The following is a 57671-nucleotide window of genomic DNA, read 5'->3' as shown; positions in this document are numbered from 1 at the left end:
CCAGAGGGTGAAGGAGTCCGTATCGTAATTTCCAGTCGTACCAAATATCAATGGTAAAACGCTGGATATACATTAGGATAATTGCGACCAGTGCCAATAAAATCAGTTTCGGTGATCCCCAAAGCAGCAAAAATGGGAAGCTTATGATGGGGAGTATAAAAGTGATAATATGCAGTAACCCCATCCCGATAAACAAAATGGGGTTGTAATCGAAACCGGCAAAAAAGTTTTTCCGAAAACCCTGCCAGAGTTCTTCTTTTGATTTATACATCCGGCAGCTTATCGCATTTTGGCCGTGATACATCTTCATGCGATATCCGGCCTGTTTGATATTTCTTGCCAGCTCTACATCCTCAACGACTTCATTTTTCACGGATTGATGGCCGCCGATATCGTGATAGGATTTCTTTTTAAAAGCTAAAAACTGTCCATTGGCGGCGGCAAACAGCGGACTTATTTTCTGCTTTAAAAACCCAGGTACCCATTTCGGAAATCGATATACGTAGCGCGTGGGGAGGAGCGTCAACAGGGCAAAATAAACGAGCGGGATAACGGCTTTTTCCCAGAAAGTTCCGAACTTCTGTTGTGGCCATAAGCTAATAAGGTCAACCACATCACTGCCCATGGTACGCACCACTTTAGATACCGTTCTGGGCTCCATCCACGTATCGGCATCTGCAAAAATGAGAATTTCTCCCAGCGCCTGTTCAGAAAGCTGGTGACAAGCCCACGATTTCCCAAGCCAGTGGGCGGGTTTTGGTTTCCCGCTAATTACGGTCAGCGTCTCCGAAAATTGCTCTGAAAGCGAATCCAGAATTGCAGAAGTACCATCGGTAGACCCGTCATCAAGGACTAAAACATGATGATTGGGATATTGCTGGTCAATGGTGGAACGCACGCACCGCTCAATAGAGTTTGCTTCATTGCGGGCCGGTATGCAAATAGTTACCGCCGGAGCCTGCTCATCAAAATAATTTCGTGGCGTAGGGGGCAAAGGGGTAAAATCCCTTTTATTAAGATACAAAATCCCGCTTGTAATGAGCAGGTATCCAAGTGCTATGTAAAGTAAAACCGTCATCACTAAAAGGTACCAGTGTCAATCATAAGATCAAACAGCTTGCAGCTGATCCTTTAAACTATTTAATTGGCAGCTTATGAAGATATTGTCTGATTTCTCGGAAGATGTACGTCAGTCCAATAACACCGCCGGTGGTTATCAGTGGTGGTACTTCGATGGCATTTCTTTTGATGATCGATTTAGTTTTGTGATCATTTTTTATGAAGGAAATCCTTTTTCTACGCGGTATAATGGGTCTTTATTGGCGGATGAAAACCCATCTCCCGCAGACCATCCGGCTATCAGTATCTCTATATATGAGCAGGGACAACCAATTTATTACAGTTTTAGCGAGTTCGATAAATCTGGGTGTCATTTTGATGAGCAGCAGCCACATATTCAAATGGAAAATCATTCGATGGTAGGGACCCTAAGTGATGATCAGCTGCAATATGAGATAAAGTTAGATGAACAGCTCCCAAATGGAGACCAACTGCATGGGACATTAAAGTTCACAAGTGATAGGGGACAACTTTTTGACAATCTTGATAGAAATGATGTGGGCCATACCTGGAATTTAGTTCAGCCCCGGGCAGATATAACGGCTCATTTAGATCTCGATATAAAAGGGGAGGAACAGGCGATCACATTTGAGGGGAGGGGATATCATGATCACAATACCGGAAACGAGCCCATGCGTAATGAGTTTGGCGACTGGTATTGGGGGCGGTTCCATTTTGATTACGCTACGTTGGTTTACTATGTGATGAATAGAAAAGCTGAACAGCAGCACCGGGCGTGGTTAATTGATAATCACAATACAAAAGTGTTGCATACCTTTGAAGACGTTGAGCTGGTCGACAAGGGACTTAGCTTGTTTGGACTTAATACCGCGCGAAAGTTGGGGTTTCGATCCGGTGATACTGAAATCCGCGTGCAACAGTCGCAGCTGCTTGATAACGGACCGTTTTACCAGCGTTATCAGAGTGATTCTTTTTTAAGAATTCCCAACGAGCAGGTGGTAGAATCAGCGAAGGGAATCACCGAATATATACGTCCCGATCGCATTTATACTAAATTATTTTGGCCGTTCGTGAATATGCGTATTTGGTATAAGTCAGAGGGCCCACACTGGGTACAGCGTTCGAAGGAACTCTATCGTTGGACGTGGTGATTTTCTTGGGTCAAGATTATATCCCGGGCGTTTCCTAAAACCCCGCGATAAATCACAAAAATTGTTCGAATTGACTGTCGTCAAACCCTGCAGTTTTCCGTAGATCAGAGAGGATTTGATCGAGCGATTTTTCAAATTGGGTTGTTTTTTTATCTCTTGATAACCCATCCTCCAGACGAATAGGTCTGCCAACATGCAGGTGTAATTCCGGCTTGTTGTGGCGTATAGTGTGCATATAGATGCCAACGGGTACAAAATCGACATTGTTCAGCTTTTCATGGAGCCAGGCCAAACCACTCTCAAAATTCATCAAACTGCCGGCCGGTGTGATCGTCCCTTCGGGATAGATGAATAGGCTGGCCTTGTCGCGGTCAAAAGATTTGACGGCATAACGCAGCGATGTAACGGCACTTCGGGGATCACTACGATTAATAGAAAATGCTCCTATTTTTTGGAAGAGGGAATAGGTTTTCATCTGTTTGTCTTCCATGATAGCGCGGGCTTGTTGATAAAAACGATACTCGTTGAGCATCAGGGGAATCAGTCCGTCCCACCAGGAGTGATGATTGAGGAAGTAAACGGTTTTACATTCTGAACAGGGCTCGTATTCTTGTTTAAGCCATACCGTTTTGAATCTCCATTTGAATAATAATTTTGTATACAGCCGAAAAATTTTGATAAAAATGGGCGATTCGTTGGCGGGAATAAAATCCACGGCGAAAATATTTGTTGAGCGTTGATGACCTGAATATCTTTAGCCTACTTTAGAGTTTCCAGTATTAAAAAAAAGTATTTTTATGGACCTTCAGGCACTTGAAAGTTATGCTACCCATCATACTACGGATCATTCTGAAATCATAAAAGAATTGATCAAAGTTTCGGAGGGTGATCTTGAACATACGGATATGCTGAGCGGTAGGATTGTGGGCCGATTGCTAAGTCTGCTTGTAAAGATATCCGGGGCCAGACGCGTGCTGGAAGTTGGAACGTTTGCGGGATATTCGGCACTGATGATGGCCGAGGCATTACCCGAAGACGGAGAACTGTTTACTTGTGAATACAATGAGCGCTACGAAGATATCGCCCGTACCTTTTTTGAAAAGAGTAAAGCCGGATCTAAAGTAAGGCTGGTCATGGGTAAGGCTCTGGAGACGATACCCACGATTTCGGGCAGCTTTGATTTTGTGTTTCTGGACGCGGACAAGATTAACTATCCGAATTATTATGCGATGATTTTACCGCGTCTGCAAGAGGGCGGAATCTTGGTGATCGATAATGTATTTTGGAGCGGAGAGGTATTGAATCCCCAATCGGATAAAGCCAGAGCCATTAATGAGCTAAATAAACAAATTCGCGATGATGATACCGTAGAGCAGGTTATGCTGCCGGTGCGGGATGGGGTTACGATACTTCGTAAAAAATAAAAAAGCCTGAATCCGAATAATCAGATCCAGGCTTTAAACTTAGTTTTGAGTTGTAAAATCAGTCAACGATTTCAACAAGCTCAATATCAAATGTTAAGTCTTTACCAGCCAATGGATGGTTGGCGTCGAGCTTAACAACTTCGTCTTCAACAGCAGTAATTTGGACGGGGATCGCCTGTCCGTTTTCTTGCTGTTGCATCTGCAGCTGCATGCCAACCTGCGGATCGATGTTATCGGGCAGATCAGATTTTGCTACTTCCAGCTCCAGATCTTCTCGTCGCTGACCATAAGCGTCACCGGATTCAATTTCTACGGTGGTATCGTCGCCTTCTTTCATGCCGACGACCGCTTTTTCAAAACCGGGAATCAACTTTCCTTCTCCCAGTGTGAACTCCAAAGGTTCGCGATCTTCAGAACTGTCAAATACAGTTCCATCTTCTGTTAATGTTCCTGTGTAGTGCACTTTTACGGTGTCACCGTCTTTAACTTTAGACAAAATACTTTCGGTTTGTTTCTAATTGTCGTGAATGTGTTTGAATATAACGTTTTTTAGGTAGAATTGAGACCCCTTTTATTATTCAAATCTTACCGTTGATAATTGAGATTTATCAAAGCTGGAATCGGGGATGATCCTAAAGTCTAATTTCCCTAAAACCAATCCTTCTTCCGTAACGACATTAACTCTCCACTTACCCGAAGCAATATTCTCTTTGTAGGTATACCCCCTAAAACCGCCTCTACGGCCTCCTATAACCTCATAACTGATGGTGTCTGAGGTTTGCCATTCTTGCACCGATGGATCATAACGTTGCCATTCGTGTTGAACGGACTTCGACAAATCTGTGGGAGCAAAAATCGAAGTATAGATGAAAACGGTATCATTTGGAGCATAGTGGAATGTTTTGTCATACGTTTCCCAAAGATTATATGAGGCAGATTGTTCGTAGGATACCGTAAAAATATTGTTCTCTTTTTCAACTTTATATGCAACAATCCCGTTTTGGAGGGAAAGGGGGACGGGCGGTATCAAATTAAAAAAGTAGAAGATATTGATAGTTACATATATCCCAATAACAATGAAGCTTATTTTTGCTCGAGAGATATCGCTGCGTGTCGAAGGGCTTTTGCGGTAGATATAGAAGATGAAAATTAGTGTTAGCAAGAGACTGATTAATCCCGACAGAACAAACAGAAAGGTATTCATTATTCCAAAAAGGACGGGGGTAAAGAAGGTGAAAAAGGTAAAGGTCACAAAAAAATAGGCGCCAAATTGCAGGTACTTGTTTGAAATGCGATCTCGTAGCAACTCATTGGATAGAAGCAGGATTACCAAAATCACAAAGAATACTAAAGTACGGGTAAAAGTTACGCTTTGGAAAAAGAAGATGACATACGCACTGGAAAGACCTCCCAGGAAAAATTGAATGCCCAGTGGTGCGTACTGTTGGTAGGATTCAATAAAAGTACCCTCCCAGTGATTATCATCAGCAAGGTTATAGATATACAGGCAGCTTGTTAAGCTAATTAGGTAAAACAATAAGATGGAATTGCTGTACCAGCCATCGATGCGTCCGAGGGTCAGGCTATCCCAGATAAATCCGCCGATAAAAAATATAACCGGGGCATACCGTTTATGTCTGATCAAAAATTTTTGTGCAGCAGAAACCATTTATTTATACCATTAAAGCTGAATATTGAACCCAAAATATAGTATACTGATCAATGTTGCAGAACCTTATAGTTGGAATGGTTGTTTTTTCTGTATATTTATTTTTAATACTTAAAAATGGATTATTGAGATGAAGGAATTGCTTGAAAATTTGAAAACGGTAGCCATTATTGGATGCTCGGCGAACAAATACCGCACCAGCTATCATATCGCGAATTACCTAAAGGAAAATGGTATTCGAATTTTTCCGATTAACCCCAATTATGAGGAGGTGCTGGGGGTTAAGTGTCTTTCGAGTCTTGATGAAATACCGGAGGAAATTACCATTGATGTGGTTGATATTTTTCGGGATTCATCACATACGGCTGATATGGTTCGTAAAATTATTGAGTGGTCGGAAAAAACAGGACGAAAACCGGTCATATGGACGCAGTTGGATGTGTCTTCTGATGAAGCAAAATCTTTGGCCGAAGATGCCGGGTTTACCTATATAGAAAATGAATGCATGATGGTTCAACACGAAAGAGTGACAGCTTAGAAATCTGTATCGATCTGTTCCATCTTCTCTTTCCGGTCTTGATGATACTCTTTTAGCTTTTTAGCAAGTAGCCGTTCTATTTTTAGTTCATCTTCCGATGGGATAAAGGTGGTAAAATCTGTAAGTTTTTCGTCAGCTGTATAATATTCTATGAGTAAAACATTTTCGGATTCCCACCGGTAGGCGACTACCTTGTCCCAGTTCACGCATTGATCCAGAATGAGAATACCTTTATCTCTGAATTCGGGGACAATTTTCACGGTTAATCCCCAAAAGCCGAATCCCAGCAGTGATAATCCTGAAGTGATACCAATGCCTGTGTACGGGCCCAACTGTATAATACCGGTGCGATAGATTCCAAAAACAATAATGAGAATAGCGATGATATTCGGAGCCGCTTCGGTCCAAAAGGATCGATACACGTATTCGGTTTTACTGATTGTTCGCTTGAGGGAAATCATTTTGAAGGCAAAGCCGGAAAAGAATCCTGCGACCAGGCAATATAAAAACATCGTGAAGTGGGCGGCAATATCTTGTGATATCAGGTCGAGCCACTGTCCCGCGGAGATAAGGGTTAGCAGGATCATTGCTCCCACAAAGCCATTTAAGACCCTGCGCTGACTTAAGTGCTGTAGGCGAAGTATTCGACGGTATCCCATCCAAAAAGAAAGCAAAAATGCCACTACTAATAAGCCGACTATGAGATACATGGTTTGGTATTTTTATTTATTGAAACTGTTGGAATCCACCGCGTGAACGCCTTACCTTTCGATATATAATATAATAAAAGATGACTATGCAAAGCGATATTTTACCTACTGGAATTGAAGTTTCTAACAGCGACCAGATTTTAGAAATCAATTGGTCAGACGGGCATCATTCGAAGTATCCGTTATTTGGACTTCGAAAAAACTGTCCCTGTGTAATGTGTCGCGGTGGACACGGTAATATGAATACGTTTGACCGCTCATTGTTTTTTGTAGATCCCCCACAGCATTTTGAGATCGAGGATATTAAACAGATAGGTAATCACGCCATCAAGATATTCTGGAATGACGGGCATAACAACGGCATGTACCAGTGGGATACGCTGCGGAACATGTGTCCGTGTGAGGAATGCTATCCCGAACAGGAATGAAAATGACTCGTGTGATTATTTCACGTTAAGGGTAGAAGCAGCTCTGCCAGAGGATAAAGGCAAGAGTCGTTTTAAAGTTCATTCCCGGAAAGAATATCTTCCAGCTCCATTTGCGTTTGCCAAATAGTGGCATCAGAGCTGAATACCGAATATGGGGCAGGGATGATGTGGCTTGGTCGTGGTTTATAGTCCTCGAGCAACTCAGTGGGAAGAGTTGGATCAACAAAAGTAAAATCAAATGATGGTGCATCATCTGACTTTTGATAGCTGATATATAACTCAAAGGTTTTTGAAAAATCATTAAAATAGTACAAATACCGACCCATATTTTCTTTTTCAAAAATAGATTTCCCTTCAATACGAATTTCAGAGATTGTTGCGGGATTACCCCAGCTCATTCTCATGGCAATACCTCGATGGGCATTCATCGCCAGGGTGAGGTGTCGTTGCGAATTGGAACTGCTGTCGCTTAGAACAGTAATTTGTGGTTCCGAAAGATCAATCGTAGAAGCTTTTTGATAAAGTAATTTTCCGCCAAAGGGTATTGTTATATCAGTAGGATTTCCTTCTTTGTAATTATCCGATAAGAACTGCTTTGTCCAAGTGTCGGCAGCAGGGTCACGGCTGACCCAGTAGGCTGTTTTGGAATCGAGATCCTGCACAAAATTGATGCTATTTTGTTTCTTATGGATGTCATTAAAATCGGAAGTAACGGATGCTCCCATTAAAAATATTACCGAGAGTACGAGGAGAGCGCCACTCCATTTATATTGATGGTCTTTTGTTATTTGCCCAATAAGCGGCCAGGACAAGCCAATAAGCAGCCCCATAAGAATCATCGAAACAAATAACATTTCGGTAGTGAGCATAATTTGTACGAGTCGGATGTAGGGCGAAATAATAAACAGCCCCCAGAAAAATGCGATGGCTAATATGAGGGTGTTATTCCAGGAAAAAATGGATATTTGATCCCCTAAAATAATCCATCCGACTAACCCCAAAAGTGCCGGCCAGGTAAAAATATAAGCAGCAGTGGGCAAATACCAGGCAGTGATGAGGGAGAGGAGCATCCAAATGGTAAATGGCCCGCTTATCAACTGTTGGGTTGTTAATTTGCTTTGGATCCAACCGTAAAGCGCAATAAAAATTGCGGCCGTTAGTGAAGAAAATGCCCAGAAATACCAGCTGTGATTATAGACTTCTCCCTGGATGATCCATTGGTATTCGGGATGCAGTGCTTTGATGCTCTGCCAACCAATAAAAGTGATGAGTGATCCAATTGCCACAGTTATTACGAACAGAAATATACTGCCCAGATATCTTCCGATGGTAATTTGGTTGGTCCGAAACAGATAACTCAGGAAGGCAATAAAAAGTAGGGCAGTGATGACTGCTAAAGGGAGTGACCAGCCGGAGGGATAGTAGATAAGCCCGCCGGTAAGATTATTAAAATAGACGAATTCAGTATTGCTTTCGCGGGAAAAATTGGTGTTAGCGAAATGACGTACATTGCCCAGTAAATTGGATCCGTGATGCTGCATTGAGGCCATAGAGAGGTTGTCAGGCGTATCCAGCATGGTGTGATAATGCAGGAAATCTTGTGTGAAGGCGAAATTGAGACCGTCAATACCGGCCCGCTTCGTTACCGACATATCGGTGTCGTTAGGCAATAGCTTATATACGGTATACATCAGCGAGTTGGCTACGGGATAGGGCGTGGCGTACGCAAAATGGGGAATAAGATGTCCGTTATTTTCGCTGGTCTCGAACATCATCGACGGACCACTGGAACCGCGCGATTCAAAATTAAGTACGAGATCAATTTCTTGCAGCTGTTTAAACTCATCTGTAAAAAGTTCGACACCCAACAGACCGCGCTCTTCACCATCAGTCAGCAGAATCCAAACATCATTTTGTAGTGGTTTTTCTTGGGATTTGATGGCTCGAATGGATTCTAAAATAGTAGCTATGCCCGAAGCATCATCGCCGGCACCATAGGTATTGGGCTTGGAATCGTAATGGGCCATCAGCAAGATTGTCCGCTGAGAATTCGTCCCATGCATTTTAGCTATGATATTTTCTGCATGGCCCACAAGACCGCGATCAGAGCTGGTGCCAACCCCAATGCCTCGCTGGATCTCCGGTTCTAATCCGAGTTCACGGAGTTCATTTAAAATATAGTTTCTGGCGCTGTCATTGGCTGCACTGCCGATCGGCCGCTGAGTTTGGGCCAAAGATTGGACATGTTCTAAAGCACGCTCGGCCGAAAAATCGGTTGACGAACTTGAATCCGGTTTGGGCTCAGGAGGTTGGATAATATAAGAGCTAAACCATACCGCAAAAAAAGCGATAACAAATAAGATTGCCTGCTGGAGGTTCTTTGATTTCATCCCATTTCACCATTTGTTTCTAAAAAGTTGGCAAATTCTCTTTTAAGCACCGACTGAAAATGGTAAACGCCTTTTTCGCGCTCCACGGAAAATCGTCCCTTGTTATACGCCTTAGATTGCAGTCCCTTTTGAACAAGCTCACAAATTTCAATGTCCTCGTCCTGAATTTTCTCACTGTATTCGAGGTCATCATGAATCATATCCTTATCATCGGGATTCGTATAGTAATACTTGAAAATGACCTCGGTATGGGTGGGAGAGATGGGACGAATGACATTGGTTTGCAGCCGGCCGGGCAGGATATTCAGCATAATATTGGGAAAAATGTAATAGTAATATGCTTTCCCATCGTTAGATTTATAAATATTATCCCCAGCCTGAAATGGACTATGTTGCAGGGAATACCATTCAGAGGTATCCGTTTTGTATTCTCCGTAATCGAGCAGTTTCGCCAATTCGGGATGAACGATAGGAATATGATATCCCTCTAAGAAATTGTCGACATAGACTTTCCAATTGCAGTTGAGGTGATAGGACTGCTCTTCCACAAATTTAAATTCTGATAGATCAATCGGGGCAATAGTCTCAGATATTCCGCTGAGGATTTTTACAAGTTCGGGTGATTTATCATCGAGAGATACAAACAGAAATCCTTCCCAGTCTTGTTGTTTTACGGGTTCTAAGCCGAAGTCCTTTTTGTCGAATAGGGCCACTTTTTTAAAGTGGGGGATACCCCGAAGCGATCCATCCAGCAGGTAGGTCCACCCGTGATACTGGCATTGCAGGACGGAAGTAGTCCCTTTTTTTACGGCTACCGGTCCGCCGCGATGTTTGCATACATTGTAAAAAGCGTTGATGGTTTGCTCATCCGCACGAACCAGCATGAGCGGATTTCTCGCTACTTCCAGCATATGACTATCACCAACCTTGGGAAGTTCACTTTTGTGACATGCTAACTGCCAGAACCTTGAAAAAAGAATCTCCTTTTCGAATTCAAAAATGGAATCTGAGTAATACCATCTCGATGGAATCGTTTCGGCTCGTTCAATGGGTTCCTGATGGAGATCATCGGGGTGAATATTCGGGAGGTCTCGATCGCTCATCTTATTGGGGGTTGGTTGCCCAGACACTGGTTTCGGTGATGAAGCCGCGGTCGTGCAGCGACAACATATTACAGATCGCTTTGGCAATGTCACCGGCAACAAGTTTGGTGGGATTGAAATCCCGTCCCCCGCGTCCTGCCTTGTCAAAGAATTCGGTCTGTACCTCACTTGGATTGATCTGCATCACGCGAATATTATGTGGACGCAGTTCTGCTCTCCAACATTCAGTCATGCCACTTAAGGCAAATTTGCTGGCGCAGTAAGCCGTACCACCTTCAAAACCGCGTTTGCCGGCCGACGAAGAAACGTTGATGATATTTCCGTAATCCTGCTCAATAAAATGCTTGGCACATTCTCGTCCCACCATCATAGCCCCTACCGTATTTACCTGCAAAACGCTTTTTAGTGCTTTTTCGGACAAGTCCGTAAGCTTGGAAAACTGTCCGTAGCCTGCGTTATTGACCAACACATTAAAGCCATCAAGTTCCTCAATTGTTTGTTCTACGAGCCCAATAACCTGATCCTCTTCTCGCACATCACACTGCATGGGAATAGCCCCAATTTCTTCTGCCGTGGCTTCGAGTTTATCTTTACCCCGGGCAGCAATAACAGCTTTTCCACCGGCTTCAATGATTGCCTTTGCGGTTGCTTTGCCAATACCTGAGCTTCCGCCCGTTACCAATGCTTTGATATCAGATAATTCCATTTTGCACTTATTTTTCGGATTAAAACCTTAATTATGTAGGTATAATATTTACAGCAAATGACCGAGATACAAATCTTACTTGCATGAGCTGTTTTATAGAATGTAAAATTTCTTAAGAGATTAAGCTGCTGGCTGTTTTTTTGATAAGCTTCCAAGCCGCATCTACATGACGTTGTTCAAGATTGGTATTCCCCAGTACGATGCGGATCGTATATTTTCCATCCAGCTTGGTGTGAGTTAAAAATATTTTACCGCTTTCCTGTATTTGATGCAGAAGCTGCTCGTTAAGTTCATTGAGCTTTTTCTCGTCATCAATATAGTTAGGATGAAATCGAAAGCAGATGGTATTCAGTGGTACGGGAGCAAGTAACTCAAAATGATCGTGGGTTTCTATCTTTTCTTTCAGCTGTTGGCCGAATTGTATATGCACGCGAATTTTTTCTTGTAGTCCTTCGATACCATAACTGCGCATTACGAACCACAGTTTGAGCGCTCGGAATCGTCGTCCCAGCGGAATGCCCCAGTCCCGATAGTTTTTGACCTGCTCATCTTCAGGTGTTTTTAGATACTCCGGCATGATTTCAAATGTACGCACAAGCAGTGCCTCATCCTGCACATAAAAAGCAGAGCAGTCAAAGTTGGTAAACATCCATTTATGGGGATTAAAAACGAAAGAATCCGCATGCTCAATCCCTTCGTTCATCCACCGCATTTCGGGTAGTAGCAAAGCTGTTCCGGCATAGGCGGCATCTACATGGAGAAAAACATCATACTTGGCACAGATTTCTCCGATTGCTTTCACCGGATCCATAGCTGTGGAGCCGGTCGTACCAACGGTAGCAACCACCGCTGTGGGTTGCAAGCCGTTTTCGAGATCATTTCGGATTGCTTCCTCTAACGCCTCCGGATTCATGGCGTATTCTTCATCCACCGGAATATTACGCAAGTTTTGTCGTCCGAATCCAGCTATTTTTACATCCTTTTCGATCGATGAGTGAGTTTCTGACGAGCAATATACGGTAAAGGTTTCATCGTTCGGAAATCCCGATTCATTGACCTCGAAATTCGTTATGCGTTCGCGGGCCATTAGTAGGGCACACAGGGTAGAGGTAGAGGCCGTTCCTTGTATGACGCCGGTGAATGGTTTGGGTAGCGCGATTGCTTTTCGTAGCCACTCCATAACTTGTTCTTCAAGTTCGGTGGCGGCGGGAGAAGTGAGCCAGCTCATGCACTGGGCACCAAGGGTGGCGGTTAACATTTCGGCCAGCACCGAAGGATAGCTGGTGTTGGCAGGGAAGTAGCCCATAAAATTGGGGCTTTGCCAGTGGGTGATACCGGGCAATATTTGGTTTTTAAAATCGTCAAACTGTACTTCAAAAGACTCTGGTTTTTGGGGCGCTTTTTCGGGAAGCTTCGCTGATATATCACCGGGCAGTACATCCGGTTTTACAGGATAATCCTCAACTTCTTCGAAGTAATCAGCCATCCAGTCGACAAGTTCGTGAGCGTGCTTACGAAATTTCTTATTGTCCATTGTATTGATTAGTTGATCTGCCAATATTTACATCTATGTTAAATAACAAATTATTTCGAAAAGTTTGATTCCCGATGAACACAAATAAACTGGATTATTACAAAACGATAGATCCTCAAAGAGCGAAAGATCTTCAGCAGGAATTAGGAGAAAAGATTTCGTTGCAAGGGCTGCCTGAAGCCCCCAAATATGTAGCCGGCGCAGATATTTCGTTTGATCGCGGATCAGATCTTATGCATGCCGCTATTGTCGTGTTGGAACTCACTGAGTTAAATCCGGTAGCTCGATCATTGTCTTCGGATAAAACCTCATTTCCCTACATTCCGGGACTGCTGGCTTTTCGGGAGATGCCGGTTCTTTTGAAGGCATGGAATCAGCTAAATAAAAAACCGGAGGTACTCCTGTTAGATGGACACGGAATTGCGCATCCTCGTCGGATGGGTATTGCTACTCAATTTGGGATTGAGGTTGATCATCCTACCATAGGTTGTGCAAAAAATATATTGACAGGGACACATGGTGAACTGGGCACACAAAAGGGGGACAAAGCAGATCTTTTGGATGAAGGTGAAAAAGTTGGAATGGCATTGCGAAGCCGAACAAATGTAAATCCAATTTTTATATCGCCGGGCTATCGTTGCTCATTTGATGACACCTACAAAGTTGTGATGAAGACGCTAACAAAATACAAACTACCAAAAACATCACGATTGGCACACCGGTGGGCGAACAGGTTGCGAAAAAGTAAAGAACACGAAGGGTACCAAGAACTATAGGTTACGTAATACCGATTCCGCTGCATGGAATCCACACATGCCGTGTACGCCGCCACCGGGTGGAGTCGAGGATGATGCGATATACATATTGGTTTTGGGGATGTGGTACGGATCAAACAGTCCCGCCGGACGCGTAAAAAGCTGCGTGATATCAGCTCGTCCGCCGTTAATATCTCCACCAATATAATTGGGATTGTAAACTTGCATATCCTGGGCGTTCATTGCATGGCTGTCGAGAATGCAATCCCGAAAACCCGGAGCAAAGCGTTCAATCTGGCTAATAATCGGCTCGGCCATATCTTCGGTTGAACCGTTGGGCACGTGGCAATACGCCCACCCGGTATGGTTATGATCTGGAGCTCGACTGTCATCCCCCAAACTTTGTTGAGCAACTAATACATAGGGTTTTTCGGGGTGTTGACCATTTGCAGATTGTTTTTCTGATGCAGCAATTACTTCAAACGTACCGCCTACGTGTACTGTACCTGCTTTACAACACAGCTCATCTTTCCACGGGATGGGTTCGTTTAGGGCAAAATCAAGCTTGAAAACCCCTTGTCCATATTCATACCGCTGCAGTTTTTTAGCGTACGATTGTGGAAGTTTATCGCCGCTAATATCTAAAATTTGCTGAGGTGTATTGTTAAACAAAATAGATCTTGATGATGGTAGTTCATCAATAGTAGTAATTTCTGTCCCGGTTTCCACTTTACCGCCCAGAGATTCAAAATAGCCCGCCATTGCTTTTGTGATGGCATGTGACCCACCTTTGGGGTAAGGCCACCCTACAGTGTGAGCGGCGGTTCCCAGCACCAATCCAATAGCTGCAGTAGCTGTAGCGTCAAAAGGCATAATACCGTGGGCGGCCAGTCCGGCAAAAACGGCCCGAGCCTTTTCGGTTTGGTATCGTTTGGCAAATCCAGAAGCGGATCGAAGTGCTTTAAGTCCAAAACGGGCCATCAAAATGGGATTGTTGGGGAGGGGAGAAAACGGCGCCAGAATATCATCCAGCAAATCATCCCAAGCATTAACAAAAGGGGTAATCCACTTGCGATAGGTTTTGCCGTCGTTGCCGAGATAATCTACGGTTTTATCCAGAGAGCGAAACAGAGCACCGGCGGGTTTATCATCCAGCGGATGGGCTACGGGTACTTCAGGTTGAATCCATTCCAGTCCATAATTTTCGAGTGGCAGTGTTTTTAAATATGGAGAGGCTTTGGCAAGGGGATGAATAGCTGAACAGATATCGTGATGAAAACCCGGCTGGGTTAAGGTCAGCGTGCGGGTTCCCCCGCCGATTGTGTCTTCTTTTTCGAATATTTTAACCGATAGCCCCTCTTGTGCCAGGCGAATTCCGGCGGCTAAACCGTTGGGCCCTGATCCGATAACTATTGCGTCGTATTTCATGTATGTTTGATGCTATTAACTATTGGATGAAGAAATAAATATCATGATAAACCGAATATTGATGGATCGAAAAACTAATAAAAATGAATGTAAGATATCTAAAACCAATTTTGTGATATTCTTTAAGCAATTCTTACATTCTGAACGGTATCATTGAGAGCATAAATCCAAACCCGCAGTTATTTATTTGGATATATTTAATGGTCGTAGCTGCCACTAAAGTAAAAGTTTACACTTGATTTATTTATGATAGTTCATCTGCTAAAACCGGAATTTGAAGAGCTTATAAAAGAAAAGGATTGGGTAGCTCTAAAGGACATCCTAAATGATGTTCCCGCGGTTGATGTGGCTGAACTGTTGGAAGAGCTGGATGCAGAGATTGCCATTGTCATATTTCGTTTGCTCAAAAAACAAAAGGCCGCCGATGTCTTTACCTATTTGAGTTCGGGAAAAGGGGTCGAGCTACTCAATATGTTTACCGCTCAGCAGCTGAGCGAGGTGATGTCGAACCTGGAGCCGGATGAGCGGGTGTCACTGATGGAAGAGCTTCCGGGTCATCTCACGCAGCGGGTGATGAATTCGTTGAATGTAGAAGACCGTAAACAGTCACAAAAGCTGCTTGGGTTCCCAGACGAGAGCGTAGGGCGACTGATGACGCCTCGTTATGTGAAAGTAAAAAAGGATTGGTCGGTCCAAAAGGCGATGGATCATATAAGAAAATTCGGTCACAGTGTTGAGACAGTGAACGTCATTTATGTAGTGGATGCCGATGAACATCTGATTGATGATCTGCGGTTGAATCAACTTATTTTGGCCGACACCGACGCGCCTATATCATCATTAATGGATGAAAGTTTTGAGGCATTAAGTGCTTTTGATGATCAGGAGGATGCCGTAAAGATGCTCAGTAAATATGACCGTGTAGCTATGCCGGTCGTCGATTCCGATGGTATTTTGGTGGGCATCGTAACGATTGATGATATTATTGATGTTGCCGAGGAGGAAACGACTGAGGATATGCAGCTAATGGCTGGTATGAGCGCTCTGGATGATTATTATTCAGAGACTTCCATTTTTCAAATGGTCAAGAAACGAGTGGGGTGGTTATTTATGCTGTTTATGGGACAGATGCTCACTGTAACGGCGATGGCCAGTTATGAGGAGGCACTGGCAGCAGCGGCAATGCTGTCATTTTTTATCCCGATGATTATTTCCAGCGGTGGTAACTCGGGTTCACAGGCCGCTACACTAATTATCCGTGCCATATCAACGGATGATATTAAGCTAAATGACTGGTGGATGGTACTTAAAAGAGAGTTACTGTCAGGATTCTTATTGGGTAGCTTTTTAGGCATATTAGGATCGGTTGTAATTGCTACTTGGATGGTCATGCGAGGAGAAGTACTCTCTTACGTTCTAATTCTACAAGCGTTAACAGTTGGAACCAGCCTTGTTGGAGTGGTGGTATTCGGTAATTTAAGCGGATCTATGCTGCCTTTTGTGATGTCACATTTTGGGTTGGATCCGGCGGTAACATCGGCTCCTTTTGTAGCTACCTTAGTTGACGTGACGGGTATCATTATCTACTTTTCGGTGGCACTGTTATTATTACGGGGCGTATTATTATAATTTTAAAATGATGGATATATGAAAGCATATTTAGATCTTGTTCGCAGTGTTCTGGAGAATGGCGTAAAAAAGGAAAATCGCACAGGGACGGATACTATTTCTAATTTTTCGGAGTTTTATAAAGTTGATTTGTCCGAAGGATTTCCACTGTTGACGACTAAAAAAGTGTATTTTCGATCGGTTATTCTGGAACTTCTTTGGTATCTCCGTGGAGAAGATCATATTCGCTGGCTGCGAGATGAAAATGATTGCCACATCTGGGATGACTGGGCCGATGAGGACGGTCATGTTGGACCGATTTACCCTGTGCTGTGGCGACGTTTTCCTTATCATGAGGAAGAAGAAATTCATTTTGAGGGTGATGCCTCTCACATCTGTAAAACAGTACTGATCAAGAAGGAATTTGATCAGGTACAGCGGGCGATAAATATGCTGAAAGAAAATCCCAATAGCCGGAGAATTGTGGTCAGTGCATGGCATCCCGGACTGCTCGATCAAATGGCGCTGCCCCCTTGTCACTTGATGTACATTTTTAATGTTACTGACGGTAAGCTCAATTGTCATCTCACGCAACGCTCCGGTGATATCGCATTGGGCATACCGTTTAATCTGGCTTGTTACTCAGCGCTTACGATGGCCATTGCTAATGAAGTGGGCTTGGACTATGGCACTTTTGCTCACACTATTGTTGATGCACATATCTATGAAAATCATGTTGATGGGTTAAAAGAGCAGCTGACTCGTGAACCTCGTCCGTTGCCAACGCTCGATATTTCCGATAAGCCTGTCGATGATCTTGAGTTTGATGATTTTGAACTCAAGGATTACCATCCTCATGATTCTATTAAATTTGAGGTAGCGGTATGACACTGGCTGCCATCGTAGCCCATGATCCGAATCTGGTGATAGGAAAAGGCGGTGATCTGCCGTGGCATTACTCCGAGGACCTCAAATATTTTAAGCGGACCACGATGGGACATCCGATCATTATGGGACGGGTGGTCTTTGAAGAGCTGGGGGGAAACCCTTTGCCCGGACGTGAAAATATTGTCCTCAGTCGATCTAGCAATTATGATCACGTGCCTACTTTTTCATCTTTTGATAAGGCTTTGGAATATCTTAAAGAGGAAGAAATAGTGTTTCTTATTGGAGGTGGGGAGATTTACCGTCAGTTTTTAGATCAGTGTGATAAACTTTTTGTTACTGAAATCCATCAGAATTATGAAGGGGATACTTACTTTCCCGAGTACCGCGATGAGATTGGGACTACTTGGAAAGAGATCAAAAGAGAGGACCATGATAAGCTTTCTTTTGTAGTCTACGAACGGATGTAGTAAAAAGTTAAATGTTGAAAGTTATAGTCAAGACTTGCCACCTGTAACCTTCAACTCTGCAAGCTGTCACTGCTCATTGATTACTATTATCATATCTCAATATCTTTTAGATGTACTACGTATGGTTTTACCACCGGCTCAGTGAGCGCAATGATATTTTTGGTGTCAGCGGCCTTTGAAAATTCAACGGCGTTGTCTTTTTCTTCTAAAATCCAGATCCCTTCTTTTTCATATTGGTAAGCCTCACTGTAACTCTCGTCAAAAGAATAAAAGTAGTTTGCTGCTTCTTCATCATAAGGGAGTCCCCGTTCTTTCAGGACTTTTTGTGTTTTGGTAAGTACCTTTTTCCTGACTTTTTTTGAAGGCTTCTTATCCAAAAAGGTCGTACGAAACAGTTTGCGAGACTGGAATCGCTTGCAAAGGTTTGCCAGAACAGGGTCGGAAGAATACTGCCAATATTTGATACTCTGGAATACATCATTATCGTCAAGCTGCAGATATTTCTGTAACACTTCGCCCTTAATTCCTTTCTGGGCACTGGGACGTTTTTCAAGGAAGAATTGGAGGGCAGGAGAGGCATGATAAAGATTTTTACCGTCTTCAATCAATGTGCGTACCCGGTTAAAGATGTGCCGAACCAACTTGTCGGCGCTTAGCACTGTTTTGTGCAAATAAACTTGCATATACATCAGCCGCCGTGCCAAAATATAGTTTTCAATGGCGTAGATGCCTTTCTTTTCGATCACAATATTCCCTTTGTGTACGCGCATAGTTTTAAGGATGCGTTCAATACCCACCGATCCTTCATACACATTGGTAAAAGCACTATCGCGCTTTAGATAATCCAAACGATCAATATCCAGCTGCGACGAGATAAGTTGGTTCAGAAATGGCTTTTTGGGGTACTGATCTGTAAAAATTTTAATGGCAAGATCCAACATGCCATCCATTTCTCTATTGAGATGACGCATGACGGCCAGCGTCATTTTTTCGTGATGGAAATCCTTGATTAGGTCAAACTCCAGGGTGTGCGAAAGGGGGCCGTGACCCACATCATGTAATAAAACGGCAATGAGTGTGGCCTCGTATTCGGCAGGACTGATGGTGGTATCCTTTTCACGAAGATTATTGAGCGTGCGCTGTGCTAATTCCATGGCACCCAGGGCGTGTGAAAATCGGGAATGTTCTGCCGCCGGAAAGACTAAATATCCCAATCCCATCTGCTTAATGCGACGCAGTCGCTGCACATAGGGATGATCAACAAGTTCCAGAACCGGACCTTTGGGAACGGTGATAAATCCGTGAATAGGATCGTTGAATATTTTGTATTGCGTGCTTTTATCCATGGATTAGTTATTTGGAATCTATAAGGGGTACAAAACTAAACAGTTGCATGGTTATTCAAAAAGTGAGTCAGGTAACATGTACTGTTCAGTATTTGGGATGTCAGGGATTCTTGTTGGACGTTGTTTGTTCAAATCAAACCAAACGCCGTGGGCTTTGGCAATTGATGCAAGCTTTTTTCCTTGATCAGTATAAATAGCCTGAAAGCTTGTGATACTGGAATTGCCGAGTGATTTTATCCCTGATCCGATTAAAATATCAGCAGGGTACTCAACAGGACTTATAAACTCAATTTCAAGATTAGCCAACACAAAGCTATAGCCATTTTTCAATTCACTGGCCAGCCTATTGACCTCCTGGATGAATTCAATACGGGCTTCTTCGTAATAGGTGCTGAAAATGGCATTGTTGACGTGGTTTAACGGGTCTAAATCACGAAACCGAATAGAAAGGGTCGTCCAATGAGGAAAGAGATTTTCATCGTATTGCGGTCGAATCATAAATGGTAATTTTTGTAATGAGTTTAGCTGCAAAAAGATAGGTCCAAAATAATCATCTTAGTGTTTAATATCCTACTGACATTTAAAATGAGTTTAGCGGTAGAGTTGTGAATGCTTATATTCGGAATCGAGTGAATGATTCTATTCACTTCGAAATAAAACTTATTGTGTCATCCTGAATTTATTCAGGATCTATTACAATCTGCAATTATTTTTAGATTCTGAAACGAGTTCGGAATAACATGTAAATTAAATTTTTAGAGAATGATGTTTGACGAGACAGAAAAAGAATTTTTAGAAGAATTACTGATAACCCCCAGTCCCACGGGTTTTGAGTCAGCGGGACAGCAAGTTTGGACCGAGTATGTAAATGATTTTGCAGACAGCGTTGAATCGGATGCCTATGGTTCGGCCTATGCCAAGTTGAATACCAGCTATGATGTGGCTACGATTATGTTGGAAGCCCACTGCGATGAAATTGGCATGATTGTACAACATATTACCGATGACGGCTATATTTTTGTTAATAAACTGGGCGGCAGCGATTCGACCATAGCCCGTGCCAAGCGGGTTAATATTCATGCCCGTAATGGTATTGTTTCCGGCGTGACGGGAAATACGGCTATTCACCTGCAGGATAAAAAGAACGGAGGAGGTGAGCAGCCCAAATGGAAGGATATTTATGTGGATATTGGGGTATCCAGCAAAGAAGAAGCATTACAATTAGTGCAAGTTGGTGATCCCATCACCTACGCTGATGAATTCGATTACTTGTCTGATGAAATTATTTCGGGGCGTGCGCTCGATAACCGTATTGGTGGATTTGTGATTGCCCAGGTTTTAAAAAAACTAAACGAGCATCGTAGCGATCTGAAGGTAAATGTGGTGGCGTTGAACTCGGTTCAGGAAGAGGTGGGCGGTTACGGGGCCCGAATGATGAGTTATCGCATTGATCCCGATGCGGCGCTGGTAACAGATGTGACTCATGCGACCGACACCCCGGGCATTGATCACAAAGAGCATGGGTTGGTTAAGTTGGGTAACGGACCGTCGATACAGCACGGCGGAGCCAATCACCCCCAGATTGTAGAGTTTATTGAAGAAGTTGCCATTAATAATGACATTACTCTGCAACACGAAGCCACCAGCGTGCGCACAGGAACGGACACCGACAGTATTTTTTATCAGAAAACGGGTATTCCCAGCGCACTGATTTCGCTGCCGCTGCGTTATATGCATTCACCGGTGGAGACGGCTTCTTTTAAAGATATAGAATCGCTGATCAACGTAATGACGAAAAGTGTTCTCAATATGGCGCCCGATCAGGCATTTCATGTACTAAAATGATAGATAGGCTCGTTAGCCGGAAGAAATTATTGTTACCGGTGATTTTCATCCTTTATCAAATAGATAAAATTACAATTAAAACGACTCCCTCAAGTATGAAAGTTAAATCATTTTTTATCCTGTTGTTCTCTTTGATGATGGCGACATCATTACAAGCACAAGTAGAAACATCTAACACCGTGCAGGAAGCATTTCTGCCTTATGAAACGGGTAATAGTACATATTATCGAAGTGCCAGTGGTGAGCCCGGTGAAGCCTATTGGCAGAATGCAGCTGATTATGACATTGATGCCCGGCTTTTTCCTGGAGAGCATAAAATTGAGACAAGTATCACCATTCATTATACCAATAACAGTCCACAGAATCTTAAGTTTTTGTGGCTACAATTGGATCAGGATCTGTTTGAGGCGGATTCATGGGGTTCCAAGTTGACGCCACCCGGCGGTGGGCGTTTTGGCAACCAGGAATTTGATGGTGGAATCGAAATAGAAAATATCCAAATTATACATGGTGGTGATACGTATGAACCCGAGACCCATACTGTTGATACGAATATGAAGCTGAACCTCAGGGAAGCTCTTAAAGCGAAGGGAGGTAAGTTGCAGATCAGCATCGATTATACTTTTAAAGTGCCGGAGTACGGTTCCGATCGACTGGGACGGCTGGACACAAAAAATGGCGTTATCTATGAGGTTGCCCAGTGGTATCCGCGGATGGCTGTTTATGATGATGTAAAGGGATGGAATGTGATGCCCTACTTGGGTGCCGGTGAGTTTTACATGGAGTATGGAACTTTTAATTATTCTATAACAGCTCCGGCAGAATATGTAGTTGTGGCTTCCGGAGAATTGCAGAATCCCAAGGATGTTCTTACCAAAAAGCAGCAAAAGCGGATGGAGGAAGCCCGAAATAGTGATAAGCGTGTATATATCATTAATAAGGGTGAGGTTGGTAAAAAAGAATCTCGTCCGCAGGGAAGTGATCGACTGACATGGAAATACAAGATGGAAAATACCCATGATATAGCTTGGGCAGCATCAAAAGCATTTGTATGGGACGCGGCGCGTATTAATTTACCAGATGGTGAACAATCGATGGCGATGTCCGTATATCCCAAAGAAGTTTCCGGGGACTCTGCCTGGGGACGTTCTACCGAATATGTGAAAGGATCTATTGAGTTTTATTCGGATTACCTGTCAAAGTATCCATATGCCAGTGCGATTAATGTGGCCGGCAGGGTAGGAGGAATGGAATATCCCGGAATAGTTTTTTGTAGCTGGAAAGCGAAGGGAGCTGGCTTGTGGGGCGTTACCGACCACGAGCTTGGTCACGAGTGGTTCCCCATGATTGTAGGTTCGAACGAACGCGAACACGCCTGGATGGATGAGGGCTTTAATACCTTTATCAACAGCTTGAGCACGGCTAATTTTAATAACGGAGAATATCATGATCCCAATAATGCCCGCTCGCTGAATGGCTGGTTATCTGGTGACAAAAGTGAGCCGATAATGACTGCACCTGATCAAATTCAAGATGGTAATTTTGGATATGTTTCATATTACAAGCCGGCTCTGGGCTTGCAAATTCTTCGGGAATCAATCATTGGCGAAGAGCTGTTTGATGAGGCATTCAAGGAGTACGTTGATCGCTGGTCGTATAAGCATCCTACACCCAAAGATTTCTTTAATACACTTGAAGATGTGACCGGACGCGAGCTGGACTGGTTCTGGCGTGGGTGGTTTGAAAAGACCTGGACCATGGATCAGGCTGTGGATAAGGTGGCATATACAAAAAAAGATCCTTCCAAAGGAGCATTTATCCGCATCAAAAATAATGGTAAGCTGGTGATGCCGGTGAAAATGGAAGTCACCCAAGAAAACGGCAAAACAGAATTGGTAGAGCTTCCCGTTCAGACTTGGCACCGGGGTAATGAATGGATTATACAGTACAATTCCACTGCACCGATTACCAAGGTGGTTATAGATCCCAATAAAGAATTTCCGGATGTAAAACCAGAAAATAATGTCTGGAAACCGGATACAACCAAGAACAACCCATAAGGGTTAGCAGTGGATATTTTTATGGGATTGAAAGCCTGTTCTTTTCGGAACAGGCTTTCTTATTTGATGATCAACTTACTGCCTTGGAAATACGGTTTTGGAGGGCTTGCACAATCGGATTTTGGAGTTGTTCCTTCGAAAAGGGCTCAACAAACACGTACTCCAACTGTTGATGGTCGGCATGGCGAAAGCGATCGTATAATTCGTGGGCCATGTTATTAAAATCACCTTCGTAATGGATAACCCGACTGTTTTTTCGTGGAACAGGGCGGCTGTGAAGCAGATACAGGGCGTCATCTACAAAAGTGGTTCCGCTGCTGCTTATCCATCGGACTTTTGCTTCGGGAGCATAGTGCGAATATTTGGTTCCCGGGCTTTTGGCCGTTTCATTTTTTGAAGAATCTTTATCTTGCCGAACATCTTTGCCAATGATTTTTTTTATGGCATCGGAACTCACCGCACCGGGACGGTAAATGGTATAGGGTTCAGAAGAGATATCCAATACCGTAGATTCCAGACCGATCTCCGTTTCTCCTGCATCAACAACAGGAAAATCTTCTCCAAAATCCTCTTTAACATGCTCTGCTTTGGTAGGGCTGGGTTTACCTGATGAATTGGCGCTGGGAGCCACCAATGGTCCCGACAGTGCAAGAAGCTCTTGCGAAAGGGGATGTTTGGGCCAGCGGAGGGCTACTGTATCAAGGCCGGCAGTAATGACATCGAGTACTTGTGGTTTCTTCTTGAATATGAGCGTAAGTGGACCCGGCCAGAACGCATTCATCAGTTTGTGCGCATCATCCGAAATTTCGGAAGCGAAATATTTGACCTGATTAGGATCAGAAATGTGTACAATAAGGGGGTTATCCGCTGGCCGACCTTTAATGTCAAAAACCTTTTGTATGGCATCAGGATTTTTGGCATCAGCCCCGAGCCCGTAGACTGTTTCCGTCGGAAAAGCGACCACTTCTCCGGATTCAAGAAGATTGACATACCGATCAAGCAAGGCTGACCTCCCGCTTTTTATTAGTTGAAGGTGCCAATTCTTTTAAAAAGGTTGCCGCTGCCTCAAGGTCTGGAATGTCTTGGATGGCAAATCGCACGCGGTCTTCTTTTTGGATTACCTGATATCGACCTTCGGCCTCTTTTTGCATTTTCTTGAGCACCTGTTGAAACCGGTCGCCATAAAATTCTTTGCCCAGATCAGAATCATGTTTCGGGCACTCCAGCCACATACGGTTGGAACGGATGCGTACTTTTGTTATAAATAGCTGTGAAGCATATAGCTTGATAACCGATGCCGTAATCAGATTTTGAGCCGCATCGGGGATGGGACCAAAACGATCTTTGACCTCTTCTTTCCATTCTTTGATGGTTTCCAGTTTTTCAGCCCCTGCCAGTTTTCGATATAGGTTCAGCCGCTCCACATTATCCGATACGTAATCATTTTTAAGCAGCGCGGGCAAGTCAAATTCCACCTGCGTTTCCGGTAATTCAACTTCTGTTTCTACATCACTAAAGACGTCGCTGAATTCCTCCTCTTTTAGTTCTTTGACGGCATCGTTAAGTATTTTTTGATACAGATCAAAGCCCAGGTCGTTTATGAAGCCGCTTTGTTCGGCGCCTAATATGTCTCCGGCCCCGCGGATATCAAGATCGCGCATGGCGATGTTAAATCCGGATCCCAAGTCCGAAAATTCTTCCAAGGCCAACAGTCGTTTGCGGGCATCATCGGTGAGCGATTTAATATCTTTCGTGATAAGGTAACAGAATGCTTTTCGGTCCGATCGTCCCACGCGTCCGCGCAGCTGATGCAGTTCGGCCAGGCCAAACATATCGGCACGGTTGATGATCATAGTATTAGCGTTGGAGATATCAATTCCATTTTCGACGATATTAGTAGAAACGAGTACATCAAACTTGTGGCTATAAAAATCTTCAATGATGTTTTCCAGCTTTTTAGAACTCATCTGTCCATGCGCAAAGCGTACGCGAACTTCAGGCATAATCTCTCGCACCATATTCGAAATAGACTCAATGGTTTTCACACGGTTGTGAATAAAGAAGACCTGTCCGCCTCGCGAAATTTCTTGCGAAATGGCATCCTGGATAAGCTCTTTATCAAAACTGTGTATTTCTGTTTCTACGGGCTGGCGATTCGGAGGCGGGGTATTGATGATACTCAGATCACGGGCACCCATCAGCGAAAATTGAAGCGTACGTGGAATAGGAGTGGCGGTTAGGGTAAGTACGTCAACCGTGGCGCGGTATTCTTTAAGCTTTTCTTTGGTTTTAACGCCAAAACGTTGTTCCTCATCCACAACCAAAAGTCCAAGATCATCGAATTCAACATCTTTAGACGTTAGCCGGTGGGTACCGACAACAATATCAACTTTCCCCTCCTTGAGTTTTTTGAGTGTTTCTCTTTGTTCTTTACGCGATCGGAAACGAGAAAGCACCTCTACCGTTACGGGAAAATCTTTCATCCGCTCCGAAAATGTTTTGTAATGCTGGTCGGCTAAAATAGTTGTTGGAACCAGTACGGCTACCTGCTTGTGATCCATCACGGCTTTAAAAGCAGCTCGGACGGCCACTTCTGTTTTGCCAAATCCAACATCGCCGCAAACAAGGCGATCCATTGGGGTATCTGACTCCATATCTGCTTTTACGGCCTCAATAGCATCACGCTGATCGGGTGTTTCTTCAAACTCGAAACGAGCTTCCATCTCGGTTTGCCACGAAGTATCCGCAGAAAAATCGAATGCTTCTTTTGATTTTCGCTTGGCATACAACTCGATAAGATCGCGTGCTATATCTTTAACTTTTTCCTTGGTTTGCGCTTTTTTACGCGCCCAACGACCCGAGCCCAGTTTGCTGATCCGTGGTTGTGTCCCTTCCTTTCCAGAGTACTTCTGAATTTTGTGCAGACTCGTGACATTGACATAGAGCAGAGAATTTTCCTTATATCGAAGGACTACCGATTCCTGTTCAACACCGCGTACTTCAATCTTTTTAAATCCGGCAAACTTTCCAATGCCGTAATCGACGTGCACCACATAATCGCCGATGTTTAGATCGCGTAACTCCTTGATAGAAATGTTGCTGGTATGTCGTTTCCGTCTTGTCTTGGGACGGTGGTACCGGTTAAAAATCTGGTGGTCGGTATATACCGCCAAACCTTGTTCGTTGAGCGTAAAACCCTCGTGGATAGATTCTACAGAAAGATGATAACGGAGATCTTTGGAAGGCTCTCCGAGCAGTTCCTCGAACCGATCGCGTTGGCCCTCATTATCGCAGAGGATATAAGTATCAAAGCTTTTTTTGCTGAGCGTTTTAATATTTTCGCGCAGCAGCTTGATGCTTCCATTGAAATCCGGTTGCGGATTCGCATCCAAACGGTACGTCCAGGAGGGATCACTATTTTCCGAAAATCCGCCCAGATGAATTCGGGCGTGATTTTGATAAGACTCCTGAAGGTTTTCCAAGTCTACATAAAGTTCTTTGGGCGGCAGGATATCTTCTGCTGGTTCAAGCTCATTGAATGTTTCTTCTGCTTCGTGGAATCGTTCCTCAATATCTGATTCAATAAGGGATCGATTCAGTAATATAAAAACAGTTTCTTCATCAAAATAAGAGAGTACACCTTGTTTCTGACCCTTATTTAAGCTGGATGCATCGGGCACAAAGCGAGCCACATTTAAAAACGAGATGGAGCGCTGAGAATCGGGATCAAATTCTCGGATGGAATCTACCTCATCGCCAAAGAATTCCAGCCGGATAGGGTATTCACCCGAATAGGGAAAGACATCCAAAATACCACCCCGATGTGCAAATTCACCAGGCTGATTTACAAATTTTACCGGCTCATATTCTTGGTCTACCAGTTCTTCTTTTAGGCTGTCAATTTCGACCGAATCCCCATTTTTGATTGTCAGCGAAGCCTCCGTAAAAACTTCTGGAGCGACAATCTTTTCAAATATGGCGGCTGCTGAAGTCACCAATATTGACTTTGGATCCGTATTTATTTTTTCAAGCACTTCGGATCGTTGGACTACTACAGAGCTGTCGGTAATTTGCTGATCGTCATAGGGCTTATGGCCGGTCTCTGGAAAATAGTTTGCCTGTTCAACATCCAAGGCTTCAAGGTCGCCCTGCATGAATTGGGCAGATTCGGCATCGCCGTGAATGACAACCACCTTGTCGTATTTTTGAGCCAGCTTAGCCACTAAAAAGGAGGGAGTGGAACCTACAAAATGGTTAAGCTGAATGGTTTCGCGTTCTTTAATATGGGAATGAAGATCACTCCACGGGAACTGTGCTGAAAATGTTTTTAGTACGGACTGTAACGCCATGAATTAATTTATTGGAAAAGAATTCTACTGCTCAAATAAATGGATAACAAAATAACCATTAATTAGGTTCTTCGGGAATAAGAACGCTGTTTGTTAACTGGTGTTATATAAAGGTAGTAGTCCATTTGGCTATTCTGTGGCTTTGCGGAAGACAAATTGTTCGGAAATAATACTCAAAACAAGCAGTAAGATGCCCGGAATTAAAAACCGTGCGTATAGATCTTGTATATCCGTATAGATAACTTCTTCAATCTCCGTTTTTTCGAGTTCATCAATTTGATCATAAATATCTTCCAGCTTTTCGGTATCGGTTGCTCGGAAATATGAGCCGTTGGTCATGTTGGCAATTTGGGTAAGCATCTCCTCGTCGATATTAACCTCTACATTTTGATAGCGATCGCCAAAAATAGGGTCCTTGACCGGATAGGGCGCTGTACCCCGTGTACCGGCGCCAATCGTATATATCTTAATATCGTAAGAAACGGCAAGATCAGCGGCCGTTACCGGATCAATTTCTCCGGCATTGTTTTGCCCGTCAGTGAGCAAGATGATAACCTTGCTTTCGGCTTCACTTTCTTTGAGCCGATTTACGGCTGTGGCAATGCCCATCCCAATGGCAGTGCCGTCTTCTACTACACCCATCTCAACATCTCCAAGCAATCTTTTAAGCAGATCATAATCAAGGGTAGGGGGCACCATTGTAAAGCTTTGACGAGCAAAGAGTACCAAACCGATACGATCCGAAATGCGTTTGTTGACAAAATCTTCAGCTACACTTTTGGCTGCTTCTAACCGGTTTGGTTTCAGGTCTTCGGCTTTCATCGAGGTAGAAATATCCAGCGTTAAGACAATGTCGATTCCTTCGGCATTGCGTTCTACGGTGGTATTTTTGTATTGGGGACGGGCCAGGGCGATCACGATAAGAATAAAAGCGAAAACCTGTAAAAGCGGAGCTACCCAGATTCCGTATGTTCGCCAGTTGCCACCAAGGTTTTTAAGACCCGAGGTATTGGAAAATAATAGGCTGGGATTCTTTTTGCTCAGATGCTTCCAGATCTGATATCCAATGATGGGGATCAGCAGAAGCAATAGCCATAATAAATGAGGATTTGCCCAACTCATGCGTTCACCTTTTCACCGTTTTCATATTCCTTGTGAAGTTCTTCGCGCTGAGCCTCCATTTTAGCCTGGTGTTTGCGGCGCAAGTGATCAATGCGCGGCCCGTCGATCTGCTGGGCCCGATCCAGGAAATTATAGGCTTTTTGTAGCGCTCGTTTAGCTTGCTTGGGAGTGGGATTAAACTTGGCAAACTTTACCATATCTGCTTCCTGTAATACGGCTCGCGTATCATCAATAAGATCTTGGTCGATTGAACCATTCCTTAGCATATTCAGGAGCTCTCCGCTGGTCGATTCCAAAGCGGGAAGATTATACAACGATTCATAATATTGACGAATGGCATCTCCCAAATTACTGTAAAAATTCTTGTAATCTTCCTGGGTATCCAATGGAGTGTTTTCAAGTTTTTGTATCGATTTTCGATACTCTTTTAAGGGATTTTGAAAAGGAGTGGGAGTAAATGTGGGACGTTCTTTTTCCTGCTGTTGCTGTTCTTTCCACTGCAGGTAGTACTGATATGCATAGTAGGCTGCGATGGCAATGATCAGGAATCCCAACAAGTAAGGCCACCATGCTCGTGCAAATTCAAAAATGGGTTTTAGCGGACGAAGGGATTCATCATTTGTGGCCAAGATGCTGCTAAAACCGACAGGAATCGGCCTCGTATACAAGAGGGTTGTATCTTGTTGTTGTACTAGTTGAACCGGTAATTTTGGGATTAGAGTATCAGCAGTACCAAAAAATTGCAGTTCATAGTATACGCTGTCTTTATATTCAGAAAGTTTAAACTGCTTTCGGGAACGAATTTCAAAAGCACTGCCAAAATGTGAGCTGTCGGGAAAGCTTATATCATCGTATTCTTGGTTTTTATCAAGGATAATAGAAAAATCAAAAGTGTCACCGACTTGTAGAGAGTCGACAGTAGAGAATTCTTTTAGAACTTGCGCCTGCCCGGCAAAGGGAATTAGGATGATCAAGAATAGACAGACGATAGAACATCTCTTTATATATTTTTTTGTTACCACTGATGCAATACGAGCTTTGATATTTATATCATTTCGGTTGATAGCACGAAAATCCCAATTAATAGCCACCAAAAATAGAAAAAATAGTGCCATTCGGAAAAATTAGGAAGCTGAAAAGTTGTATACAATATTAATCATGCATAGATGTTGTGAAAATGCTAACTTATAAAGAACTATTTATAACAAATTTGGAGTGATGCGAGCGAACTTTCTTTTAGGGGTACTGCTAACTTTTTTTATGTGGGGATGTATGTCTGAAGTCCAGAATAATACTCCTGAACAGCAGTTGGAGCCTATTTCAGCAACCGTTGATACCACAATTTCTACGCCCACCTTCGATAAATTTGGCATTAAAATAGATAGTGTTGAAGTTCAGGAGCATATCGTTAAACGCAACGAAAGCTTATATCTTATACTCGATAAATTCGATTTTAGCCCGCAGGAAATTTATGCCATAACGCAAGAAGCAAGTAATTTTATTGATTTTAATCAGATTAAGCCCGGACAAAGATACCGAGCATATGTGTCTGCTGATAGTGCTCAGGATGTGTCACATATCCTGTTGCAGAAAAATCCCATTGATTATATAGTATTAGATTGGCAAAAAGATTCTCTGCAAATTTATCAGGCATCGCAGCCACTTACCACCAAAACGGTTGCCGCTTCGGGAACCATAGATAATTCCTTATACCAAACGATTAGTTCACAGGATGGAAGTCAACTATTGACCAATAGAATAGCTAATATCTTTGCCTGGCAGATAAACTTCTTTGGGTTACGCTCCGGCGATTCGTTCGAGGTGCTTTATAATAAACAGTTTATTGATGACAGTTATTACGGTATTGGCGATATAAAAGCAGCCCGGTTTACTCATCGTGGAGAATCGTATCAGGCCTACAAGTTCAATCACGGCGATATCAAAGGTTATTTCAATGAAAAAGGAGAAAGCGTTCAAAAAGCACTTTTACAAGCTCCCTTTAAATTTAGTCAGCGAGTAAGTTCAAACTTTTCACGTAGTCGATATCATCCGGTATTGAAGAAACGTGTTCCGCATTATGGGGTTGATTATGCCGCTCCACCGGGAACACCGGTGTTGGCAGTAGGAGATGGAACCGTTACAGAAGCCCGATACCGAGGAGCCAATGGGAATATTGTAAAAATAACTCATAATTCGACCTATCGGACTGCATATTTGCATCTCCGGGGGTTTGCCAGGAACATAGAACGAGGCGTAAAAGTGGAGCAGGGACAGATTATTGGTTATGTGGGAAGTACAGGACGGGCTACCGGTCCTCATCTGCATTATTCACTGTATAGAAATGATCGTCCGGTAAATTCTCGTACTGTTGACCTGCCGTCATCAGAGTCAGTGCCGGATAGCTTGATGGACGTTTTTGCCGAAGTGCGGGATAGTCTTAAACGTGAGCTGAAAGCTAAAATTGATACCACTATTGCTGATGCTCCTGTTATGACTCATACTCAGGTAAAATGATCAATACCGGTGCATGCGTCGGCGGAAAAACGTCATTAGTGGACGAATATATGAGGCGTTTGTCTCCAGCTCAATCATATCTATCTTCATGCGTAAAAATTGGTCCCGAAGTTGATGCTTAGCTTGTTCTCTTTTCTTCTGATACTCTTTGCGAACTTTTTCGCTGGATGTATCCACAAGAACTTCTTCACCGGTTTCGGCATCCCGAAGGGGAATTAATCCCAGATTGGGTAGTTCATCCTCAAACTTATCATTAATAAAGATATTTACGAGATCATGTTTACGGTTGGTAATTTTTAGCTGCCGGTCGTATTCATCATCCTGAAAGTCGCTGGCCAAAACAATTATGGCACGTCTATTTAGTAGACGATTTACGTATGATAGCGCTTCACTGATATCGGTGCCGGTGCCTTTGGGTTCTGTTGTTAAGAGTTCACGGATAAGCCGTAGAACATGAATTCGTCCTTTTTTGGGTGGAATTACCTTCTCGATTTCATCGGTAAAAAGGATCAGGCCAACTTTGTCGCCGTTTTTTATTGCGCTGAATGCAAGTACCGCACATATCTCTATAGACAACTCCATTTTGCTTTGTCCTCTGCTGCCAAAAATACCGCTGGGAGAGATGTCAACGCAAAGCATTAACGTTTGCTCCCGCTCTTCCTCAAACTGTTTGATGAAGGGGTCTCCTGTGCGAGCGGTAACATTCCAGTCGATCTGTCTGATGTCATCCCCATAAGTGTACTCGCGTACCTCTGAAAACTCCATTCCACGCCCTTTGAATGCGGATTGATATTCTCCGCCGAAAAGGTTGTTTACTTTTCCTTTGGTACGGATTTCAATTTTTCGGACTTTCTGGAGAATTTCTTTTGAGATCATAATCGAAATATTGGCATTGTATTAGGTGCAAGGATAGGGGAATTATCATTTATTTAAAAGTTGATAATTGCAGTGCCCAACAGAGAATTCGGATATCATAACAATTTATTAACAGTTCCATAACGGTTTGTTTAGATACAGTTATTGTATTGTATATCTAAAAAATGGATCACCGAATGGATTAGCACATGATTATTGGCAGTGAATTCAGCAATAAGTATCAGCAGTTTTTAAAAGAAGTTGTTTCTCTTTCTAAAAAAGAGATGTCACAAAAAATTGCAGTTCAAAAGGTCAACGATAACCTGAAATGGGATCGGACTGAAATAAAACATGTGCTGGAGTATATGCAAGAGCTTGGGCTAATCAAGATAGAGACGATTGGCGGGCCACTTTTATATGGACATATTACTGTGACAAAATCAGGCTTTAAAAAGTATCAAAGCTTAATTGATCAAGAGTGATTCAGGTCATTTAAAATTGGGATCATTATAGTTAAACTTTTCCCGAAAATTACCTACCTTTGGCACGGATTTAATTCCGTAGCATACTGTTAACAAAAATTCTGTATTCATGACTATAGGTGTACCCAAAGAGATTAAAACACATGAGAACCGCGTGGCATTACTTCCGGGCGGTGTAACAAAAATGAAACGTAACGGTCACGATGTATTGATCGAGAAAGGAGCTGGTGAGGGTAGTGGCTTCCCGGATGAGCAATATATAGAAGCCGGAGCTAAAATTATTGATGATGTTGATGAGCTCTGGAATAAGGCCGAAATGATCATGAAGGTGAAGGAGCCGATTGAGGTAGAGTATGACCGAATGAAGAAAGGGCAAATTATTTTCACCTATTTTCACTTTGCCGCCAGCCGTGAACTGACAGAAGCTGTTAAGAAATCAGGAGCTGTTGCCATTGCTTATGAGACGGTAGAAAAAGAAGATGGTTCTTTGCCATTACTTATCCCTATGAGTGAGGTCGCCGGACGTATGGCCACTCAAGAAGGTGCTAAATATTTAGAAAAGCCTGAAGGTGGACTCGGAATTCTACTGGGGGGAATTCCCGGTGTAAAACCGGCTAATGTGCTGGTTATTGGTGGTGGGATTGTAGGCGTTAATGCTGCAAAGATTGCGGCCGGAATGGGCGCAAATACTACAATCATGGATATTAGTATGCCGCGCCTTCGTTATTTAGATGATATTATGTCACGCAATGTGGATACCATGTTTTCATCTGAAGCTAATATTCGAAAAATGCTTCCCCATGTTGATATGATTATTGGGGCAGTATTGATTCCTGGTGCCAAGGCGCCAAGCTTAATTACCCGAGATATGTTGACCGATATGCAAAAAGGATCGGTATTAGTGGATGTTGCAATTGATCAGGGGGGATGTTTTGAAACCTCAAAACCGACTACACACGATAATCCAATTTACGAAGTTGACGACGTGGTCCACTACTGCGTATCGAATATGCCCGGAGCTGTACCGCGGACTTCAACGCTTGGGTTAACTAATGTTACCTTGCCCTATGCGGTAGATATTGCAAATAAAGGCTGGAAAAAAGCTCTGAAAGATGATCAGGAGCTTATTAAAGGCCTTAATGTTGTTGATGGTGAGATTGTTTATAAAGAAGTGGCCGAAGCGTTTGATATGGATTACACTCCCATTGAAGAGGTTTTGTAATTAAAACGATATAGAAAAAGCCGAACATATTATAAAAATATGTTCGGCTTTTTTATTAAAATGGGTCCCTTTGTGTTATCCGTGAAACAATATGTGGAACATGTAAAATATTTCTTTAGCTAAATAGTTGTAATGCATTGGCGTGTAAGGAACTAAGGATGTTGATATCTAAGTGAACAACTTGTTAATAAGTATTTTTGTTTACCATAAGTCATCCCATTATATTTTTAAATCATTACAACATTAATAGTTGTTATAGATTGTTTATATGGGTAAGATAATTTCCATAGCAAACCAAAAAGGCGGCGTTGGAAAAACAACAACGGCTATCAACCTTGCTGCCAGCCTTGCTGCTATTGAGCATACCACATTGATCATCGACATAGACCCTCAAAGTAACACTACCAGCGGTTTGGGTATTGAAGCAAAAACTGTTTCGCATTCCGTTTATGAAGTGATGGTAGGGGGAGTAGATGCATCGGATGCTATCAGAGAAACGGAATTGCCCTTTCTGGAGTTAATTCCTTCGCACATAAATTTGGTTGGGGCCGAAATTGAGATGATTGATCGGGACCAACGGGAACGAATTCTGGAAAAAGCTATTTCGGGACTTAAAGAGCAGTACGATTTTATTATTATTGATTGTCCGCCTTCGCTTGGATTGCTTACTATTAATGCATTAACGGCATCCGATTCTGTGTTGATTCCGGTACAATGCGAATATTTTGCCCTTGAAGGGTTGGGACAGTTATTAAATACGATTAAGATTGTTCGTCAGCATTTAAATACGGAGCTTGAAATTGAGGGTGTCTTATTAACGATGTATGATACCCGTACAAGACTTTCGGATCAGGTGGCAGATGAAGTGCGCAAGTATTTCGATGATCGTGTCTTTGAAGCTATCATTAAACGTAATGTGCGTCTTGCCGAGGCTCCCAGCTTTGGGAAACCGGCATTACTTTATGATTCTACCAGTATGGGGGCTAAGAATTATTTGGCATTGGCACGCGAAATTATCCATCGCAATAAAGATCTTTTTAAAGATAGTCCGGTATTTGCGAGCAGTTAACAGGTGATGAACTATGGCGTCGAAAAAAGTTTTAGGTCGAGGATTAGGAGCTTTTTTTCCTGAATATGATGAAGGAGAGGGGCAGGAGAAACAAGAAAAATCAGGCGAAGAACAGGATGGAGGAACACCCTATGTGGAGCCCCAAAAGCGGGTGAATATCGTCTTGCATGTTCCGGTTGATAATATTAGGCCTAATCCGCATCAGCCCAGAAAAGAATTTAATGAAGATCGTCTCGAGGAACTTGCTAATTCGATTGAGGCTCACGGCCTAATACAGCCGATTACAGTACGTTACATCGGTGAAAAACGGTTTGAGCTTATCAGCGGTGAACGCCGTCTTCGGGCATCAAAGCTGGCGGGTCTGGAGGAAATTCCGTCGTATATTCGGGAGGTAAATGATGATGACATTATTTCGTATGCGCTTATTGAAAATATTCAGCGCGAAGATTTAAACCCTATTGAAGTTGCGATGGGGTATCAGCGACTGGTCGAAGAAGCCGGATATACACAGGCAGAGGTAGCCGAACGGGTAGGTAAAAATCGGTCTACGGTAACCAACATGTTACGTTTACTCAATTTGCCTGCTTTTGTTCAGGCAGGGCTTCGCGATCAAAAGATATCGATGGGACATGCCCGGGCACTTCTTTCTATCGATGATGAAGACGATCAGGAGGAGGTTTACAACAAAATTATTGATAAAGGATACTCGGTTCGGAAAACGGAAAAGGTAATTCGAAAACTGAATGAGGATCCTAAAAAAGAATCTGAACAAACTGAGCCTACTGATAAAGAACGTGCTTTTTTAAAAGAAATATCGAATCGGCTACGCAGTACATTAAGTACGAAAGTCAATATTAAATCCAAGAAGAATGGCGGCGAAATACGTATCGAATATTATTCGGATGAGGAACTGGATCGCCTACTCGAGCTTTTCGATTCTATTTCTTAGCATATCTACTTTTTTGTGTACACCTGTATTGGGGCAGTCTCAACAATTGAAAAATTCGTTTTCCCATATTACAGGTAATTTTAATGCTAATACTGACGTACGTTATCAGAATCTGTATTTTAGAAACGATACAACAACTAAAAATATTAATGAAGATCTGCCTGATCCCAGTAGTGTTCTTTATAAGTCGATGATTATCCCGGGTTGGGGGCAAATTGTTAATAACCAAGTGTGGAAGGTACCAATTGTATATGCTGTTTTAGGGGGATTGGGATATTATAGCGTACATTTAACAAGGAAATATCATGACTATCGGGCAGCGTATTATAATTTGAATTCCGATACTCCTGATGACTTACGATTTGGTCCTACACCTTCGTACATTCCTGAAAATGCTAATTTAAATGAGGTCCGTGATTTGCGGAATAAGTTTAGAAATAATCGCGACCTCGTGTATGTAGGGATTGTTTTGGCTTATGGGCTTAATATAATTGACGCCTATGTGTTTGCTCACATGCGGTCGTTTGATGTTTCTAAAGATCTTAGTATGCGACCACGTGTAAAACCTGCGGTAATGGCACAGTCTAATATGCCGGGACTTACCCTGTCAATTGATTTAATAGCTAAGTAAAAAAGTAATATGAGTAGCGAAAACGAAATCAATAACCTTACAGTACCCGATAACTTCGGTGATAGCCACGAAGGTGATGTCTGGAGTATATTTAAAATAATGGGCGAATTCGTAGAGGGCTACGATAAGCTTTTTAAAATTGGACCGTGTGTTTCAATTTTCGGGTCTGCAAGAATGAAGGAAGGTGATCCCTATTATGATATGGCCGAACAAACTGCCAAGAAAGTGACAGAAAGGGGATTTGGAATTATCACCGGTGGGGGACCTGGAATTATGGAAGCCGCCAACAAAGGGGCCCAAAAGGGGGGCGGGAAATCAGTAGGACTTGGTATTACCTTACCCCACGAACAGGGATTAAATCCCTATGTTGATCATGATTATATTATCAACTTTCACTATTTTTTTGCACGCAAGGTCATGTTTGTAAAGTATGCCCAGGGATTTATCGTTTTTCCCGGTGGTTTTGGAACCTTAGATGAATTTTTCGAGGCTCTAACACTTATTCAAACCAAAAAAATAAATCCTTTTCCCATCGTTTTAATCGGTACAGATTATTGGAGTGGATTGGTTGACTGGATTACTGATACGATGGTCAAAAATGGAACGATATCAGAAGAAGATATTGATCTGTTTCATTTAACGGATGAAGAAGACAAAGCCGTGGATATTATTTGTGATTTCTATCAGAAACATACATTAAGCCCAAATTTCTAAATGGGTTTAATTTTATAAAAAAATAGTTATACATTGAAACAAAATTTGATATCAGGGATTAGATATGATGTAACTAATGCCAATAGAGGTCATTTTTGAACATTTTAACAATAAAATACGCACGATTCAGTTTACATTTATATAAATCGTTTAATTCATTACATTTGCGTATTTGTAAATTTAACCATAAACCGAACAAACAATGAAGTCGTTGAAATCAAGAATAACTGTATTTTTACTTGGTCTTTTTATTTTTGGGTTAGGCCAGACCGTTGAAGCACAAGATCGAAAAGAGGCCGTCCAAACTTATAATAGTGCTCGGGAGATGGTTCAGAACGGTGATTACCAGAAAGCTATTGAGCAATTTAAGAAAGCTATTGAGGTTGGTAAACAAATCGGCCCAGAAGGTGAGGATATCGTTGATCGAGCTGAAGCGAAATTACCCGAAGTATATCGACAGATAGCACTCGATGAATACCGTGCCTTTAAACAAAACCAGACCCTCTCAAACCTTGATGCTACTATCAATGCTTTTCAGGAAACTAAGGATATTGCTGCAGAGTATGGTAATTCGCAAGTTTCAAATCAGGCTAATGGAGTAATCAATCAATTGTTGTATAGCAAATCCATCATCCAATATAAGCAGCAAAATTTTCAAGATGCCCTTGCAACACTTGATGAAGTAATTGCTAATGATCCCAATTATGCAAAAGCTTATTACCAGAAGGGTATTGTACTTAAAAAAATTGATGGGACTGAGTTAGAACGTTCTCTTGAACTGTTTGATCAGGCTATTGAAGTAGCTAAAAAGACCAATGATAGCCAAATAGTTTCCAGAGCACAAAATGCTGCACGTGATGAGTTGGTTTATCGTGGAGCAACAGCTACAGAGAATAAAAACTTCTCCCGTGCTAAGGAACTGTTGAATAAAGCACTTGAGTATGATTCAAGCTCTGCTGATGCTCATTATCGTTTAGCTCAAGCGTACAATAAAACACAAGACTGGCAACAAGCAGTAGACCATTCGAAAGAAGCTCTTGGTCTTGAAACCGGTGGACGTACGGATAAAGCTAAAATTTACTTTGAACTTGCTACGGCATATCAAGGGCTGGGACAAAAAGAAAATGCCTGTGGTGCTTATGGCAATGCTGCCTATGGTTCTTTTAAATCTCCCGCTGAGCACCAGATGGAATATGAACTTAAGTGTGAAAATTCGACGGGATAAATAACCAATTTACGTTAGGAATTTTTAAAGGCCTCCATTCTTGGAGGCCTTTTTCTTTTTGTAGAACTCTTTTTTTAAGTAAGCTGAGCATTGACTATTTTCAGCATCTAATTTTGGCCCTCAAATAAAATAAGACTCTTTAAACAATGAGCTCAAAACAATCCTCACTTGACGAGCTATGTGTAAATACGATCAGAACTCTTTCTATTGATGCCGTACAGGCAGCAGAATCGGGCCATCCCGGTATGCCTATGGGTATGGCCGATGCAGCTTATGTTTTATGGACAAAATTTTTAAAACATGATCCTTCTAACCCTGACTGGTATAATCGGGATCGTTTTGTACTATCCGCTGGCCATGGGTCGATGCTGCTATACAGTTTGCTTCATCTTACAGGCTACCACCTTTCCCTTGAGGAGTTGAAAAATTTCCGACAATGGGGAAGTTTGACGCCCGGACATCCCGAGTATGGATTAACACCGGGTGTTGAGACTACTACAGGTCCACTGGGACAGGGATTTGCCACCGGTGTTGGAATGGCGATGGCCGAAAAACATTTAAGTGCAAAGTTTAATACGGATAACCATCAGTTGACCGATCATTATACCTACGGTATTGTGAGTGATGGAGATTTGATGGAGGGTATTTCACAGGAAGCTGCTTCTTTGGCCGGACATCTTAAGTTGGGGAAATTGATTTACCTGTATGATGACAACGAAATTTCTATTGATGGAAGTACTGATTTGGCTTTTACAGAGAATGTGGAAAAACGTTTTGATGCTGCTCAATGGCATACAATCAAAGTAGATGGGCATGATCGACAAGAAGTCGAGCAAGCGATTGAGAAAGCGCAGGCTGAGACGGAACGTCCATCATTGATACTCTGTAGAACCCACATCGGGTTTGGAAGTCCTAACAAACAGGATAGCGCTGATTCGCACGGAGCTCCCTTGGGAGAAGAAGAAGTGAGAAAAACGAAAGAAAATCTCAATTGGGATCCGGATGCTAAATTTCATATTCCTGATGATGCATTAACACATTTTCGCAGGGCAATCGAAAAAGGGGCTGAAGCTTCGGAAGAATGGCAAGATATATTTGAGCAATTTCGGGAAAAGAATCCTCACAAAGCAGAAGCATTTACCAAAGCAATAAATAGAGAGCTTCCTACTGATTTTGAGGATATTCTTCCCACTTTTGAACCGGATGTAAAAGGAATGGCTACCCGTGCCTCATCCGGAAAAGTATTACAATCATTGACCCAAAAAGTGCCACAAATGATTGGAGGATCTGCAGATTTGACCGGGAGTAATAAGACTTGGATTGATGATGCGGGTATCTTTTCTGCTTCTGATTATAGCGGCCATAATATCCATTTTGGTGTGCGGGAGCATGCCATGGGAGCTGCGCTCAATGGGATGGCGCTACACAAGGGCGTAATCCCGTATGGCGGAACTTTCCTGATTTTTTCAGACTATTGCCGACCGGCCATTCGTATAGCGGCACTGTCGCATATTCCATCGGTATTTGTGTTCACCCATGATAGTATTGGATTGGGTGAAGACGGTCCGACGCACCAGCCAATAGAACACCTGGCATCATTGCGCGCAATGCCGAACGTATTAGTCTTACGTCCTGCTGATGCGAATGAGGTTGCGTGGAGCTGGAAAGCTGCTTTGAATTACAAAAAAGGTCCCTCGCTGATTGTACTTACACGTCAAAATGTGCCAACTTTTGAGCGTAAGAAAGAAAATGCTGCACAGAATACGACTAAAGGAGCTTATATCCTTTCTGATTCCGACAAACAACAGCCTGATGCTATTTTAATGGGTAGTGGATCGGAAGTGTATCGTGCAATGGAGGCAAAAGAAAAACTTGCTGCTAAAAATGTTGATGCAAGAGTCGTGAGCATGCCATCCTGGGAGCTTTTCAGGGAACAGGATCAAGCTTATCAACAAAAGGTTCTGCCCAAAGACGTATTGGCTCGTGTCTCTATTGAAGCTGCTGCCACCCAGGGTTGGAAAGAATGGGTAGGCACAGAAGGAATGACAATTGGAGTTGATCGTTTTGGGGCCTCAGCACCTTACGAAGATATCTTCCGGGAATATGGTATAACCAGTGATCGAATGGCGGAAGAAACCCTTAAGTTGCTTGGATAATCAATGATATGAGTCATGAAGTGGTCTGACTTAAAGTTGGACCGCTTCATTTATTTGTAGTATGGTGGACACAGGTAAAAGTCACATCATCAACGGGTTCTTCATTACCAATAAAGTTTTCCAGCGAAGAGTGTATTTTATGGATAATGGATTTGGCGTGAAGTGAACCATAGATACTCATAATGCCGTCGAGGCGTTCATCGCCGTATTCTTCACCCCATTCATTGCGCGATTCGGTAAGTCCGTCGGTATAAAAAAGGATGCTGTCACCGGATTTAAAATGAAATTTCTTTTCCTGTAGGTGCTTTTCCATATTTTGAGAGGTGGTCATACCGAGTGCAAATCCGTCAGATCGTAAATCAAAGGTTGCATCGCGTTCATTGCTAAATAGGATGGGTGCGTTATGTCCGGCGCGTGCAAAAATAAAATGATCTCCTCCATTGGGAAAAAAAGCTGCACAGGCGGTAACGAATGTTTTATCCTTGATATCTGATTTTACGTAATTGTTGAGTTCAAGGAAAAGCTCTTTGGGAGAAGGTTGACTTTTTTCGATAATAAGATGCACCAAAGCCTGCATACGCACCATATACAAAGCAGCCGAAAGGCCTTTGCCCGAAACATCAGCAATTACAATATAGGTACCCCCCTCGGTTTCAATAATATCTACGTAATCACCGCCCACTTCTTTTGCAGTATTGGCAAAGCAGGCAATTTCCAGGTTTTTTCGATAATGTTCGGTATTAGGCAACAGGCTGAGCTGAATTTCTCTTGCAAGATCTATCTCCCGTTTTACGTCAGATTTTTCCAGCAGTTCAACAAGTAGTAGCATCAGCATAGAAACAAATGCAAAGGGTAGCAGCAAGTTATAGAAAAATACGATGCCGGTAAGCTGCAGGAATCCAAATAAATAATGGGACAGAAATGATACCACCGATAATCCAAAGACTAAACGTCGGGTTGGGTTTAGTCTTTGTGTCAGGGCTGAAAAAAGGCGCATAATTTTTAAATGGCCCGGAATGGTTTGATCGTCAGCCTTTTCAATATTCTCTTCTATGGCTTCCGCATAAAGTTGTTTAAGCCTATCGGTGTCTTTGTAAAATTCTTTCCCCATACGTTCCCGGGTCATGCCCGAAACGTATTCCTTGTAAAAACTTTTTGTGTTTTGGAAAGCTGATTGTGCTTCGTTTTTTAAGCCCATGGAAAAGTCGTTTCGATTATTTATATCAAGTTGTTATTCGAAAACCACACTAAAAAGTTTTACCTTTTACCGGTTAATTTAAGAACCACATGGTAAGAATTTTAACGCTTTAAGTTTAAGTTGAAAGCATGTCTAAAAGTCTCCTGTTTTTATTGGATGGTATGGCGCTGGCCTATCGTTCGCACTTCGCATTTATCAGCAGTAATTTACAGAATTCTGAAGGTATTCCCACCGGCCCCATTTTGGGATTTGCCAACACGCTGGAAAAGTTGCTTGAGGAGCATGAACCGACACATATAGCCGTTGCCTGGGATACGCAGGAGCCTACCTTTAGGCACGAGATGGATGAAGATTATAAAGCAAATCGTCCGCCGCAACCCGAGGAGCTCACTATTGGCATTCCCCTGATTAAAGAGATGATAGAGGGATACGGCATTAAAAATATTGAACAGGATGGGTACGAGGCGGATGATATCATCGGGACAATCGCTGATCGTGCGAACGCCGAAGATGTTGATGTATTTCTGGTTACGCCGGACAAAGATTTTATGCAGTTGGTGCACGACCATATCACCATGTATAAACCTGATAATCAAAACGGTGGATTTAACCTGATAGACCGAGAAGGAGTCAAGGATTATTTTGGAGTTTATCCAGAGAAGGTCGTCGATGTGCTGGCTATTCTTGGTGACAAATCAGATAACATTCCAGGGGTCAAGGGCATTGGGAAGAAAGGTGCTCCGAAACTCATCAATAAATACGGTACTTTGGAAGATGCCATTGAGGATGCACCAAATATGAGCTCGAAACGGCATCGCGAGGGATTACAGGAGTACGCCGAAGAGGCCCTGCATGCTAAGGAGATGGTGAAGATTAAGACGGATGTGCCCGATACTGCAGAGTGGGAAGATTTAAATTGGGAAGGTGCCCACGACGAAAAGCTTGGTGCCTTCTTTAAGCGAATGGAGTTCAGAACGCTTACGAAAAAGTATCTGGGCGAAGAGATTGTTAGGTCGGCGGATAAGAAACCTGATTCTGGAAATAAAAATCAGGGTGATCTGTTTCTGGCCGATGATGAGACCGAGGAAGTATCACCGCTTGAACGTTATGATGAAGAGGTTGTCACCTATGACTTGGTAAATTCTAAAGAAGAACTTGAAGAACTGGTAGATCAATTCAGCGGGCAGAATACATTCTGTTTTGATACCGAAACGGATGGCGTTGATCCAATGCAAAACTCCCTCGTGGGTATTGCTCTTTCTGCTACGCCCGGTGTTGCTTATTATGTGCCGTTGAATGGGGAACAGGGTATGGATGAAAAAGAGGTTTTAGAAATTTTGAGCCCTATTTTTACGGATCCAACCACCCGTAAAATTGCCCACAACTATAAGTTCGACTATATGATGCTTCGTCGGGCCGGTTTGGAGATACAGGGTAAAGCATTTGATACGATGCTTGCGGCCTATCTCATCGATGCGGATCAAAAACTTAAGATGGATACACTGGCTGAGAAATATCTCAACTATGAGCCCATTCCTATTACGGATTTGATTGGCAGTGGACGCAAACAAAAGTCGATGGATGAGTTTGATCCGGAAGAAATTCGCGTGTATGCTAGTGAAGATGCCGATATTACTTTACGACTATATGAAGTGCTGAGTGATAAGTTGGCTGATGATGAGCTCGATGATATTGCTGAACAATTGGAATTTCCACTCATTGAAGTGCTTGCGAAGATGGAGATGAATGGTATCCTGTTGGATAAAGAGATGCTTGAGGAACTGTCGGCCTCGTTGCGCGATGATTTGTTAGAACTTGAACAAAAAATTTACGAGAAGGCGGGCACGGAATTCAATATCAATTCTCCAAAGCAGCTGGGGGAAGTGATGTTTGACAAGATGGGACTGCCTGCCGGTAAAAAAACCAAAACAGGACAGTACTCTACGGCAGAATCTGTGCTTAAGAAGTTAGCGAAGGATTATGAAATGCCCGATCTTATTCTGGAATATCGGGCACTTAGTAAGCTAAAATCAACCTATGTGGATGCCCTGCCAAAATTGATCAATGAAGAAACGGGACGCATCCATACTGACTTTAATCAGCATATAGCCGCAACGGGGCGTCTTTCATCCTCGAATCCAAATTTGCAGAATATCCCAATTCGTACTAAACGCGGAAGGGAGATTCGCAAGGCTTTTATTGCCGATGAGGGCTTTAAGTTATTATCAACTGATTATTCACAGGTTGAATTACGGGTTATTGCTTCGATGTCTGAGGATGAAAATATGATTCAGGCCTTTAAAAATGACGAGGATATTCACTCCCGTACGGCAAAAGAAATTTTTGGGTTGGACTCACTGGACGATGTTACATCTGATTACCGCCGAAAAGCAAAAGAAGTTAATTTTGGGATTCCCTATGGCGTTAGTGCTTATGGGTTGGCCAATAGATTAGGCATTAGCAATGATGAGGGAAAGGAAATGATTGATCAGTATTTCGAACGTTTTCCCGGAATTTTAGAATACATCAACGAAACGAAAGCTTTCGCCAAAGAACATGGCTACGTAAAGACGTTGCTGGGACGCCGAAGGTATATTTCTGATATAAATGCAAGTAACTGGAATCGCCGTTCGTTTGCTGAGAGAACAGCTATAAATATGCCTATACAGGGTACAGCAGCTGATATTATAAAACAGGCGATGATCGATATTCAGCAGTACCTGGAAACAAATGAGCTGCAAACACGGATGCTGCTGCAAGTACATGATGAACTTATTTTTGAAGTGCCGGAAGATGAGGCAGATACCGCTCCCCAAAAATTGAAAGAACTGATGGAATCTGCTTATGAGCTGGCCTGCCCATTAAAAGTTGATATGGGATTAGCTGATAACTGGCTGGAAGCTCACTAACACAAGTATAATCTATTTCTTTTCATCGGTAATTATCGAATAAATTGCGGAGAAATCCTGATTGGAAAGTCCTTCTCGTTGAGCCAGCGCATATAGTTCTTTGATTACATTGCCAGTAGGCAAGGTAGCTCCGCTTTCATAGCCGCTTTTAGTGGCCAGATGAAGGTCTTTGTGCATCCATTTTAAAGGAAACTCGGGCTTGTATTCGTTTTCTTCGATTTTTTCTTTTTTGCCCGTTATAAAAGGGGCCACGACCGGAGCACCTATCAGTGCTTCCATCAACATATCTTTGGAGAGACCCAGTGATTGGCCTAAATTCATTCCTTCGGAGAACGTGGCCATTGCTTCTCCAAGCAATAGGTTAAATACCATTTTCAGAGACGCACCTTGACCTACATTTCCGGCATGAATAGTTTTCTTACCCATTGCTTCAAAAAAAGGCTGAGCTTCTTCGATATCCGCGTTTTTCCCTCCAACTAAAAACAAGAGTTCTCCGGCTTCAGCGGGAGCAGTTGATCCAGCAACGGGAGCATCCATGAAGCGAATTCCATAATGTTCAGCTTCTTTCTGCATCTCTCTGGAAAAGGAGGGATTTACGGTACTACAATCTATCCAAAGCGTGCCATCTTTCATCCATGAAAGAAAGCCTTCACCCCCAAGAGCGGCATCTCTAACAGCATCGGGTGTTGAAAGCATGGTAAAAAGAATATCTGAACTGGCGGCAAGGTCTTTGGGAGAGTTGGCTACAAGAGCTCCTTGTTCTTTTAGGGGTTCCGCCTTCGAAATTGTTCGATTAAAGACTGTTAGCTGGGCATCCGTTGATAATATGTGTTGGGCCATGCGGCTGCCCATTATTCCAAGTCCGTAAAAACCTACATTCATTATATTTTATTTTTTTGGAATTACACCCTAAAACAACTAATAGGGGATAGATCATTCCCAAACAGATTTATTTAACGGCAAAATTTTTAGTAGCCAGTACATTACCTTCGGGCCCTAAAACAATAACACGCCAGGGACCAGTCCAGCTTTGTAATATTTTTTTTGAACTCCATGTCCGCCAGTCATCCGAGGCTACTGTTAAGTTGACAAGTGCTTTTTCTTCCTGTTTGTAATACCATTCATGTGTAATCTGAGTAGTATCAGAGATACCTTGTATGCGGGTAAAACAGTAAATGGTGCCAACATCAGCAGTAAAGGCGGTGTCAATACCGACTGGTTCACGGTCTTCTATTGATGTGGCAAAATCGATTTGAGTGATTTGAATGTTTTGAGCATACGTTGTGCTTGCAAATACGAACAAAAGAAAGAAAAGTGAAAATATTTGTAGTTTCATCATATTACCTCCCATTATTTTACTAATGCTAAAGTAATATTGTCACAAAAATATTAATCAACAACTTATTCTTTCAACTTAAATCGTGGTAAATGGAGATCCCACTGAATGGCTGCAAGGCGTAACCCAATAACAATTAACATTCCAAGAATGATATTGAGGGTTGTGTCAAAGGCTGTTAGTTGGAGTAATAGATAAGCGGTAGCTCCTGCCAGTGCAGCGGTGGCATAGATATCGCGCTTTAAAATTAGTGGGATTTCGTTACTCAAAACGTCACGAATTAACCCTCCAACCGTGCCGGTAATGGCTGCCATGATCACGATTATTACTTTATTGGATACCACTTCCTGAGTAATTTGGGCTCCTAAAATGGTAAATACGGCTAACCCAAGTGCATCAGCAATTAGGAGAGCTTTTTCTGGTGGATTGTTGTACTGCGTGTACCAAATGGTTATAAGGGAAGCAATTATTATGACCAGCAAATAGGTTGGGTCGCCAATCCAAAAAATCGGATGACGATCTAAAAGTAAATCTCTGGTTGTACCCCCACCTACAGCTGTAACCACGGCAATGATGACTACGCCAAGCAGATCAAGGCTTTTACGACCGGCTGCAAGGGCCCCGGATATTGCAAAAACAGCTACCCCCAAAAGATCCAGAAGGTAAAGAATGTCGACTGATTCTAACATGTTTTCACTTGTTTATCTAAAACAAAAAAGGGAGTTCAAATGAACTCCCTTTGACTATATGATTTTTCAATTCGTGTTTATCTGAAGCTAATGCCCACTCCTAAATTATAACTGGAATAATTAGAGAGCGTATAAGAGCCTGAAATATGTAGGACCGTAAATTTCAGCCGAAATCCTGCCAGTGCCCGAAATCCGTTATCACCATCAATAGAAACGTCAATGGGTTCATCAACAGCATCAACTATTAAAGGTTCATTATTTTGGGGGTCGCTTTGAAAAGCTTCGTTGGGAACAACAGTGGGATAGGAGCCGGGCGTTGTAATACTAAAAGTGGAGGCCTCGTATCCCACACCACCATATACAGAGATAATTGGTAAACTTTTTCCTACTAAAGCATTAATTGTCCAAGCGTCCGTGTTTAGTTCAATAGTTTGTCCCTCCCATTGCGAAGCATTATAGGGGTTTTCCGTTCTATTAGGATCATCAATTACATCATTGGCTGTCAGATCCAAATCAGAGCCTACCTCCATGTTGGTGTATCCAAACATCACGGAGAGATTCACAGGAAGCATCTTGCCGCCGGGTAGCCATTGATTGATACCGTGTTTTGCACCGACACCAAAGAGGTTAAAATTACCAAAATCCCCAATCTTGGTTTTAGGGGTATAACGAAGCATTAATTCGGTATCTTTGACAAGACCAACACCGGCTTTGATCATGGGAGCGGGCACATAACCGAAACCAGATCCTTCGGGCATGTTAAACTCTAAAAGCTTTTCCCGGTTGCCATTAACTTCTTCATAAGCAGCAAGCAAGGAACCGGATTCATCTGCTCCATTAATAGTGGGGGAATTGGGATTACTACCTTCCAATTCTAACTGTTGAAGCCCAAGTTCGTTAACATTAAATGATTTTGCACCGTCGGGTACGATAGCTAATCCTGAACTTACCGTGACATCAAAACCAAACTTGCCGTGTGTTTCGGCCGTGTTGGTCCAACCGGTGTTGAGCGAAGCGCCAAAGCCGGAACCGAAAGGTTCAAGGTAAGCGCGTGCGAGTGTATTGGCATCTTCGCGACCTGATTGCAATATATCTCCAATATCGCCAATCTGTCCAAATGTGGGAGCAGCGTTGAAGGTGAAAAAGCCAAATAGTAGTATAACAGTGATAAAACGGTATCGTAATTTCATATCCCTAATGTTTGATTTATATTTTTTAACCATCCGTAAACTATTGCAATACTAAAAAATTTGAAGCTAACTCTCTAATTATTAATCCTCTTGCAGAGAATCGAGGATATTAAGGTAGGAATCGTACCTGTCAGCGTCTATCTGGCCTTCTCTAAAAGCCTCAATAACTCCACACCCGGGTTCGTGAGCATGGGTACAGTTATTAAATTTGCAATTGCGGCGCGGCTCTAACATCTCTGGAAAGAAGAGCGAAAGCTCCCACGGTTCAATATTGACCAACCCAAATTCCTTAATGCCGGGAGTATCAACAATATAGCCTCCAATTTGCAAGGGCAGGAGTTTAGCAAAAGTGGTGGTGTGTTTTCCCTTCTCATTAAAAGTAGAGATTTCGCCGACTTTGCGATTGATATTGGGATCGATAGCATTGAGGAGGCTTGTTTTACCTACGCCCGAGGGACCAATTAAAACTGAGGTATTATCTCGAAGATCTTCTTTAAGTCGATTAAGAGATTCCTCGTCTTTAATGCTGGTTTTTAGGACGGGATATCCCAGCGAATCGTATAATTCAGCAATAGAATCGACATACGCTTGCGCATTCTCATCAGACAGATCCATTTTGTTAATGATGATCGAGGCAGGAATTTGATAGGCCTCGCAGGTCACCAGAAAACGATCAAAAAATCCCTGCTTCATTCGGGGCATTTTGACGGATTGAACCACGTAAGCACGATCAATATTAGCGGCCAGTATCTGGTGCTCTTTTTGATGATGGGTAGATTGCCGGATCAGGTAATTTTTACGGTCTTTTATTTTTTCAATGCTTCCCGAACCATCATCATTAATTTCGAATTCTACAAGATCACCAACAGCGATAGGATTCGTCAATGCGTGATCTTTAAGCCGAAACCGACCGGGAAGTCGACAATTGATGGTCTGTATTTCACTGTCTTCATCATAGGAAACTTTATACCATCGTCCGGTAGATTCTACAATACGTCCTTCTTTGGGCAAATTTTACGACTTTAGTTTGAAATTAAGACATCACTAAAATAAAAAAGTCGCCCCGATAAATCGAGGCGACTTTTTCGGTGCAGGTAGTTCCTGTTAGTCCATTACAATTGTTTCTTCGGTAGAATCAGAAGATTCAGAATTCTCACTGGTTTTATTTTTGTGAGTTTCACTGACTTTGAAGCGCTCTGCAGGGTCGCGCACCTGTTCTTTTTCAAGCACAATATCCAACAGGGGATCCATACGTTCGAGGTATTCCACTTTGAGATCACCGAGGACATCTTCTTCAATTTCAGCAACATCTTTTTCATTCTTTTTAGGCAACAGAACCTTTTCAATACCGGCACGTTTAGCGGCCAATACTTTTTCTTTGATGCCACCTACGGGCAGAACAAGTCCGCGCAGAGTGATTTCGCCGGTCATAGCCAGCGTTCCTTTCACTTTACGCTGGGTAAAGATAGAGGCTACGGCCGAGAAAATAGATACGCCGGCCGAGGGCCCGTCTTTTGGAACGGCGCCTTTAGGAACGTGAATATGAAGATCCCAGTATTTAAAGGCTTCTTCAGGTATATTCAATTCATCCGAATGAGCTTTAAGGTACGACATTGCCAGCATGGCCGACTCTTTCATCACATCGCCCAGTTGCCCGGTAATATGTAACTTGCCGCTTCCTTTAGATACACTGGCCTCAATAAAGAGAATATCTCCACCGTAAGGGGTCCAAGCTAAGCCTGTAGCTACGCCCGGTACTTTGGTACGCTCTGCGACTTCTGAGAAGTATTTGCGCTTGCCTAAATACTCTTGCAGGTCATCCGCTTCAACAGTGTGTTTGCCTTCTTCGCCCTTAGCAATTTTTGCAGCTACACCGCGGCATACCGATCCAATTTCACGTTCGAGCGATCGGACCCCTGATTCACGAGTATATTTTTCGATGATTTGTTCAATGGCCTCATCTTTAATTTCTATCTGGTCCTCGGTCAGACCATTTTCCTCAATTTGCTTAGGCATCAGATGCTCTTTGGCAATCTGAGTTTTTTCCTGCAGCGTATATCCGCTTATGTTGATAATCTCCATACGATCGCGCAGCGGAGCAGGGATAGTATCAAGCGAGTTTGCAGTTGCAATAAACAGTACATTCGAAAGATCATACTCCAGTTCGAGGTAATTATCCGCAAAACTGTCGTTTTGTTCTGGATCAAGAACCTCGAGCAGGGCAGAGGTGGGGTCACCTCTGTAGTCAGAACCCACCTTGTCAATTTCATCCAGCATAATTACTGGATTTCCCGTACCTGCTTTTTTCATTGAACGTAAAATCCGGCCCGGAAGTGCACCAATATACGTACGACGGTGTCCACGTATTTCAGCTTCATCGTGAATACCGCCAAGACTAAATCGCTCGAACTTACGATTTAATGCTCGAGCAATAGATTTTCCAAGCGAGGTTTTACCAACACCCGGAGGCCCGTAGAAACAGAGAATTGGCGCTTTCATATTTTTCTTGAGCTTTAGAACCGCCAAATACTCAACGATACGTTTCTTAACCTTGTCCAGTCCATAGTGGTCATCATCGAGCACTTCCTGAGCATTTTCCAGGTCAAGATTGTCGTCGGAGTATTTTTCCCAAGGCAAGTCTAAAATCCATTCGATATAATTATGGATGACTCCATGGTTCGGGGATGAATTAGGCGTGCGTTCAAGTCGTTTCAACTCTTTTTCGACGGTCTCTTGCGCTTCCTCAGGGAGATTTTTTTCTTTGGCACGTTTGCGTAATGAAGCAATTTCTTGTTGTTCACCGTCTTCGCCCAGCGCTTCCTGAATGGCTTTCATTTGCTGCCGTAAGTAAAAGTCGCGCTGCTGCTCATCAATATCAGACTTTACTTTCGTACGGATTTCCTCACTTAGATTCAGAACCTGGAGTTCTTTATTGAGAAACTCCATGACTCGTTTCATCCGCTCCGAAAATTTTCGAATTTCGAGCACTTCCTGTTTATCAGAAGTAGAAACATTCAGGTTCGAGGAAATAAAGTTCAGCAGAAAATTAGGACTATTAATATTGTTTATTGCAACAGAAGCTTCCGATGGAATATTTGGAGAAAGATTTACAATTTTTTGAGCTGTTTCTTTAACCGATCGGATCGAGGCATCAAGTTCTACGCCTTCAATATCCATATCCTGCCGAAAGGGCTCAACTGTTGCCTTGAAATAGGGATCTTTCTGTAAAAACTCTTCTATTTTAAAGGTTGTTTTTCCCTGAATGACGATGCTCTTGCTGCCATCCGGCATTTTGATCAGCTTAAGGATTTGTGCGACTGTGCCCACCTGATAAAGATCCTGTTCATCGGGATCTTCATCTTCTTCATCTTTTTGGCTGACAACCCCGATGGTTTTGTCAGATTCGTAAGCTTCTTTTACCAATTTAAGGGATCGATCGCGCCCCACGGTAATAGGTACCACAACACCGGGAAATAAGACGGTATTTTTGAGCGGTAAAATCGGAAGTTCGTCAGGCACCTCTGATTGGGTCAATTCCTTTTCTTCCTCTTCGGACATCAAGGGAATAGCCTGTTCAAAATCATCAAATTGATCCTGAATATCTTCAAAATTGGCCATGTTATCGAAGATGTTCTTCATATATTCAATTATTTAAGATCTATATTTTTTATTGTTGTATTACAGTTGTGCAAATAAAGAGCCAACTTTATACAAACTACCAATTAGTCATATTTACTGGCAAAATAGCAACTTGAACTCGGATTTAAGAATGACCTTGACAGCTTGACAGAAATGTACTCAATCAAAGGTGAAGCTGTAGGCCTGCAAATGCTCCGCCTACAAATTCTGTGGTAAAGGTTTGAGAGCGAAAAATGATTTGAGTGCCTATGTTAAAATCCCAATATCGACTTTCATAGCCGGTGCCTATTCCAACGTGTGCAGGCAGTCCGGCTGCCAATCTGGTTCCCATTCGCAGGGGAATCTGTTTAACTGGACGAATCTCCATCCCCATATGAAGAGCTAACTTCGTATTAGTTAGAGCTGTATTATTCAATCCCAGGGTAAGGTCGCCCATAAATTTAACCCTTTCCAGATCCAGCAGTATACCACCGTTGAGCGAAGCCGGCGTTAAAGTAGAAAATGAATTTTCATTGGGATTTCGAGCTCTTTCGAAGGGGTTGCTAAGCTGCGAAGCTTCATCAAAATATGTAAGATATTGGCCTCCTGACCCAATAAACATCGATTGCTTGGGAAATTCCCGACCAATTTGCAGGGTATCATCGGGAGCAGACAAAGAAAGCGGTTGCTCGGTGTATCGAATCATTCCAATATCATTAAACGAGACCGATATCCGGAGGGATTTACCGACTACCGATTTTTCCGGATCTTGTTCTATAATATTGAGATTACTGCCAATGGGAATAAAATAGGTTAGCCCAAAATCGATAGCTGCACCATAACCGGTTGGATCAAAATTGAACTTTTTATTCAAATTATTCTGGGTGGCTAAAAGTGGATTTCCGGTAGATAGGTAGTCTCTAGTCATCTGCGTATACTCACCGGAGGACTGATAGGAAAAATTGGTAATGTATTGGGATTGAGCACCCTCATCAGAACGTTGTTGCCGGCCATGATGAATAGCACTAAAACGGGGTCCCGCAATTATAAATTTGGGCGAAAACCCTACGTATAATTTACTTAAGCGAGCAAATAATCCTTCTAAGAAGGTAAACTCTCTACTATACCCCAATGCAATTTCTAAGTTTTTGCTAATATGCTGATCAAGAGTGAAGTCCCGAAACTGTTGGTTTCCTTGCTGAATATACTCATCAGAATACCAGCCTCTACCAACTTCTATACGAGAAGAGTAGCGTACTCTGGCAGCAATAGAAAACGTTTCATTGCCGCGGTACCATGAAACTCCTCCCAACATAACATCAGATCGTGTTTGATGTTGAGAAACTAATTTACTCCGCGGATAATTTTCATCGAGGATTGTTTGACGCTGCGTTGGCGTAATAGCTACTGCACTTGGCTTATAGGGAAAATAGGTATCGGTAAAGTTGAAAAACTGGTCACCAGCTACATCCGAAGAAAGTACAGGTTCGTATAAAATACCTGTGTGCCCCAAATTAATATGGATAGTACCATGGCGCTCGTTGATAGCCAGGTTTGCCGGATTCCAAAACAATGCTTCATTGCCGGAAAGGTATGCGGTGCCTCCACTACCAAGGGCTGTATTTTGGGCATTAAGCACCGGCTGTGCCTGTAAGGGGGTAAAAATACTGCAAATAACGAATAGCAGAATTCCTGCAGCTATTTTATTCGCAGATCTAAATAACAAACCGTTAAAAATTATCTTTTCCATGTACTGAACCTATGTGCCGGTGTTAAAGCTATTATTATCCGACAACCTGCATTTTTGCTGCACGGAGCATCAGTGTTTTGCGTCCGCGTTCCTTAAAAAATACAACAACTTTGGTTCTTTCTCCCTGACCGCTTCGACTTATGATTTTTCCCGGTCCAAAAACATTATGGACGACCTTGGCTCCAACCTGGAACGGGTCCTCATCGGGATTATCGTAGTGAATCTGTGTATGGGATGAGCGATTGTTTTTATCATACAGCGGTTTCTTCCAGTCATATTCTACCTTAGTGTCCCCATTATTAGCACCTTTTCCGTTTTTGTTATCGGAAAACCTGTTTTTATTCTGGCTGATAGATGATCCTGTTTCGGTGCGTACCACATCAGAACTTACCTCATCGAGAAATCGCGACCTCGTTTTGCGCTGTTCTTCCCCATATTTGTATCTGCTGCGGCAGTGACTGAAATACAGCTCTTTTTCGGCACGGGTAATAGCCACATAAAACAGGCGGCGTTCTTCCTCAATATTGACATCTTCGTTATTGCGACTGCCAACGGGGAAGAGCTCCTCTTCTAATCCCACAATAAAAACGACAGGAAATTCAAGACCTTTTGCCGCGTGTACGGTCATCATGGTAACGGCCGGCTTGTCCTCATCGTATTTATCCGTATCTGTGATCAGACTAATTTCTTGCAGAAAAGAGCTGAGCGTGGCGTTGTTATTATTTTTCTCAAAGTAAGAGATGGCGTTTTGAAGCTCGAGGATATTTTCGCGCCGTGTCATCGATTTAGGCGAATTCTCCTCCACAAGTGATTTCATATACCCCGACTCATCCAGTAGTTGTTTAGTGACCTCCACCAAGCTGGTGCCGTTAGCTAACTCCTGCTTTAAGCCGTTAATCATTCGCACAAAATCTTTCACACTGTTTTCGGCCGGCTTATACAAGTCAGCCGCTTCTACATTTTCAAGAATACGCCAAAGCGATTGTCCTGTTTGTCGGGTACGATTCATCAAATCAGACAGTGATTTTTGGCCAATGCCCCGAGATGGTTCGTTAATAATTCGCATTAAATTCGTGTCATCGTCGGGATTGATGAGCAATGTCAAGTATGCCAGAACATCTTTAATTTCTTTTCGCTGATAGAATGAAAGTCCACCTACCAGCTGATAGGTAATCCCTTTACGACGAAACGTTTCCTCAAAAACGCGACTTTGGTAATTGGTGCGATATAGAATGGCAAAGTCATTATAATCATATCCCTTTCGCATTTTTAAATCCTGGATGTAGTTTGCCACCCGATTTGCCTCATCACGCTCATCATAGTTATCGAGTACTGTGATGGTATCGCCCATGTCATTGTCTGTCCACAGCGTCTTATCCAGCTGCTTACTGTTCTTTTTGATGATGGAGTCCGCAGCTTTCAAAATGGCTTTGGTGGAACGATAATTCTGTTCCAACGGAATCTCGACGGCGTCTTCGTAATCGCTTTTAAAATCCAGAATATTTTGGATATCGGCCCCGCGAAACGAATAGATCGACTGGGCATCATCGCCCACAACACAGAGGTTTTCGTACTTGTCGGCCAGCATATTTGTTACTGTATACTGGGCATGATTTGTATCCTGATACTCATCGATCATGATATACTTAAAGCGATCCTGGTATTTTTCTAACGTGTCAGGATGCTCGTTAAACAGCTCAATCGGCTTGATGAGCAGATCGTCAAAATCCATAGCGTTGTTGTGCTTCAGCCGCTCCACGTAAATTTTGTAGATGCGGGCCGTGATGTCATCCAACGTACTGTGGACAAACTTTTCGTTGTAATGGTCCGGATTGATAAGTTCGTTTTTGGCATCGCTGATGCGTCGTTGCAGAATGCGAGGCTTGATCTCCTTGGGGTCATAATTGTTTTCCCGCAAAATCTGTTTGATCGCATTCTTAGAGTCTTCGGTATCGTAAATCGAGTAATCAGAGTTAAAGCCAATTTTTTCAGCTTCATAACGCAGGATCTTGGAAAAAACGGAGTGAAAAGTGCCCATCCAAAGACGGTTGGCTTCATCACCAATAAGGTGTCCAATACGTTCCTGCATCTCTTTGGCGGCCTTATTAGTAAAAGTGAGTGCCAGTATTTCGTTGGGCGCCGCCATGTTTTGGTGGATCAGGTACGCAATGCGATAGGTGAGTACACGCGTCTTTCCGCTGCCGGCCCCGGCTACAATTAACAGGGGCCCTTCGCCGTGACGTACGGCACGCTTTTGCTGCTCATTTAAATCGTGAATAAAATTCGGTTCCTTCGGCATAAATAAATCTAAATTTTATAGAACGCTGACAATGAGAATTGAGCTAATTATCATAAGTTCTCATCAACGATAGTTAACCAAAAACTTGTAATCGGTGTTCTATTAATTCAATTCGCTTAAAATTTCGCGAAGCTTTTTGAGATTCGTTTCGGTGTCTTCTTTTTTATCCCGCTCTTTTTGAACGACATCTTCCGGTGCATTATTAACGAATCCGTCGTTATTGAGCTTGCCCTCGATGGATTTTAAGAATCCTTCGAGCCGATCAATTTCTTTTTGGATACGTTTGCGCTCTTTATCCAGATCGATGAGTCCCTCAAGCGGTATAAAAAGTTCGGTACCTTCGATCACAGCTGAGGCCGATGTTTTAGGCTTATCCAGTTCAGCGGCTACCTTAAACGTATCAATAGACTGCAGTTTGCGGAAAATCCACTCGTTTTCGTTTAACGCTTTAGCTGTTTCATTATCTTTAGCTTTGATAAGCAGATCGATTTCATCATTGGGGCTCAGCTTAAATTCTGCCCGAATGTTTCTGATTGAGGAGATCATCTTCTGAATGGATTCGAACAGTGTTTTATCATTATCCGAAACTGAATCTTCATCATATTCTGGCCAGGAGGCTACAATCATGGCTTCTTCAGTATCGCGATTGCGGATAAGCTGCCAGATCTCTTCGGTGATAAACGGCATAAATGGATGCAGCAGTTTCATCAGCTGCTCAAAGAAATTGAATCCGCGAGAAAGGCGATCTTCGGGAATGCTTGCGCCCGGTTCATCGGCCTTGATCAGTTCGATATACCAGTCACAGAAATCATCCCAGATCAACGAGTAAATTTTGTGCAACGCTTCATTAATACGAAATGATTCAAAATCTTTGTTGATGGCGTCAATAGTTTCGTGCAATCGGGAAAGCATCCATCGGTCGACGAGATTGTCCTCATCAATTTCAAGGGAATCTGCAAGCTGTGTTTCCTCGGTACGATTCATTGACAGGAATCGGAACGCATTCCAGATTTTGTTGGCAAAATTTCGTCCTTGTTCGCAAAGCTGCTCTTCAAAAAGAAGATCGTTACCGGCTGGAGAGGAGAAGAGCATACCCACGCGCACGCCATCAGTTCCGTATTCTTCCATCAACCGTATTGGATCAGGAGAATTACCCAGCGACTTCGACATCTTGCGACGTTGACTGTCGCGCACGATGCCGGTGTAATAGACATTGCTGAACGGTTTTTCATCCATAAATTCATAGCCAGATATGATCATCCGTGCGACCCAGAAAAACATGATTTCCGGGGCGGTAACCAAGTCCTGCGTAGGATAGTAATATGCCAGCTCCTCATTTGCTTCCCCGGTACGAATAAACTCCGGATCAAATACCGTAATCGGCCACAGCCAAGACGAAAACCATGTATCAAGGACGTCTTCATCCTGATGGATCTGGTCTGCTGTTAAATCGTTATTACCGGATTTTTTTCGTGCTTTTTCAACGGCTTTTTCTTCGGTTTTGGCCACAACATAATCGTCTTTTCCATCGCCATAATACCAAGCCGGAATGCGTTGTCCCCACCAAAGCTGACGAGAGATACACCAATCACGGATATTTTCCATCCAGTGGTTGTACGAGTTTTTAAACTTAGATGGATGGAACTCGATGTTGTCGTTCATCACATTTTCGTGGGCCGGCTTGGCCAGCTCATCCATTTTGCAGAACCACTGCAGCGATAGACGTGGTTCAATGATGGAATCCGTCCGTTCGGAGTATCCGATTTTATTTTGCATTTCCTCAATCTCAACCAACTGATCACTCTTTTTCAGGTCTTCAATAATCAGCTCGCGAGCATCAAAACGATCTTCACCAATATAATGCTCAGCATCCTTGCTCAGCGTGCCATCGGGATTGAGCATGTCAATAATCTGGAGATCGTGTTTTTGACCGATTTCATAGTCATTTTCGTCGTGGGCCGGCGTAATTTTAAGGCAGCCGGTTCCATATTCCATATCTACATACTCATCCGCAATAATAGGAACCTCCCGTTCTACAACAGGAATGATAGCCGTTTTACCAATTAAGTCTTGGTAACGCTCGTCATCGGGATGCACGCAAACCGCCGTATCCGCTAAAATGGTTTCGGGACGCGTTGTTGCAATAGTAACCCACTCGTCACTTTCTTTAATCTTATAGCGGACATGATAGAGCTTTGATGTTTCCTCGCGGTGAATAACTTCTTCATCAGAAAGAGCGGTTTGGGCTTCGGGATCCCAGTTAA

General features: G+C 42.8%; 47 protein-coding genes (2 of these 47 cut by a window edge). 20 read left to right on the top strand and 27 right to left on the bottom strand.

The genetic code is table 11. The features are described 5' to 3' along the window. Positions 1–994, bottom strand: partial view of a glycosyltransferase gene (locus tag ACQ76V_RS09505; RefSeq protein WP_441000258.1) — the 5' portion only. The gene continues 89 nt to the left of window position 1, outside the view; the window shows 994 of its 1083 coding nt (coding positions 1–994); the start codon lies at positions 992–994; its stop codon lies off the left edge, out of view. A gap of 160 nt (positions 995–1154) precedes the next feature. On the opposite strand from ACQ76V_RS09505, the gene ACQ76V_RS09500 reads away from it, so the two are divergent. Then, positions 1155–2231, top strand: a complete 1077-nt coding sequence (locus tag ACQ76V_RS09500; RefSeq protein ID WP_441000257.1) for a hypothetical protein — start codon at positions 1155–1157, stop codon at positions 2229–2231. A gap of 52 nt (positions 2232–2283) precedes the next feature. Here ACQ76V_RS09500 and ACQ76V_RS09495 read toward each other — a convergent pair whose 3' ends face one another. Next, positions 2284–2946 carry a lysophospholipid acyltransferase family protein gene (locus ACQ76V_RS09495; RefSeq protein ID WP_441000256.1) on the bottom strand — a complete coding sequence of 221 codons (663 nt, stop codon included), beginning with the start codon at positions 2944–2946 and terminating at the stop codon, positions 2284–2286. An 82-nt stretch (positions 2947–3028) separates the two neighbouring features. Between ACQ76V_RS09495 and ACQ76V_RS09490 the strand changes: the two genes are divergently transcribed. Next, entirely contained in the window at positions 3029–3655 is a 627-nt protein-coding gene (locus ACQ76V_RS09490; RefSeq protein WP_441000255.1) for an O-methyltransferase, read from the top strand. 58 nt (positions 3656–3713) lie between these two features. On the opposite strand, the gene ACQ76V_RS09485 is transcribed toward ACQ76V_RS09490, so the two are convergent. After that, on the bottom strand, positions 3714–4151 hold the full coding sequence (locus ACQ76V_RS09485; RefSeq protein ID WP_441000254.1) for an FKBP-type peptidyl-prolyl cis-trans isomerase: 438 nt from the start codon (positions 4149–4151) through the stop codon (positions 3714–3716). A 78-nt stretch (positions 4152–4229) separates the two neighbouring features. Continuing rightward, the gene (locus ACQ76V_RS09480) at positions 4230–5300 is read right to left on the bottom strand and encodes a DUF2914 domain-containing protein (protein ID WP_441000253.1); all 1071 of its coding nucleotides are present in this window, start codon (positions 5298–5300) and stop codon (positions 4230–4232) included. Between the two features lie 154 nt (positions 5301–5454). Here ACQ76V_RS09480 and ACQ76V_RS09475 point away from each other — a divergent pair, with 154 nt between their 5' ends. Next, a complete protein-coding gene (locus ACQ76V_RS09475; protein WP_441000252.1) occupies positions 5455–5862 on the top strand; it encodes a CoA-binding protein in 408 nt (135 codons plus the stop codon). On the opposite strand, the gene ACQ76V_RS09470 is transcribed toward ACQ76V_RS09475, so the two are convergent. Beyond that, positions 5859–6572 carry a hypothetical protein gene (locus tag ACQ76V_RS09470; RefSeq protein ID WP_441000251.1) on the bottom strand — a complete coding sequence of 238 codons (714 nt, stop codon included), beginning with the start codon at positions 6570–6572 and terminating at the stop codon, positions 5859–5861. The two genes, ACQ76V_RS09475 and ACQ76V_RS09470, sit on opposite strands and share 4 nt — an antisense overlap. Before the next feature lie 86 nt (positions 6573–6658). On the opposite strand from ACQ76V_RS09470, the gene ACQ76V_RS09465 reads away from it, so the two are divergent. Beyond that, positions 6659–7000 carry a gamma-butyrobetaine hydroxylase-like domain-containing protein gene (locus tag ACQ76V_RS09465; RefSeq protein WP_441000250.1) on the top strand — a complete coding sequence of 114 codons (342 nt, stop codon included), beginning with the start codon at positions 6659–6661 and terminating at the stop codon, positions 6998–7000. A 71-nt stretch (positions 7001–7071) separates the two neighbouring features. Here ACQ76V_RS09465 and ACQ76V_RS09460 read toward each other — a convergent pair whose 3' ends face one another. The 4 genes from ACQ76V_RS09460 to ACQ76V_RS09445 all read right to left on the bottom strand — a co-directional run bounded on the left by ACQ76V_RS09460 (position 7072) and on the right by ACQ76V_RS09445 (position 12733). Continuing rightward, on the bottom strand, positions 7072–9390 hold the full coding sequence (locus ACQ76V_RS09460) for a M28 family peptidase (protein ID WP_441000249.1): 2319 nt from the start codon (positions 9388–9390) through the stop codon (positions 7072–7074). Further along, positions 9387–10493 (bottom strand): aromatic ring-hydroxylating oxygenase subunit alpha, encoded by a 1107-nt coding sequence (locus ACQ76V_RS09455; RefSeq protein WP_441000248.1) that lies wholly within the window; start codon positions 10491–10493, stop codon positions 9387–9389. Before ACQ76V_RS09455 ends, ACQ76V_RS09460 begins: the two co-directional genes overlap by 4 nt. A 1-nt stretch (position 10494) precedes the next feature. Beyond that, on the bottom strand, positions 10495–11199 hold the full coding sequence (locus ACQ76V_RS09450) for an SDR family oxidoreductase (RefSeq protein ID WP_441000247.1): 705 nt from the start codon (positions 11197–11199) through the stop codon (positions 10495–10497). Positions 11200–11311: 112 nt separating this feature from the next. Next, positions 11312–12733, bottom strand: coding sequence for a pyridoxal phosphate-dependent decarboxylase family protein (locus ACQ76V_RS09445; protein ID WP_441000246.1), 1422 nt, complete (start codon positions 12731–12733; stop codon positions 11312–11314). A 74-nt stretch (positions 12734–12807) separates the two neighbouring features. On the opposite strand from ACQ76V_RS09445, the gene nfi reads away from it, so the two are divergent. Next, positions 12808–13509 (top strand): deoxyribonuclease V, encoded by a 702-nt coding sequence (nfi, locus tag ACQ76V_RS09440; protein WP_441000245.1) that lies wholly within the window; start codon positions 12808–12810, stop codon positions 13507–13509. Here the strand turns inward: nfi and ACQ76V_RS09435 are convergent. Continuing rightward, a complete protein-coding gene (locus ACQ76V_RS09435) occupies positions 13504–14916 on the bottom strand; it encodes a phytoene desaturase family protein (protein WP_441000244.1) in 1413 nt (470 codons plus the stop codon). The genes nfi and ACQ76V_RS09435 overlap by 6 nt on opposite strands. Before the next feature lie 246 nt (positions 14917–15162). Between ACQ76V_RS09435 and mgtE the strand changes: the two genes are divergently transcribed. The 3 genes from mgtE to ACQ76V_RS09420 are packed head-to-tail and all read left to right on the top strand — an operon-like array spanning position 15163 to position 17879. After that, positions 15163–16545 carry a magnesium transporter gene (gene mgtE, locus ACQ76V_RS09430; protein WP_441000243.1) on the top strand — a complete coding sequence of 461 codons (1383 nt, stop codon included), beginning with the start codon at positions 15163–15165 and terminating at the stop codon, positions 16543–16545. A gap of 18 nt (positions 16546–16563) precedes the next feature. Continuing rightward, positions 16564–17412 carry a thymidylate synthase gene (locus ACQ76V_RS09425; protein ID WP_441000242.1) on the top strand — a complete coding sequence of 283 codons (849 nt, stop codon included), beginning with the start codon at positions 16564–16566 and terminating at the stop codon, positions 17410–17412. Next, on the top strand, positions 17409–17879 hold the full coding sequence (locus ACQ76V_RS09420) for a dihydrofolate reductase (protein WP_441000241.1): 471 nt from the start codon (positions 17409–17411) through the stop codon (positions 17877–17879). The genes ACQ76V_RS09425 and ACQ76V_RS09420 overlap by 4 nt, the downstream gene beginning before the upstream one ends. 89 nt (positions 17880–17968) lie before the next feature. On the opposite strand, the gene ACQ76V_RS09415 is transcribed toward ACQ76V_RS09420, so the two are convergent. After that, positions 17969–19225, bottom strand: coding sequence for an HD domain-containing protein (locus tag ACQ76V_RS09415; RefSeq protein WP_441000240.1), 1257 nt, complete (start codon positions 19223–19225; stop codon positions 17969–17971). Positions 19226–19276: 51 nt separating this feature from the next. Beyond that, positions 19277–19723, bottom strand: coding sequence for an acyl-CoA thioesterase (locus ACQ76V_RS09410; RefSeq protein WP_441000239.1), 447 nt, complete (start codon positions 19721–19723; stop codon positions 19277–19279). Positions 19724–19987: 264 nt separating this feature from the next. Between ACQ76V_RS09410 and ACQ76V_RS09405 the strand changes: the two genes are divergently transcribed. Both ACQ76V_RS09405 and ACQ76V_RS09400 read left to right on the top strand, forming a co-directional pair. Then, complete coding sequence (locus ACQ76V_RS09405) at positions 19988–21070, top strand: M42 family metallopeptidase (protein ID WP_441000238.1); 1083 nt, start codon at positions 19988–19990, stop codon at positions 21068–21070. A gap of 95 nt (positions 21071–21165) precedes the next feature. After that, the gene (locus ACQ76V_RS09400) at positions 21166–23130 is read left to right on the top strand and encodes a M1 family metallopeptidase (RefSeq protein WP_441000237.1); all 1965 of its coding nucleotides are present in this window, start codon (positions 21166–21168) and stop codon (positions 23128–23130) included. A gap of 70 nt (positions 23131–23200) precedes the next feature. Here ACQ76V_RS09400 and ACQ76V_RS09395 read toward each other — a convergent pair whose 3' ends face one another. The 4 genes from ACQ76V_RS09395 to ACQ76V_RS09380 form a co-directional block, all read right to left on the bottom strand. Then, positions 23201–24133: an L-threonylcarbamoyladenylate synthase gene (locus tag ACQ76V_RS09395; protein ID WP_441000236.1), complete on the bottom strand. Its 933-nt coding sequence runs from the start codon at positions 24131–24133 to the stop codon at positions 23201–23203. After that, entirely contained in the window at positions 24126–27479 is a 3354-nt protein-coding gene (gene mfd / locus ACQ76V_RS09390) for a transcription-repair coupling factor (protein ID WP_441000235.1), read from the bottom strand. The genes ACQ76V_RS09395 and mfd overlap by 8 nt, the downstream gene beginning before the upstream one ends. Before the next feature lie 129 nt (positions 27480–27608). Then, positions 27609–28601: a vWA domain-containing protein gene (locus ACQ76V_RS09385; RefSeq protein ID WP_441000234.1), complete on the bottom strand. Its 993-nt coding sequence runs from the start codon at positions 28599–28601 to the stop codon at positions 27609–27611. Further along, positions 28598–29716 (bottom strand): hypothetical protein, encoded by a 1119-nt coding sequence (locus ACQ76V_RS09380; RefSeq protein ID WP_441000233.1) that lies wholly within the window; start codon positions 29714–29716, stop codon positions 28598–28600. The genes ACQ76V_RS09385 and ACQ76V_RS09380 overlap by 4 nt, the downstream gene beginning before the upstream one ends. 157 nt (positions 29717–29873) lie before the next feature. On the opposite strand from ACQ76V_RS09380, the gene ACQ76V_RS09375 reads away from it, so the two are divergent. Next, positions 29874–31115, top strand: coding sequence for a peptidoglycan DD-metalloendopeptidase family protein (locus tag ACQ76V_RS09375; RefSeq protein ID WP_441000232.1), 1242 nt, complete (start codon positions 29874–29876; stop codon positions 31113–31115). On the opposite strand, the gene ACQ76V_RS09370 is transcribed toward ACQ76V_RS09375, so the two are convergent. After that, positions 31116–31991, bottom strand: coding sequence for a DUF58 domain-containing protein (locus tag ACQ76V_RS09370; protein ID WP_441000231.1), 876 nt, complete (start codon positions 31989–31991; stop codon positions 31116–31118). A gap of 188 nt (positions 31992–32179) precedes the next feature. Here ACQ76V_RS09370 and ACQ76V_RS09365 point away from each other — a divergent pair, with 188 nt between their 5' ends. The 8 genes from ACQ76V_RS09365 to tkt all read left to right on the top strand — a co-directional run bounded on the left by ACQ76V_RS09365 (position 32180) and on the right by tkt (position 40418). Continuing rightward, the gene (locus ACQ76V_RS09365; protein WP_441000230.1) at positions 32180–32452 is read left to right on the top strand and encodes a hypothetical protein; all 273 of its coding nucleotides are present in this window, start codon (positions 32180–32182) and stop codon (positions 32450–32452) included. Positions 32453–32561: 109 nt separating this feature from the next. Beyond that, complete coding sequence (ald, locus tag ACQ76V_RS09360) at positions 32562–33674, top strand: alanine dehydrogenase (protein WP_441000229.1); 1113 nt, start codon at positions 32562–32564, stop codon at positions 33672–33674. A gap of 268 nt (positions 33675–33942) precedes the next feature. Next, complete coding sequence (locus tag ACQ76V_RS09355) at positions 33943–34743, top strand: ParA family protein (protein WP_441000228.1); 801 nt, start codon at positions 33943–33945, stop codon at positions 34741–34743. A 13-nt stretch (positions 34744–34756) separates the two neighbouring features. Further along, a complete protein-coding gene (locus ACQ76V_RS09350) occupies positions 34757–35692 on the top strand; it encodes a ParB/RepB/Spo0J family partition protein (protein WP_441000227.1) in 936 nt (311 codons plus the stop codon). Positions 35693–35738: 46 nt separating this feature from the next. After that, positions 35739–36323 carry a DUF5683 domain-containing protein gene (locus tag ACQ76V_RS09345; RefSeq protein ID WP_441000226.1) on the top strand — a complete coding sequence of 195 codons (585 nt, stop codon included), beginning with the start codon at positions 35739–35741 and terminating at the stop codon, positions 36321–36323. Between the two features lie 9 nt (positions 36324–36332). Next, positions 36333–37037 carry a TIGR00730 family Rossman fold protein gene (locus tag ACQ76V_RS09340; protein WP_441000225.1) on the top strand — a complete coding sequence of 235 codons (705 nt, stop codon included), beginning with the start codon at positions 36333–36335 and terminating at the stop codon, positions 37035–37037. 202 nt (positions 37038–37239) lie between these two features. Further along, positions 37240–38262 carry a tetratricopeptide repeat protein gene (locus ACQ76V_RS09335; RefSeq protein WP_441000224.1) on the top strand — a complete coding sequence of 341 codons (1023 nt, stop codon included), beginning with the start codon at positions 37240–37242 and terminating at the stop codon, positions 38260–38262. 146 nt (positions 38263–38408) lie between these two features. After that, complete coding sequence (gene tkt, locus ACQ76V_RS09330; protein ID WP_441000223.1) at positions 38409–40418, top strand: transketolase; 2010 nt, start codon at positions 38409–38411, stop codon at positions 40416–40418. 46 nt (positions 40419–40464) lie between these two features. On the opposite strand, the gene ACQ76V_RS09325 is transcribed toward tkt, so the two are convergent. Then, on the bottom strand, positions 40465–41616 hold the full coding sequence (locus ACQ76V_RS09325; RefSeq protein ID WP_441000222.1) for a PP2C family protein-serine/threonine phosphatase: 1152 nt from the start codon (positions 41614–41616) through the stop codon (positions 40465–40467). A 128-nt stretch (positions 41617–41744) separates the two neighbouring features. Here ACQ76V_RS09325 and polA point away from each other — a divergent pair, with 128 nt between their 5' ends. After that, complete coding sequence (gene polA / locus ACQ76V_RS09320; protein ID WP_441000221.1) at positions 41745–44525, top strand: DNA polymerase I; 2781 nt, start codon at positions 41745–41747, stop codon at positions 44523–44525. A 12-nt stretch (positions 44526–44537) separates the two neighbouring features. Here the strand turns inward: polA and ACQ76V_RS09315 are convergent, their stop codons facing one another. The 9 genes from ACQ76V_RS09315 to ACQ76V_RS09275 form a co-directional block, all read right to left on the bottom strand. Next, the gene (locus ACQ76V_RS09315; RefSeq protein ID WP_441000220.1) at positions 44538–45407 is read right to left on the bottom strand and encodes an NAD(P)-dependent oxidoreductase; all 870 of its coding nucleotides are present in this window, start codon (positions 45405–45407) and stop codon (positions 44538–44540) included. 67 nt (positions 45408–45474) lie between these two features. Next, positions 45475–45864, bottom strand: coding sequence for a DUF2914 domain-containing protein (locus ACQ76V_RS09310; protein WP_441000219.1), 390 nt, complete (start codon positions 45862–45864; stop codon positions 45475–45477). A gap of 62 nt (positions 45865–45926) precedes the next feature. After that, positions 45927–46550, bottom strand: coding sequence for a trimeric intracellular cation channel family protein (locus ACQ76V_RS09305; protein WP_441000218.1), 624 nt, complete (start codon positions 46548–46550; stop codon positions 45927–45929). Between the two features lie 77 nt (positions 46551–46627). Beyond that, complete coding sequence (locus tag ACQ76V_RS09300) at positions 46628–47740, bottom strand: DUF6588 family protein (RefSeq protein ID WP_441000217.1); 1113 nt, start codon at positions 47738–47740, stop codon at positions 46628–46630. A gap of 81 nt (positions 47741–47821) precedes the next feature. Then, positions 47822–48751 carry a ribosome small subunit-dependent GTPase A gene (gene rsgA, locus ACQ76V_RS09295; protein WP_441000216.1) on the bottom strand — a complete coding sequence of 310 codons (930 nt, stop codon included), beginning with the start codon at positions 48749–48751 and terminating at the stop codon, positions 47822–47824. Between the two features lie 93 nt (positions 48752–48844). Then, the gene (gene lon / locus ACQ76V_RS09290; protein ID WP_441000215.1) at positions 48845–51379 is read right to left on the bottom strand and encodes an endopeptidase La; all 2535 of its coding nucleotides are present in this window, start codon (positions 51377–51379) and stop codon (positions 48845–48847) included. Between the two features lie 163 nt (positions 51380–51542). After that, complete coding sequence (locus ACQ76V_RS09285; protein ID WP_441000214.1) at positions 51543–53108, bottom strand: DUF5723 family protein; 1566 nt, start codon at positions 53106–53108, stop codon at positions 51543–51545. Positions 53109–53142: 34 nt separating this feature from the next. Continuing rightward, positions 53143–55407 carry an ATP-dependent helicase gene (locus ACQ76V_RS09280; protein WP_441000213.1) on the bottom strand — a complete coding sequence of 755 codons (2265 nt, stop codon included), beginning with the start codon at positions 55405–55407 and terminating at the stop codon, positions 53143–53145. Between the two features lie 102 nt (positions 55408–55509). Further along, positions 55510–57671, bottom strand: the 3' portion of a protein-coding gene (locus ACQ76V_RS09275; protein WP_441000212.1) for a valine--tRNA ligase. 538 nt of this gene lie beyond the right edge of the window; only the last 2162 of its 2700 coding nucleotides appear in the window; its start codon lies beyond the right edge, outside the window; it ends in the stop codon at positions 55510–55512.

The sequence above is a fragment of the Fodinibius sp. SL11 genome, from assembly GCF_052060035.1.
GTDB lineage: Bacteria > Bacteroidota > Rhodothermia > Balneolales > Balneolaceae > Fodinibius.
Note: the sequence above shows the minus strand (reverse complement) of the source record. Positions and strands in the feature narration are given on the sequence as shown.

Coding starts and splice junctions, on each gene's coding strand:
- ACQ76V_RS09500 (WP_441000257.1), top strand. CDS start 1,155: ATGAAGATATTGTCTGATTTCTCGGAAGATGTACGTCAGTCCAATAAC.
- ACQ76V_RS09490 (WP_441000255.1), top strand. CDS start 3,029: ATGGACCTTCAGGCACTTGAAAGTTATGCTACCCATCATACTACGGAT.
- ACQ76V_RS09475 (WP_441000252.1), top strand. CDS start 5,455: ATGAAGGAATTGCTTGAAAATTTGAAAACGGTAGCCATTATTGGATGC.
- ACQ76V_RS09470 (WP_441000251.1), bottom strand. CDS start 6,572: ATGTATCTCATAGTCGGCTTATTAGTAGTGGCATTTTTGCTTTCTTTT.
- ACQ76V_RS09465 (WP_441000250.1), top strand. CDS start 6,659: ATGCAAAGCGATATTTTACCTACTGGAATTGAAGTTTCTAACAGCGAC.
- ACQ76V_RS09460 (WP_441000249.1), bottom strand. CDS start 9,390: ATGAAATCAAAGAACCTCCAGCAGGCAATCTTATTTGTTATCGCTTTT.
- ACQ76V_RS09455 (WP_441000248.1), bottom strand. CDS start 10,493: ATGAGCGATCGAGACCTCCCGAATATTCACCCCGATGATCTCCATCAG.
- ACQ76V_RS09450 (WP_441000247.1), bottom strand. CDS start 11,199: ATGGAATTATCTGATATCAAAGCATTGGTAACGGGCGGAAGCTCAGGT.
- ACQ76V_RS09445 (WP_441000246.1), bottom strand. CDS start 12,733: ATGGACAATAAGAAATTTCGTAAGCACGCTCACGAACTTGTCGACTGG.
- nfi (WP_441000245.1), top strand. CDS start 12,808: ATGAACACAAATAAACTGGATTATTACAAAACGATAGATCCTCAAAGA.
- ACQ76V_RS09435 (WP_441000244.1), bottom strand. CDS start 14,916: ATGAAATACGACGCAATAGTTATCGGATCAGGGCCCAACGGTTTAGCC.
- mgtE (WP_441000243.1), top strand. CDS start 15,163: ATGATAGTTCATCTGCTAAAACCGGAATTTGAAGAGCTTATAAAAGAA.
- ACQ76V_RS09425 (WP_441000242.1), top strand. CDS start 16,564: ATGAAAGCATATTTAGATCTTGTTCGCAGTGTTCTGGAGAATGGCGTA.
- ACQ76V_RS09420 (WP_441000241.1), top strand. CDS start 17,409: ATGACACTGGCTGCCATCGTAGCCCATGATCCGAATCTGGTGATAGGA.
- ACQ76V_RS09415 (WP_441000240.1), bottom strand. CDS start 19,225: ATGGATAAAAGCACGCAATACAAAATATTCAACGATCCTATTCACGGA.
- ACQ76V_RS09410 (WP_441000239.1), bottom strand. CDS start 19,723: ATGATTCGACCGCAATACGATGAAAATCTCTTTCCTCATTGGACGACC.
- ACQ76V_RS09405 (WP_441000238.1), top strand. CDS start 19,988: ATGATGTTTGACGAGACAGAAAAAGAATTTTTAGAAGAATTACTGATA.
- ACQ76V_RS09400 (WP_441000237.1), top strand. CDS start 21,166: ATGAAAGTTAAATCATTTTTTATCCTGTTGTTCTCTTTGATGATGGCG.
- mfd (WP_441000235.1), bottom strand. CDS start 27,479: ATGGCGTTACAGTCCGTACTAAAAACATTTTCAGCACAGTTCCCGTGG.
- ACQ76V_RS09385 (WP_441000234.1), bottom strand. CDS start 28,601: ATGAGTTGGGCAAATCCTCATTTATTATGGCTATTGCTTCTGCTGATC.
- ACQ76V_RS09380 (WP_441000233.1), bottom strand. CDS start 29,716: ATGGCACTATTTTTTCTATTTTTGGTGGCTATTAATTGGGATTTTCGT.
- ACQ76V_RS09375 (WP_441000232.1), top strand. CDS start 29,874: ATGTCTGAAGTCCAGAATAATACTCCTGAACAGCAGTTGGAGCCTATT.
- ACQ76V_RS09370 (WP_441000231.1), bottom strand. CDS start 31,991: ATGATCTCAAAAGAAATTCTCCAGAAAGTCCGAAAAATTGAAATCCGT.
- ACQ76V_RS09365 (WP_441000230.1), top strand. CDS start 32,180: ATGATTATTGGCAGTGAATTCAGCAATAAGTATCAGCAGTTTTTAAAA.
- ald (WP_441000229.1), top strand. CDS start 32,562: ATGACTATAGGTGTACCCAAAGAGATTAAAACACATGAGAACCGCGTG.
- ACQ76V_RS09355 (WP_441000228.1), top strand. CDS start 33,943: ATGGGTAAGATAATTTCCATAGCAAACCAAAAAGGCGGCGTTGGAAAA.
- ACQ76V_RS09350 (WP_441000227.1), top strand. CDS start 34,757: ATGGCGTCGAAAAAAGTTTTAGGTCGAGGATTAGGAGCTTTTTTTCCT.
- ACQ76V_RS09340 (WP_441000225.1), top strand. CDS start 36,333: ATGAGTAGCGAAAACGAAATCAATAACCTTACAGTACCCGATAACTTC.
- ACQ76V_RS09335 (WP_441000224.1), top strand. CDS start 37,240: ATGAAGTCGTTGAAATCAAGAATAACTGTATTTTTACTTGGTCTTTTT.
- tkt (WP_441000223.1), top strand. CDS start 38,409: ATGAGCTCAAAACAATCCTCACTTGACGAGCTATGTGTAAATACGATC.
- ACQ76V_RS09325 (WP_441000222.1), bottom strand. CDS start 41,616: ATGGGCTTAAAAAACGAAGCACAATCAGCTTTCCAAAACACAAAAAGT.
- polA (WP_441000221.1), top strand. CDS start 41,745: ATGTCTAAAAGTCTCCTGTTTTTATTGGATGGTATGGCGCTGGCCTAT.
- ACQ76V_RS09315 (WP_441000220.1), bottom strand. CDS start 45,407: ATGAATGTAGGTTTTTACGGACTTGGAATAATGGGCAGCCGCATGGCC.
- ACQ76V_RS09310 (WP_441000219.1), bottom strand. CDS start 45,864: ATGATGAAACTACAAATATTTTCACTTTTCTTTCTTTTGTTCGTATTT.
- ACQ76V_RS09305 (WP_441000218.1), bottom strand. CDS start 46,550: ATGTTAGAATCAGTCGACATTCTTTACCTTCTGGATCTTTTGGGGGTA.
- ACQ76V_RS09300 (WP_441000217.1), bottom strand. CDS start 47,740: ATGAAATTACGATACCGTTTTATCACTGTTATACTACTATTTGGCTTT.
- lon (WP_441000215.1), bottom strand. CDS start 51,379: ATGAAGAACATCTTCGATAACATGGCCAATTTTGAAGATATTCAGGAT.
- ACQ76V_RS09285 (WP_441000214.1), bottom strand. CDS start 53,108: ATGGAAAAGATAATTTTTAACGGTTTGTTATTTAGATCTGCGAATAAA.
- ACQ76V_RS09280 (WP_441000213.1), bottom strand. CDS start 55,407: ATGCCGAAGGAACCGAATTTTATTCACGATTTAAATGAGCAGCAAAAG.